51 protein-coding genes and 2 pseudogenes (1 of these 53 only partly in view) are annotated in these 56,703 nt (G+C 70.8%); 33 read left to right on the forward strand and 20 right to left on the reverse strand.

From position 1 onward, the window contains the following. The 12 genes and pseudogenes from IPI43_31890 to IPI43_31945 form a co-directional block, all read left to right on the forward strand. Positions 1–2,714 (forward strand): hypothetical protein (locus IPI43_31890; GenBank protein ID MBK7778666.1); only part of this gene is annotated, 2,714 nt, incomplete at its 5' end. After that, the gene (locus IPI43_31895) at positions 2,639–3,826 is read left to right on the forward strand and encodes a hypothetical protein (protein MBK7778667.1); all 1,188 of its coding nucleotides are present in this window, start codon (positions 2,639–2,641) and stop codon (positions 3,824–3,826) included. The genes IPI43_31890 and IPI43_31895, both read left to right, overlap by 76 nt. 337 nt (positions 3,827–4,163) lie before the next feature. Then, on the forward strand, positions 4,164–4,373 hold the full coding sequence (locus tag IPI43_31900; protein MBK7778668.1) for a DUF1738 domain-containing protein: 210 nt from the start codon (positions 4,164–4,166) through the stop codon (positions 4,371–4,373). 9 nt (positions 4,374–4,382) lie between these two features. Continuing rightward, positions 4,383–4,721 carry a transposase gene (locus tag IPI43_31905; GenBank protein MBK7778669.1) on the forward strand — a complete coding sequence of 113 codons (339 nt, stop codon included), beginning with the start codon at positions 4,383–4,385 and terminating at the stop codon, positions 4,719–4,721. Beyond that, complete coding sequence (tnpB, locus tag IPI43_31910) at positions 4,718–5,032, forward strand: IS66 family insertion sequence element accessory protein TnpB (protein ID MBK7778670.1); 315 nt, start codon at positions 4,718–4,720, stop codon at positions 5,030–5,032. Before IPI43_31905 ends, tnpB begins: the two co-directional genes overlap by 4 nt. 31 nt (positions 5,033–5,063) lie before the next feature. Further along, positions 5,064–6,674, forward strand: a complete 1,611-nt coding sequence (locus IPI43_31915; protein ID MBK7778671.1) for an IS66 family transposase — start codon at positions 5,064–5,066, stop codon at positions 6,672–6,674. A 128-nt stretch (positions 6,675–6,802) separates the two neighbouring features. Beyond that, a complete protein-coding gene (locus IPI43_31920; protein MBK7778672.1) occupies positions 6,803–7,486 on the forward strand; it encodes a hypothetical protein in 684 nt (227 codons plus the stop codon). 138 nt (positions 7,487–7,624) lie between these two features. Continuing rightward, a complete protein-coding gene (locus tag IPI43_31925) occupies positions 7,625–8,038 on the forward strand; it encodes a pentapeptide repeat-containing protein (GenBank protein MBK7778673.1) in 414 nt (137 codons plus the stop codon). Continuing rightward, a pseudogene (locus IPI43_31930) lies at positions 8,035–8,484 on the forward strand (pentapeptide repeat-containing protein). The gene IPI43_31925 and the pseudogene IPI43_31930 overlap by 4 nt, the downstream one beginning before the upstream one ends. 135 nt (positions 8,485–8,619) lie before the next feature. After that, positions 8,620–9,027, forward strand: coding sequence for a pentapeptide repeat-containing protein (locus IPI43_31935; GenBank protein ID MBK7778674.1), 408 nt, complete (start codon positions 8,620–8,622; stop codon positions 9,025–9,027). Positions 9,028–9,067: 40 nt separating this feature from the next. Continuing rightward, entirely contained in the window at positions 9,068–9,988 is a 921-nt protein-coding gene (locus IPI43_31940) for a pentapeptide repeat-containing protein (GenBank protein MBK7778675.1), read from the forward strand. A gap of 32 nt (positions 9,989–10,020) precedes the next feature. After that, entirely contained in the window at positions 10,021–10,869 is an 849-nt protein-coding gene (locus tag IPI43_31945; GenBank protein ID MBK7778676.1) for a hypothetical protein, read from the forward strand. A 21-nt stretch (positions 10,870–10,890) separates the two neighbouring features. Here IPI43_31945 and IPI43_31950 read toward each other — a convergent pair whose 3' ends face one another. Beyond that, on the reverse strand, positions 10,891–11,817 hold the full coding sequence (locus IPI43_31950; protein ID MBK7778677.1) for a hypothetical protein: 927 nt from the start codon (positions 11,815–11,817) through the stop codon (positions 10,891–10,893). A 173-nt stretch (positions 11,818–11,990) separates the two neighbouring features. On the opposite strand from IPI43_31950, the gene IPI43_31955 reads away from it, so the two are divergent. From IPI43_31955 to IPI43_31975, 5 genes are all read left to right on the forward strand, one after another. Further along, entirely contained in the window at positions 11,991–12,227 is a 237-nt protein-coding gene (locus tag IPI43_31955; protein ID MBK7778678.1) for a hypothetical protein, read from the forward strand. 86 nt (positions 12,228–12,313) lie between these two features. Beyond that, positions 12,314–13,027: a sigma-70 family RNA polymerase sigma factor gene (locus IPI43_31960; GenBank protein ID MBK7778679.1), complete on the forward strand. Its 714-nt coding sequence runs from the start codon at positions 12,314–12,316 to the stop codon at positions 13,025–13,027. Then, a complete protein-coding gene (locus tag IPI43_31965) occupies positions 13,024–14,568 on the forward strand; it encodes an AgmX/PglI C-terminal domain-containing protein (GenBank protein MBK7778680.1) in 1,545 nt (514 codons plus the stop codon). Before IPI43_31960 ends, IPI43_31965 begins: the two co-directional genes overlap by 4 nt. A gap of 352 nt (positions 14,569–14,920) precedes the next feature. Next, on the forward strand, positions 14,921–15,058 hold the full coding sequence (locus tag IPI43_31970) for a hypothetical protein (GenBank protein ID MBK7778681.1): 138 nt from the start codon (positions 14,921–14,923) through the stop codon (positions 15,056–15,058). A gap of 64 nt (positions 15,059–15,122) precedes the next feature. Beyond that, on the forward strand, positions 15,123–16,196 hold the full coding sequence (locus IPI43_31975) for a polysaccharide deacetylase family protein (protein MBK7778682.1): 1,074 nt from the start codon (positions 15,123–15,125) through the stop codon (positions 16,194–16,196). On the opposite strand, the gene IPI43_31980 is transcribed toward IPI43_31975, so the two are convergent. Continuing rightward, on the reverse strand, positions 16,183–16,818 hold the full coding sequence (locus IPI43_31980) for a tRNA (guanine-N7)-methyltransferase (GenBank protein ID MBK7778683.1): 636 nt from the start codon (positions 16,816–16,818) through the stop codon (positions 16,183–16,185). The two genes, IPI43_31975 and IPI43_31980, sit on opposite strands and share 14 nt — an antisense overlap. A gap of 101 nt (positions 16,819–16,919) precedes the next feature. Between IPI43_31980 and IPI43_31985 the strand changes: the two genes are divergently transcribed. The 3 genes and pseudogenes from IPI43_31985 to IPI43_31995 all read left to right on the forward strand — a co-directional run bounded on the left by IPI43_31985 (position 16,920) and on the right by IPI43_31995 (position 24,292). Further along, positions 16,920–20,276, forward strand: a complete 3,357-nt coding sequence (locus IPI43_31985; protein MBK7778684.1) for a fused MFS/spermidine synthase — start codon at positions 16,920–16,922, stop codon at positions 20,274–20,276. A 118-nt stretch (positions 20,277–20,394) separates the two neighbouring features. Further along, positions 20,395–21,336: a response regulator gene (locus IPI43_31990; protein ID MBK7778685.1), complete on the forward strand. Its 942-nt coding sequence runs from the start codon at positions 20,395–20,397 to the stop codon at positions 21,334–21,336. Between the two features lie 90 nt (positions 21,337–21,426). Continuing rightward, positions 21,427–24,292: pseudogene (locus IPI43_31995) on the forward strand (valine--tRNA ligase). On the opposite strand, the gene IPI43_32000 reads toward IPI43_31995, so the two are convergent. The 6 genes from IPI43_32000 to IPI43_32025 all read right to left on the reverse strand — a co-directional run bounded on the left by IPI43_32000 (position 24,293) and on the right by IPI43_32025 (position 29,374). Then, positions 24,293–24,580 (reverse strand): Dabb family protein, encoded by a 288-nt coding sequence (locus tag IPI43_32000; GenBank protein MBK7778686.1) that lies wholly within the window; start codon positions 24,578–24,580, stop codon positions 24,293–24,295. Between the two features lie 49 nt (positions 24,581–24,629). Beyond that, on the reverse strand, positions 24,630–26,117 hold the full coding sequence (locus IPI43_32005) for an NAD(P)/FAD-dependent oxidoreductase (protein ID MBK7778687.1): 1,488 nt from the start codon (positions 26,115–26,117) through the stop codon (positions 24,630–24,632). Next, complete coding sequence (locus IPI43_32010) at positions 26,114–26,950, reverse strand: SDR family NAD(P)-dependent oxidoreductase (protein MBK7778688.1); 837 nt, start codon at positions 26,948–26,950, stop codon at positions 26,114–26,116. The genes IPI43_32005 and IPI43_32010 overlap by 4 nt, the downstream gene beginning before the upstream one ends. Before the next feature lie 36 nt (positions 26,951–26,986). After that, a complete protein-coding gene (locus tag IPI43_32015; protein ID MBK7778689.1) occupies positions 26,987–27,592 on the reverse strand; it encodes a hypothetical protein in 606 nt (201 codons plus the stop codon). 63 nt (positions 27,593–27,655) lie between these two features. Further along, entirely contained in the window at positions 27,656–28,303 is a 648-nt protein-coding gene (locus tag IPI43_32020) for a hypothetical protein (GenBank protein ID MBK7778690.1), read from the reverse strand. Positions 28,304–28,354: 51 nt separating this feature from the next. After that, complete coding sequence (locus IPI43_32025; protein MBK7778691.1) at positions 28,355–29,374, reverse strand: EamA family transporter; 1,020 nt, start codon at positions 29,372–29,374, stop codon at positions 28,355–28,357. Between IPI43_32025 and IPI43_32030 the strand changes: the two genes are divergently transcribed. Both IPI43_32030 and IPI43_32035 read left to right on the forward strand, forming a co-directional pair. Continuing rightward, positions 29,334–30,764: a PAS domain S-box protein gene (locus IPI43_32030; GenBank protein MBK7778692.1), complete on the forward strand. Its 1,431-nt coding sequence runs from the start codon at positions 29,334–29,336 to the stop codon at positions 30,762–30,764. The genes IPI43_32025 and IPI43_32030 overlap by 41 nt on opposite strands. Beyond that, a complete protein-coding gene (locus IPI43_32035) occupies positions 30,739–31,350 on the forward strand; it encodes a response regulator (GenBank protein MBK7778693.1) in 612 nt (203 codons plus the stop codon). The genes IPI43_32030 and IPI43_32035 overlap by 26 nt, the downstream gene beginning before the upstream one ends. Before the next feature lie 33 nt (positions 31,351–31,383). Here the strand turns inward: IPI43_32035 and IPI43_32040 are convergent, their stop codons facing one another. Further along, a complete protein-coding gene (locus IPI43_32040) occupies positions 31,384–32,679 on the reverse strand; it encodes a hypothetical protein (GenBank protein ID MBK7778694.1) in 1,296 nt (431 codons plus the stop codon). 60 nt (positions 32,680–32,739) lie between these two features. Further along, complete coding sequence (locus IPI43_32045) at positions 32,740–34,110, reverse strand: hypothetical protein (protein MBK7778695.1); 1,371 nt, start codon at positions 34,108–34,110, stop codon at positions 32,740–32,742. 126 nt (positions 34,111–34,236) lie between these two features. Between IPI43_32045 and IPI43_32050 the strand changes: the two genes are divergently transcribed. The 4 genes from IPI43_32050 (at position 34,237) to IPI43_32065 (ending at position 37,749) form a co-directional block, all read left to right on the forward strand. Beyond that, complete coding sequence (locus IPI43_32050) at positions 34,237–34,581, forward strand: SEL1-like repeat protein (GenBank protein ID MBK7778696.1); 345 nt, start codon at positions 34,237–34,239, stop codon at positions 34,579–34,581. Beyond that, positions 34,520–35,539 (forward strand): sel1 repeat family protein, encoded by a 1,020-nt coding sequence (locus IPI43_32055; protein MBK7778697.1) that lies wholly within the window; start codon positions 34,520–34,522, stop codon positions 35,537–35,539. Before IPI43_32050 ends, IPI43_32055 begins: the two co-directional genes overlap by 62 nt. A 36-nt stretch (positions 35,540–35,575) precedes the next feature. Continuing rightward, positions 35,576–36,427: a hypothetical protein gene (locus IPI43_32060; GenBank protein MBK7778698.1), complete on the forward strand. Its 852-nt coding sequence runs from the start codon at positions 35,576–35,578 to the stop codon at positions 36,425–36,427. Positions 36,428–36,510: 83 nt separating this feature from the next. After that, positions 36,511–37,749, forward strand: coding sequence for a DTW domain-containing protein (locus IPI43_32065; protein MBK7778699.1), 1,239 nt, complete (start codon positions 36,511–36,513; stop codon positions 37,747–37,749). 57 nt (positions 37,750–37,806) lie between these two features. On the opposite strand, the gene IPI43_32070 is transcribed toward IPI43_32065, so the two are convergent. Then, positions 37,807–38,460 (reverse strand): glutathione S-transferase family protein, encoded by a 654-nt coding sequence (locus tag IPI43_32070; protein MBK7778700.1) that lies wholly within the window; start codon positions 38,458–38,460, stop codon positions 37,807–37,809. Between the two features lie 195 nt (positions 38,461–38,655). On the opposite strand from IPI43_32070, the gene IPI43_32075 reads away from it, so the two are divergent. After that, positions 38,656–41,052 (forward strand): hypothetical protein, encoded by a 2,397-nt coding sequence (locus IPI43_32075; GenBank protein MBK7778701.1) that lies wholly within the window; start codon positions 38,656–38,658, stop codon positions 41,050–41,052. 69 nt (positions 41,053–41,121) lie between these two features. Continuing rightward, a complete protein-coding gene (locus IPI43_32080; GenBank protein ID MBK7778702.1) occupies positions 41,122–41,745 on the forward strand; it encodes a hypothetical protein in 624 nt (207 codons plus the stop codon). Between the two features lie 8 nt (positions 41,746–41,753). Here the strand turns inward: IPI43_32080 and IPI43_32085 are convergent, their stop codons facing one another. The 6 genes from IPI43_32085 to IPI43_32110 form a co-directional block, all read right to left on the reverse strand. Further along, the gene (locus tag IPI43_32085; GenBank protein ID MBK7778703.1) at positions 41,754–43,247 is read right to left on the reverse strand and encodes a hypothetical protein; all 1,494 of its coding nucleotides are present in this window, start codon (positions 43,245–43,247) and stop codon (positions 41,754–41,756) included. 4 nt (positions 43,248–43,251) lie between these two features. Then, the gene (locus tag IPI43_32090) at positions 43,252–44,139 is read right to left on the reverse strand and encodes a tetratricopeptide repeat protein (GenBank protein MBK7778704.1); all 888 of its coding nucleotides are present in this window, start codon (positions 44,137–44,139) and stop codon (positions 43,252–43,254) included. After that, positions 44,136–44,735 carry an RNA polymerase sigma factor gene (locus IPI43_32095; protein MBK7778705.1) on the reverse strand — a complete coding sequence of 200 codons (600 nt, stop codon included), beginning with the start codon at positions 44,733–44,735 and terminating at the stop codon, positions 44,136–44,138. Before IPI43_32095 ends, IPI43_32090 begins: the two co-directional genes overlap by 4 nt. Positions 44,736–44,809: 74 nt before the next feature. Further along, on the reverse strand, positions 44,810–45,667 hold the full coding sequence (locus tag IPI43_32100) for a TonB family protein (GenBank protein ID MBK7778706.1): 858 nt from the start codon (positions 45,665–45,667) through the stop codon (positions 44,810–44,812). Then, positions 45,664–46,071, reverse strand: a complete 408-nt coding sequence (locus tag IPI43_32105; protein ID MBK7778707.1) for a biopolymer transporter ExbD — start codon at positions 46,069–46,071, stop codon at positions 45,664–45,666. The genes IPI43_32100 and IPI43_32105 overlap by 4 nt, the downstream gene beginning before the upstream one ends. Next, positions 46,071–46,652 (reverse strand): MotA/TolQ/ExbB proton channel family protein, encoded by a 582-nt coding sequence (locus IPI43_32110; protein ID MBK7778708.1) that lies wholly within the window; start codon positions 46,650–46,652, stop codon positions 46,071–46,073. Before IPI43_32110 ends, IPI43_32105 begins: the two co-directional genes overlap by 1 nt. 180 nt (positions 46,653–46,832) lie before the next feature. Between IPI43_32110 and IPI43_32115 the strand changes: the two genes are divergently transcribed. The 3 genes from IPI43_32115 (at position 46,833) to IPI43_32125 (ending at position 51,495) form a co-directional block, all read left to right on the forward strand. After that, positions 46,833–49,277 carry a TonB-dependent receptor gene (locus tag IPI43_32115; protein ID MBK7778709.1) on the forward strand — a complete coding sequence of 815 codons (2,445 nt, stop codon included), beginning with the start codon at positions 46,833–46,835 and terminating at the stop codon, positions 49,275–49,277. Between the two features lie 47 nt (positions 49,278–49,324). After that, entirely contained in the window at positions 49,325–50,248 is a 924-nt protein-coding gene (locus IPI43_32120) for a hypothetical protein (protein ID MBK7778710.1), read from the forward strand. Positions 50,249–50,322: 74 nt separating this feature from the next. Continuing rightward, the gene (locus IPI43_32125; GenBank protein ID MBK7778711.1) at positions 50,323–51,495 is read left to right on the forward strand and encodes an RtcB family protein; all 1,173 of its coding nucleotides are present in this window, start codon (positions 50,323–50,325) and stop codon (positions 51,493–51,495) included. A 28-nt stretch (positions 51,496–51,523) separates the two neighbouring features. Here the strand turns inward: IPI43_32125 and IPI43_32130 are convergent, their stop codons facing one another. Further along, positions 51,524–53,008 (reverse strand): hypothetical protein, encoded by a 1,485-nt coding sequence (locus tag IPI43_32130; protein MBK7778712.1) that lies wholly within the window; start codon positions 53,006–53,008, stop codon positions 51,524–51,526. Positions 53,009–53,274: 266 nt separating this feature from the next. Between IPI43_32130 and IPI43_32135 the strand changes: the two genes are divergently transcribed. Continuing rightward, complete coding sequence (locus IPI43_32135; GenBank protein MBK7778713.1) at positions 53,275–54,060, forward strand: hypothetical protein; 786 nt, start codon at positions 53,275–53,277, stop codon at positions 54,058–54,060. 103 nt (positions 54,061–54,163) lie between these two features. After that, on the forward strand, positions 54,164–54,667 hold the full coding sequence (locus IPI43_32140; protein MBK7778714.1) for an OmpA family protein: 504 nt from the start codon (positions 54,164–54,166) through the stop codon (positions 54,665–54,667). Between the two features lie 67 nt (positions 54,668–54,734). Here IPI43_32140 and IPI43_32145 read toward each other — a convergent pair whose 3' ends face one another. Further along, positions 54,735–55,985, reverse strand: a complete 1,251-nt coding sequence (locus IPI43_32145) for a hypothetical protein (GenBank protein MBK7778715.1) — start codon at positions 55,983–55,985, stop codon at positions 54,735–54,737. A 24-nt stretch (positions 55,986–56,009) separates the two neighbouring features. After that, positions 56,010–56,703, reverse strand: the 3' portion of a protein-coding gene (locus IPI43_32150) for a DUF1295 domain-containing protein (protein ID MBK7778716.1). The gene runs 98 nt beyond the window's last position; 694 of the gene's 792 nt are visible here — the last part of the coding sequence; the start codon falls outside the window, past its right edge; the stop codon is at positions 56,010–56,012.

A 56,703-nucleotide genomic window follows, 5' to 3' on the forward strand; every position in this document is an offset into this window, starting at 1 on the left:
ACGACGACGAAGACCCCGAGACGGCCTGCGTGGCGTGGACGGTCTGTCGCGCTGGTGAGTACGCGAGCGCGGCCGGCACGGAGGAGGCGGACCGCGAGTGCGCGGCGTGTGCCGTGGGCGAATACTCGGTGAACCTCAACGCCACGAGCTGTAGCCCGTGGACCGCGTGCGTGGCTGGCCAGTACGTGAGCGCGGCGGGCACTGCGGCCAGCGATCGGACGTGCACGGGGTGCACGAGCGGCACGTTCAGCGCGAGCGGCGACGCCTCGGGCTGCACGGCCTGGACCGAGTGCGTGGCCGGGGAGTACGTGAGCACGGCCGGTGGCGTGAGCACCGACCAGGCGTGCACGGTGTGCGCCACGGGGACGTACACCTCGGGCCCCAACCAGGCCTTGTGCGTGCCGCTGACCGGCTGCGCGCCCGGGACGGTGCAGACGGCACCGGCCACGATGACGACGCCGGCCGTGTGTGCCGCGTGCAGCGCCGGGCAGTACTGCGCGGGCGGCGAGTTCGCGGCCGTGGCGTGCGACGACGGCGACGGCACGTGGGACCACGATGGAAGCCCGGCGACCGCGTGCGTGGCCCGCACCACTTGCTCCACAGGGACCTATGTCTCGGCCGAAGGCGGCGCGACCTCCGACCGCAGCTGCACGGCCTGTGCGAGCGGGAGCTACAGCAACACCACGAACGCGACCGCCTGCACGGCGTATACGACTTGCGTGGCTGGCGAGTACGTGGGCACGGTAGGGACGGCGACGAGCGACCAGGTCTGCACCGCCTGCGACGACGGTGAGTACAGCGACACGACCGACGCGGCGAGCTGCAGCACCTGGCGCACGTGCACCGCAGGGCAGTACGTCACTGGCGCAGGCAGCGACACGGCGGACCGCACCTGCGGCGGGTGCGCGAGCGGCTCCTACAGCGACACCACGAACGCGACCGCCTGTACGGCGTACAGCACATGTGTGGCCGGTGAGTACGTCACCGTGCCGGGCAGCACCATGAACGACCGCGCGTGCGGCACGTGTGCCAACGGCACGTACACCTCTGGGCCCAACCAGACCACGTGCGTGCCCGTGGGCTCGTGCGCGCCGGGCACGGTGCAGACCGCCCCCGGCACCATGATGGCGCCCCCGGTGTGCGCGGACTGCGACCCCGGCGAGTACTGCGCCGGCGGCACGGCGGCGGCTGTGGCGTGCGACGACGGCGACGGCACGTGGGACGACGACAGCGACCCGGCGACCGCGTGCGCCGAGCGCACCACTTGTGCGACCGGCAGCTACGTCGCGTCCGAGGGTGACGCGACCACCGACCGCACGTGCACCGCCTGCGCGCTGGGCCGCTACAGCAGCACCCTGAACGCGCCCAGCTGCAGCACGTGGACTATCTGCGTGGCGGGCCAGTCCATCGGCACCGTGGGGAGCGCGACGGCGGACCGCGTGTGCAGCACGTGCGCCGACGGCAGCTTCAGCACCATGGACAACGCACCCAGCTGCACCGCATGGCAGACCTGCGTGCCCGGGCAGTACGAAGCCACCGAGGGCAGCCCGAGCGCAAACCGCGTGTGCACGGGCTGCAGTAGCGGCAGCTTCAGCATCAGCAACAACGCGGCGAGCTGCACCTTGTGGCAGACCTGCGTGGCGGGTCGCTACGTGAGCAACACTCCGTCCGACACGGTGGACCAGGTCTGCATGGACTGCGCCGTCGGGACCTACACCGCCATGCCCAACCTCTCCATGTGCCTGGCCCACGGCATGTGCCCCGCCGGCACCGTGCAGAGCGCCGCGGGCACCACCACGGCACCGCCGGTGTGCGACGCATGCAGCCTGGGCGAGTACTGCGCGGGCCACACAACAGCGGCCGTCGCCTGCGGCGGTAACACCTGGGACCACGACGGGAGCCCCGCCACCGCGTGCGCCACGCGCACCGACTGCGCGGCAGGCCAGTCCGTGGTGAGCGACGGCAACGCGACCACGAACCGCACCTGCGCAGCCTGCACGGGGGAGCACCTACAGCACCGCGACGAACGCGCCGAACTGCACCCCGTGGGCCGTGTGCGCGGCGGGGACCTACGTGAGCACTCCGGGGAGCGTCTCGGTCAACCGGGCGTGCATGCCCTGCGCGTTGGGGGAGTACTCCGCCAACCCGAACCAAATGATGTGCATGGCGCACGGCTCGTGCCCCGCCGGCACCGTGCAGAGTGCGGCGGGGACCAGCATGGCGCCGCCCGTGTGCGATGCATGCAGCGCGGGTCAGTACTGCGCGGGCGGCACCACCGCAGCAGTGACCTGCGGCGGCATCACGTGGGACAACGACGGGAACCCGGCGACGGCGTGTGGGGCCCGCACAAACTGCGTGGCCGGGCAGTCCGTGGTGAGCGACGGCAACGCGACCACGAACCGCACCTGCACGGCCTGCACGGCGGAGACCTACAGTACGGCGATGAACGCACCGAGCTGCACCGCATGGGCGGTGTGCGCGGCGGGTGCCTACGTGAGCACACCGGGGAGCGCTGCGATCAACCGGGCGTGCACGCCGTGCTCCACGGGGGAGTACTCCACCGATCCGAACCAGGCGATGTGCACACCATGGCAGGTGTGCGACGGGGTACGTGGAAGGTGATGCCGGCTCGCCAACCATGGACCGGACGTGTGTGCCGGAGGCATGGACGCGGCAGTTTGGGAGCGCGAGTGAGGACTTTGCCTGGTCGGTGAGCGTGGGCAGCGACGGCAGCGTGCTGGTCGCGGGGTACACGCAAGGCACCCTTCCGGGGCAATCGAGCGCAGGCTTCCAGGACGCATTTGTGCGGAAGTATGATGCGGCGGGCACCGAGGTCTGGACGCGTCAGTTTGGGAGCGCGAGCTACGACGCCGCCTATTCGGTGAGCGTGGGCAGCGACGGCAGCGTGCTGGTCGCGGGGTTGACGGGCGGCACCCTTCCGGGGCAATCGAGCGCAGGCGGCCAGGATGCGTTTGTGCGGAAGTACGATGCGGCGGGCGCCGAGGTCTGGACGCGCCAGTTTGGGAGCGCGAGCTACGAGGAGGCCCGGTCGGTGAGCCTGGGCAGCGACGGCAGCGTGCTGGTCGCGGGGTACACGGACGGCACCTTTCCAGGGCAATCGAGCGCAGGCCAGTACGACTCTTTTGTGCGGAAGTACGATGCGGCGGGCGCCGAGGTCTGGACGCGCCAGTTTGGGAGCGCGACCTTCGACATCGCCTATTCGGTGAGCGTGGGCAGCGACGGGAGCGTGCTGGTCGCGGGGTACACGGAAGGCACCCTTCCGGGGCAAACCAACGCAGGGGCCAGAGATGCGTTTGTGCGGAAGTACGATGCGGCGGGCGCCGAGGTCTGGACGCGGCAGTTTGGGAGCGCAGGCGGTGACAACGCCGTGTCGGTGAGCGTGGGCAGCGACGGCAGCGTGCTGGTCGCGGGGTACACGCTCGGAGACGCGTTTGTGCGGAAGTACGATGCGGCGGGCGCCGAGGTCTGGACGCGCCAGTTTGGGAGCGCCAACTTCAACTTCGACCTGGCGCGGTCGGTGAGCGTGGGTGGCGATGGCAGCGTGCTGGTCGCGGGCTACACAGGTGGCAGCTTGCCGGGACAAGCCAGCGCAGGAGTCGACGACGCGTTTGTGCGGAAGTACGATGCGGCGGGCGCCGAGGTCTGGACGCGGCAGTTTGGGACCGCGAGCACCGACCAGGCCCAGTCGGTGAGCGTGGGCAGCGACGGGAGCGTGCTGGTCGCGGGCTGGACGGACGGCACCCTCGCGGGGCAATCGAGCGCAGGCGGCCGGGACGCATTCGTGATGAAACTGGCTGAGCCGTGAGCTGAGCCGCAGCCTGACCGGACTGGAGGTACTCGCCGACGTCGTCGATGCCACGAGCGGTGGCGGGGGGCGGCAGCGACCCGCCTGCACGTGGTCAGCGTGGCCGCGCTTGCGGTGTCGGGCGGACCCTCCCATCGCGCCTTCGACTCGGACGCCCCGTGCTTGCACGGGGTGAGGGCTCGCGCGGGGGCGACCTGCTCTGCAGGCGAGATTCGGTTCCCTCGCTCTGCTCGGCGCGCGGGGCGCGCAGAATCTCGACCCCCGCCCTTCCCCCTCATCGATAGGAGCGATTCGGGCTCGCCGTGGACGTCACCGCAACACCGTCCCCGAGGCCCACGTGTCCCAGTCCGATTCCGCCTACAGCAAGGTCACTGACCGCATCCTCGAAGCCCTCGAGAGCGCCGACCCCACCCAGTGGTCACGACCCTGGGTCACCGAGGGGCCCGCCCGCAACGCCTTCTCGAACCGCCCCTACGCAGGCGGCAACGCCATCGTCCGTATCCGTTCGGTGAATCGCGTTCCTGACGGGGGATCCCCGAGCGCCTAAGTTCACGGCATGCAGAAGCCCCGGACGCGCGAGGAGCGCATGGCGATCATCGCGGACTTGCGCGCGAGCGGACTCCCCCGAGCGACGTACGCGCGGCAGCACGGACTCAGCGAAGCGACCCTTCGGATGTGGACGAGGCGCCTGAAGGAGGAGCTGAACGACTCGTTGCTGAGCGCTGCCCCGCCTCGCATCGACGCCTCGTTCATTGAACTCGCCCTCCCGTCGCTGCTCACGGCCGCGCCCGCGTCCATCGAGGTGACACTGGGAGGCGCCACCGTGCGCGTGCCGACCGGCGCGGACGCCGACACACTCGGGCGGATCTTCGCGGCGCTCCGGGGTGCGGCGTGATCCCCTCGTCGGTCCGCATCTTCGTGTGCCAGGAGCCACAGGACATGCGGCGCTCGTTCGATGGTCTCGCGCTGGCCGCTCAGCAGCACCTGGGTGAGGACCCGCAGAGCGGCGCGCTCTTCGTCTTCACCAACAAGCGGTCCTCGCGAATCAAAGTCTTGTGGTTCGACCGCAACGGGTACTGCTTGCTGTACAAGCGCCTCCACAAGGCGCGCTTCGAACTCCCCGAGGCACGGGTAATCGATGGCGCCGAACTCGGTAGAGTGCTTCGCGGAAGCCCGATTTCGCGTTCCGACGCGAATCGTTCTTGACGAGAGATCGAGCATCGATCACCACAGGCGGGTGACGGATCTCGCCGGCCTCATCGAACGCCTCGACGAGCTGCAACGTGGGCAGGACGCGATTCGTAGGGCGCTCCAACAGGCTGAGTCGGAGCGCGAGCGAGCTCGCGAGGAGCGGGACCGCTTCAAGGCTCTGTACCTCGAGATGCTGGAGCGGAACCGCAAGCTCGAGCGCGGGCTGATGGGCCAGCAGCGTGAGCGCGCGACGTCCGAGAGCCAGCTCACGCTCGACGTCCTGTCGGCGATGCTGGGCGAGCGCGCGGCAGCAGACATCGATGCGCTTCAGGGGCCAGAGGAGCCCGAAGAGAAGAAGCCTCGCAAGAAGGGTCACGGGCGCAAGCCGCTCCCAGAAGACCTGCCGCGGGTGGACATCGAAATCATCCCCGACGAGGTGCAGCGCGCCGGGCTCGACGCGTTCGAGCGCATCGGCGAAGAGGTGACCGAGGTCCTCGAGCGTCGGCCCGGGTCGATGGTCATCGCGCGCATCATCAAGCCGAAGTTCGTGCGCAAGGACCGCGAGCCGAACGCGCCCACCGAGGTGCACGTCGGGCAGACGCCGTCGCTCCCGATTCCGCGCAGCGTCGCGGGTCCCGGCTTGCTGGCGGACACGCTCGTGCGTCGCTGGCAGGACCACATGCCGCTGCACCGCCTCGAGCAGATGTACGCGCGCGAGGGCGTCGAGATGGCACGCTCGACCATCTGTGGCTGGCACGAGCAGCTGAGGCCGCTGGTGGAGCCACTCATCGCCGCGATGCGCGCCGAGGCGTTCACGGCCCCCTACCTCTGCACCGACGCCACTGGCGTGTTGGTGCAAGCAAAGGAGCAGTGCCGCCGCGGACACTTCTGGGTGCTCATCGACCCTGGAAGACACGTGCTCTTCGAGTACACGCGCAACCACACCAACGACGCGGTCGACTCGTTGCTGGCTGGCTACGAAGGCTATCTCGTGGCCGACGCGCACGTGGTCTACGACCATCTCTACGAACGCGGCGATATCGTGGAGGTGAACTGCTGGGCCCACAGCCGCAGGTACTTCTTCAAGGCGATGGCGTCCGACCCCGAGCGCGCGGGCCAAGCGCTGCGCATGCAGGGGCTGCTGTTCAAGATCGAGCGCAGCATCAAGGACGCGCCCCGCAAGAAGCGCGAAGCCATCCGGCAGAAGCACTCGGCGCCTGTCGTCGAACGCTTTTTCTCCTGGTGCGACGCCGAGTGGGAGCGCGCCCTCGAAGACACTCCGATGTACGCCGCGCTCCGCTACGCCCGGAACCAGCGCGTGGGCCTGCAGCGCTTCCTCGCCGACGGTCGCCTGCCGCTCGAGAACAACATCAGCGAGCGCGAGCTCCGCCGGCAGGCCGTCGGCCGCAAGAACTGGCTCTTCGTGGGCAGCGACGACGCTGCTCACGTGAACGCTGCCTTCACCACGCTCCTCGCCAGCTGCCGCATGGTGGGCGTCGAGCCTTGGGAGTACCTGCGCGACCTCTTCTGCCTGCTTCCGGCCTGGCCCGCTCACCGCGTCCTCGAGCTGGCGCCGGCGTACTGGGCCGGCACGCGCGAACGCGAGGACGTGGTCGCCATGCTCGCTGCGGACCCCTACCGCGCCGCCACTCTCTGAGCACTGGGCGCCCGTCGGGCTGAAGCGCGGTCGTCAAGGACGCGATTCACCGAACGGATACCATCGTCCTCGGCCTCTACGGCCTCCTCGCCGGCTACAGCGACCCCCGCTGGGCCACCTTCCAGCAGGTGAAGCGCGCTGGTGGCACCGTCACCAAGGGCATGAAGGGCTGGCCGGTCCTGCTCTACAAGCGCGTCTCGAAGAGCGCCGCCAGCGACCAGGACGACACCGGCTACTTCATCGTCCGGCAGTTCACGGTCTTCAACGTCGTCGCCCAGACCACCGGCATCGAGCTGCCCACGCACACCGCCCGCGAGCACGTCCCGACCGACGCCGAGCTCATCCTCGAGCACTCCGGCGCCGAGTTCCGCCGAGCCGACCGCGCGGCCTACGTCCCGAGCAACGACGAGATCCTCCTACCCGCCCCCGAGGCCTTCCTCACCGCCGACGCCTACTACTCGGTCGCCTTCCATGAGCTGACGCACTGGACGGGCGCACCCCACCACCTCGGCCGGGATCACTCGGGCACCTTCGGGTCACCCGCCTACGCGCGCGAAGAGCTCATCGCCGAGCTCGGGAGCGCCATGGTCGCCTCCCGCTTCGGCATCGACTACACGGCCGAGAACGCCAACTACACAGCCAACTGGCTCATCCCCCTCGGGCGCGACCCGAAGCAGCTCATCGCCGTCACCCGGGACGCCGCGAAGGCAGCCGACTACCTCTACCGGCGGGCCTTCCCCGACACCGAGGCGCAGCCGTCGGAGGGCAACCAAGGCAACCAGGACGACCAGGACCTCGAGGCGGCGGCGTGAGCCTCGAGCGGCATCGGGCTCGACGCGTAGAGGCAACCCGGCTTCGATGTGGTGCGCGCCCTGGGCCTCTGGGATGCCGCGCACCGGGCCGCCTTCCTCTGGTGGGCCCGCGTCAGTCTGTCTAAGCACGCACTCCCCATGAGTCGTGACCCCATCGCGCAGACCCACAGGAGCCCTCGCGAACGGGGCATGGTGGAAGGGTGGTTGCCAACCGGTCGTTTGCAGCCGACCTTCGGTTGCATGTTGTCCTCCCGTTTGGCTTCTTCGCTGGCGCTCGCGTGCGCTGCGTCATTCATGCTGGCCTGTGGACGCGGCGATGCCGAAGACTGCACCGTTCGAGGGCCAGATGCATATCTTCGAGGGTGCGACCTGACCAACGCGGACCTGACCAACGCGGACCTGACCAACGCGAACCTGTTCAGCGCGGACCTGACCGGCGCGGACCTGACCGACGCGAACCTGCGCTACGCGAACCTGCGCTACGCGAACCTGCGCGGCGCGGACCTGACCGGCGCGAACCTGACCGGCGCGGACCTGACAACGCGAACCTGACCGGCGCGAACCTGACCGGCGTGAACCTGACCGGCGCGGACCTGACCAACGCGAACCTGACCGGCGCGAGCCTGGCCGGCGCGGACCTGGCCGGCGCGTTCCTGGGCAGCGCGAACCTGACCGACGCGGACCTGACCGGCGCGAACCTGTACGGTGTCCGCTCGCGCGGCATCGTGGGTGTGCCCGCATTGCCAAGCGGGTACCGGATCACCAACGGGTACCTGGTCGGACAGCGCGTGAACCTGAGCGGCGCGGACCTGAGCGGCGCGAACCTGAGCGGCGCGGACCTGAGCGGCGCGGACTTGACCGGCGCGAACCTGTTCGAAGCGGACCTGAGCGGCGCGAACCTGAGCGACGCGGACCTGACCAGCGCGTTCCTGGGCCGCGCGAACCTGTCCAACGCGAACCTGACCAACGCCAATCTAACCGGAGCGATCCTGGACGGTGTCAGATCGGGCGGCATCGTGGGTGTGCCCGCGGCATTGCCGAGCGGGTACCGGTTGATCAACGGGTACCTGGCCGGACCGATCGCGGACCTGAGCGGCGCGGACCTGAGCGGCGCGGACCTGACCGGCGCGGTCCTGTACTACGCGGACCTGACCGGCGCGGACCTGAGCGGCGCGGACCTGACCGGCGCGTACCTGAGCGGCGCGTACCTGACCGGCGCGACCCTGACCAACGCGGAGCTGACCGGCGTCAGCTCGAGCGGCATCGTGGGTGTGCCCGCGGCATTGCCGAGCGGGTACCGGTTGATCAACGGGTACCTGGTCGGACCGGGCGCGGACCTGACCGGCGCGATCCTGACCAACGCGAACCTGACCGGCGCGGACCTGGGCTACGCGACCCTGACCGGCGCGGTCCTGATCAACGCGAACCTGTCCGACGCGGACCTGTCCGACGCGAACCTGAGCGACGCGACCCTGACCGGCGCGATTTGGTCCAACACCACCTGTCCCAACGGCACGGTTCAGAGCACGCCCTGCCAGTGACCGCGCGCTAGCGGGAAGCTACGTCCACGCGCGCAGCCGGGTGGCCGACCGGGCCGCCTACGTCCCCAGCAACGACGAGATCCTCCTGCCCTGTCGTGAAGCGTTCATCACCGCGGACGGCTGCTACTCGGTCGCCTGCCAGGAGCTCGCCCACTCGACGGGTGCACCCCACCGCCGTCCGTCTAAGCACGCACTTCCCATGGGTCGTGACGCCATCGCGCAGACCCACAGGAGCCCTTGTGAACGGGACATGGTGACAAGTGGTTTGCAGCTGGATTTCGTCCAGCCCACATTCGGTCGCATGTCCTCGTCTCGTTTGGTTTCTTCTCAGGCGCTCGCGTGCGCTGTGTCACTCGTGATGGCCTGCGGAGGTTCCGACGGTGCTCCGCAGCCGGGCACCGATGCGGGCACGGATGCGGGCACGGATGCGGGCACCGATGCCGTCGACTGCACCGTTCGAGGGCCAAATGCATATCTTCGAGGGTGCGACCTGAACGGTGCGGACCTGGCCGGAGCGGACCTGAGGAACGCGAACCTGACCGACGCGGACCTGAGGAACGCGAACCTGACCCTGGCGGACCTGGGCGGCGCGAACCTGACCGGCGCGAACCTGGACCGCGTCGTCTCGGGCGGCATCGTGGGCGTGCCTGCGGCATTGCCAAGCGGGTACCAGATCATCAACGGGTACCTGGTCGGACCGGGCGCGGACCTGTCCGACGCGAACCTGGCCGGCGCGGACCTGACCGGCGCGGACCTGACCGGCGCGGGCCTGGCCGGCGCGAACCTGACCGGCGCGGACCTGACCGACGCGGACCTGACCGACGCGAGCCTGTTCGAAGCGGACCTGACCGACGCGGTGCTGGCCGGCGCGGACCTGACCGGCGCGGACCTGGGCGGCGCGGTGTGGTCCAACACCACCTGTCCCAACGGCGCGGTTCAGAGCACGCCCTGCCCGCAGTGACCGCGCTGTAGCGGGCAGCTAGCTTGCCGGTCATGACTTCCTCTTCCTTGTTTCGACGCTTGGTTCCCCTGCTCCTCTTCGTCCCCGGCTGCGGAGGCAGCCCCGCCGAAGACGGCCCGCCGCTGCGCATCCTGATCGTGGACGAGACGGGCGTGCCGGCCCTCGCGCGGCGCGTGCTCTACCAGCCGCAGCCGGCCGATGCCTTCTGGCTCAGCGCGACCGCGGCCACCTGCGAGAGCGGTGAGCCGCCCTGCTCCACGTGGCTGATCACCACGCCGATCACCGAGCGCATCGCCGTGACGGCGGACCGCACCACCGAGGCCACGCCCACCGAGGCGTGCCAGCCCTACGCGTCCACGTTCGCCATCGTGCACCCGGGCACGCGCGAGGTGCCGAGCCAGGAGCTGCACCTGACCCTGCCCACCTACGGCACGTACTGCATCAACGGCGACACGGGCCGCGCGATCGTGAACGTGGAGCACGACGAGGCCGTGGACGACACGGACACCCTGGCGCTGCCCGAGCCCGCCACAGGGGCCATCACGGTGTCGCTGGTGGACCTGAACGGCGACGCTGTCCCGGGCACGCAAGCGGCCTGGTACTACCACCCGGAAGGCACGGAGTACGACGGCGAGCACCCGCTGCTGTGCGCCGACGTGCGCTGCGAGACGTGGGTGGTCGACGAAGACGACGCGCCGCGCGCGGGCACGGTGTTCTTCACCGCGAGCTACGCGGGCCCGCTGAACCCGTTCTTGCAGCAAGGCTGGGTGGGCTACGACGGCGCACCGTTCGAGCTCGCGGCGGGCGACCAGGGCGGACTCGCGCCGCGCACGATCACGCTGACGCTGTCCACCGAAGACGAGGGCGCCACCGGCGGCTGAGCGCGGCCTTGCCCCGCCGCGTCAGCGCTGCGCGAAGGGCGCCATCAGCTCCACCAGGCGGCGCACCGTCTCGTCGATCATGAAGGCGTTGGCCTCCGGGAACTCGGGCATCACGCCGAGGCAGCCGCCGCTGGTGGCGCCCCACTCCATGCAGAAGAAGCCGCCGATGGACGTGGTGCCGCAGCGCGTGCCGTCGTCCTGGCCGTAGATGATGAAGTTGGAGCTGTACTGCCGCGAGTACTGCGCGCGGTAGGGGCCACGCGGGAACGTGACCGGCTCGGGCAAGAGGTCGCTGGCGCGCAGGGTCAGCTCGCCGGCCCACAGAATGTCGCCGGTCGCGGTGGACACCAGCGCCACGTCCAGCAGCACCTCGAGCGGCTGGATGCGCAGCGGCTCGCACATGGCGGGCCCGGGGAAGTACGCCACGGGGCGGTCGGTGTAGCCAACGGTGGACGACCGCACGAGCAGCGCGAGCGACGCGTCGATGCGCGGGCCCACCTCCATGGCCAGCTGGAGCAGCGTGGCGCCTCCCTGCTGCGCGGCCAGCGCTTCGAAGCGGGCCGACACCTCGGGCTGTGACAGGGCCGACGTGAGCGTGTCCTCCGCGATGGGCTGGAGCCCCGCGTCCAGCAGGTGGCGCTCGAAGGCGGCGGCCACCGTGGAGTACTCCGGGATGACGGCCTGCCCTTGCTCGACCGCCTGCGCCAGGTTCTCGTCGATCTTGTCGGCGTCGGCCGCGAAGCTGGGCGCCACGATGGCGAGATACGAAGGCGTGACCACGAAGACCCGCCCATTGCCCACACCGAACGGTTGGTTGGTGTGCCGCGGCGCCGCCGAGGCCGTGGGGTACCCAACGGCCAGCACGGTGGTCATGGGGGTGCAGCCCGCTTGGAGTAGCAAGAGGGCCACCAGGATGGCGAGGAGGAATGCGGGGACGCCGTGTCTCATGTCCGGATTTTTACCATCACAGCGCCCCTCGATGCGAGCGCCTCTGCTGGTGTGGATCGTGCTTGGGGTGTGGGTTGTCGGCGAAAATGCCGAGCAAGACGACGATCGGCGGCGCTCCACTCGTTCATTCCGATGGATGGACGCCCCCGCACAGAACGAAAGCGGATCCTTCCATGAGCACCCTTCCCCAGTTCCTCCGGACGCTCGCCCTCACGCTGGGCCTGGCCCTGCCCCTCTCCGTCTTGGCGGGCTGCGAACCCGACACCCCGGCCGAAGAAGTGGGCGAGGCGGTCGAGGACGTCCTCGATGGGCGCGACACCCCTGCAGAGAACGCCGCCGAAGCGATTGAAGACACGGCCGATGACGTGGGGCGCAGCGTCGAGCGGGCCACCGACACCGACATGAATTGACGCGCCACAGCATGGACCCCGTGGGGGGTGTTTCCGATCGCGTTGAACTGCGGCACCCTGGTGGGCAACGAACCGGAACCGCTGCGATGCGCATCACTCCCACCTACCCCGAGCTGATCTCTGCCGGCGCCGCCGAGCTGACGCTGGGTGATCGCGTCAGCGGGCTGGACCCGCTGGTGCGGCGCGCCCAGGAGGGCGACGCCGGCGCGTTCCGCGAGCTGTTCGCGCTGCACAAGGACCGCGTGGCCTCCATCGTGTTCCGCTTCCTGGGGCAGAGCTCCGACGTGGACGACGTGGTGCAGGAGGTGTTCCTGCACGTGCACCGCAGCCTGCCGCGCTTTCGCGGGGACTCGCGCTTCACCACGTGGCTCTACCGGCTGACGGCCAACGTCACCAAGATGCACCTGCGGCGCCGCGCATCGCGCCCCCGCGTGGTGGACGTGGAGGTGCCCGACCTGCCGCGCCACGCCGAGCCGCCCGAGGGACCCGACGACGCCCTCGCCCGGCAGCTGCGTGTGCGCGCGCTCTACCGGCTGCTGGAGCGCCTGTCCGAGAAGAAGCGCATGGTGCTGGTGCTGCACGACCTCGAGGGCCTCCCGGCGGCCGAGATCGCCGAGGTGGTGGAGGCCCCGATCATGACGGTGCGCACGCGCCTCTTCTATGCGCGGCGCGACCTGTACGCCATGTTCGAAGAGGAGCCCACGCTCGCGTCTCTGGTGCACGAGCTGAGCGCGCCGCTGCGCGGGCAGCCGGCCCGCCGGTCCGAGACCGTGTCGGCCGTGGCGGAGGACGAGTCATGAGCGCCCACCAGCCCAAGTGGAACGCGCTGCACGCGCTCGACCAGGGCCAGCTCTCGGCCGAGGGCGAGCGCCGGTTGCGGGCACACCTTGCGGGCTGTCCCGAGTGCACGCGGGCCTTCGCGGCCATGTCGCTCTACGCGGGCGCCAAGGCCGAGGTGCAACAGCAGCGCGTGGGCCTGGCACCCGATGCGTGGGAGCGGCTGTCGCGCGCCATCGAGCGTGACGCCGCGCAAGTGCCCGCAGGCGAGCCCGCCGAAGAGGAGGACCTGGCGAGCGCGTACGAGCGCATCAGCACCGAGGTGCGCCTCACGCCGGCGCCGCCCATCGCCGCCAACATGGCGGACCGCGTCTTGGAGCTCCGCGCGCGAGAGCACCAAGACCGCGCGTGGTCGTGGGCCGCCACGCTGGCGGCGGCCGCGTGCTTTGCGCTGGCCACCCAGCTCTTCGGGGCAGGCCATGTCGGGCACGGTGGGTCTCGGGCACCGGAGGTCGCCACCCACCACGCGGTGCCCCCGGAGACCGAGGCCAGCGCTCCCGTGGTGGAGGCTCCGGCCCTGGACATCCACGTGCGCGCCATGAGCGGCACCCCGCGCACGGACGAGACCCCGCTTCGCCTCGGCACACGCGTGCAAGAGGGTCAGCGCTGCGAGACCGGCGAGCACGACAGCGCGCACTTCAGCGTGGGCGAGAACTCGGGCTTCGCCCTGAGCGCCGAGGGCGTGGCCGTGGTCACCCGTGCGCGTCTCGACGGCGTGCTGCTCACACTGGAGCGCGGGGCCCTGAGCTCGAGCGTGGCCAGTGGCACGCCCTACAGCGTGCTCGCGCCGCCCTATGCGTTCGAGGTGCGCGGCACGCGCTTCTCCGTGGCCCGCCGCACCGATGGCGCCGTGTCCGCGCGCGTGGCCGAGGGCTCCGTGGCCGTCATGCGCGGCGGTGAGGTGCTGGCGCTGCTGGGCCCGGGCGACGAGTGGAGCTCCGCCGGCGCTGGCTTCGCGCCCGAGCCGCACGTGTGGAGCCCGCGGGCCGGTGTCACCCTGCACGTCCCCGCGCCCGAGCGGTCGCCCTTCGTGAGCTTCGAAGCCGACAGCGTGATCTGGGACGCCCACTCGGACGTGGTGCTCACGGTGCGCGAGGGTGCCTCACTGCGGCTCACCTTCTTCGACGCGCGTGGCCGCGCCACGTCCGTGGACACCCGGCCCGTGGCGGAAGGGTCCACCATCGAGGCCCCCGTGCCCTCCCGCTTGGTGCGCGGCCACTTGCCGGCCTCGGTGCTGTCCTCCGTGGTCCGCGCGCATCGTGGGGACCTCGACTTCTGCGTGTCCCGCGCCGTGCGCATGGCGGCGCGCGAGCTGGGCGAGGTGACGCTGCGCCTGACCATCACGCCGGAGGGCGTGGTCAGCGACGTGCAGCTGAGCGGACCGGGCGCCAGCCAGCCGCTGCGCGCGTGCCTGAGCGCCAAGGCGCGCACGTGGGCCTTCCCAAGGCCGGGCGGGAGCCTGCCGGTTCAGACGCAGATGCGCCTGGCGATCTCGCCGCACTGAGCCCGGGAAGTCCGTCGACGCCGAACGTAGACGTAAACGTAAACGTAGACGTACTCGTGCTCGTTGACGTGCTCGTGCTCGTGCTCGTACTCCTGTCCTGACCACCCCCCCCACCGGCTACCGAGACACTTTCGACAGCATCGACAGCATCCGCCACGGTTACTCGACCGGTTCCTCCGGCAATGCGAGAACCCGGCGCGCAATAGTTGGTCGCGTACCTCCGCGTGGCCGCGGGGAACCGTCTTGCACCAGTCTGTGGCAACGGCCGCGAACTCGATGGAGCACCGGTGCACGCCCAGCTTCTGAAAGGTGAGCATGGAGCGGTCTCGGCTTGGGGCGGCGGGAGTTGCTCTTGGTCGAGGTCGATGTCGGCGAGTACGAGCACGAGCACGAGCACGTCAACGAGCACGAGTACGGCTACGACCACGTCTACGTATGCCTGCGTCGACGCGAACGAAACCTCTACGACAACGACCGAGTCGACCGTTGACCACGTTGTCCTACATGTAGTCAGTTTCTTTACACCGGTCGCTCAACCCACGTAGCGTGCGGGCATGTCCATGCGTTCCGTCCTTCGCCGCACCAGCCAAGCGCTGGCCTGCGCGACCGCCCTCGGGAGCGGCGCGGCGCTCGCCCACCTGACTCACGCCGAGGCGCAGAGCGGCACGCGCGAGTGGGCGCCGCGGCAGCCCATCACGCTGACGTCCAGCTCGCGCAGCCGCGCGGACCGCCGCATGGAGAGCCCCTCCCAGGGCGCCACCGAGAGTGGCCAAGAGCTGCCGCTGGGCGTGGCGCCGCCGCCACCCGACCCCTTTGGAGAGCACCTGCGGGACGGCATGGTGATGACGGGCGCCACGCGTCACCGCCTGCTGCTCTTCACGTTCGACGACGGCCCGGAGCTGCGCACCACGCCCACGCTGCTGAACACGCTGGACGAGCTGGGCATCAAGGCCGTGTTCTTCGTGAACGCCACGCGCTTCGACAGCGACTCGCCGCGTGAGGTGGCCCAGGGCGAGCTGCTGAAAGAGATCCTGCGGCGCGGGCACTTCCTGGGGAACCACACCTACCATCACGTCCAGCTGACCGACCTCGACAACGAGGGCATCGCCGACGAGCTGCGCAAGAACGAGGACCACATCTTCCGCATCACCGGTGGGCGGCCCGTGCTGGTGCGGCCTCCGTACGGTGCGTTCTCGCCACGCGTGGCGCGCACGCTCTCGGAGCTGGGCTACACCAGCATGCTGTGGAACCTGGCCACCGGCGACACCATGGTGCGCACGGCCGACGACGTGGCCGCCACGTTCGAGCGCGTGCTGCGCCGCCAAGAGCGCGAGAAGGGCGAGTACGGCGGCATCGTGCTGATGCACGACACGCACGGCTGGAGCATCGAGGGCTTCCCGCGGATCGTGGCCGGGCTGCGTCAGCGCAACTGCGAGCTGCTGGCCAGCGGCGAGGAGCTGTACGACTTCGTGGACGACCCGAGCGTGTTCTACCGCTACCGCGGCGACGCTTCGACCGACACGCTGGTGCCCCCCGTGGAGCCCGACCCCACCTGGCTCGAGGCGCGCCAGGCCACGCTGCGCGAAGAGACCGCCCGGCGCTGCGGCGCCGTGGCTACGCGGGAGTGACGCTGCGCGGGATGCGCCGCGCGAGCACCCGAAAGATGGGCAGGCCGTCTTCCACCGCGCGCAGCTCGCGGTTGGAGCGCGCTCCGAAGGGGTTGGCGTCGATCAGCCCGTCGGTGCCCACCAGCTCGAACGCCGGGTGGGCCCGCAGCGTGTCCACGTAGATCTGCGAGCGGTCGGGGACGTCGGTCTGCACGAAGAACTGGCCGTCATCCACCATGAGCCGCCCGAGCGCGTCCAGCAGCTCGTCGCCCACCACGCGCCGCCGCGTGTGCCGGCGCTTCCACCACGGGTCGGGGAAGTGCACGGACACCTGCTGCACCACCGCGTGATCCGTGGTGCGCGTGAGGATCTCGCGCACGTCGCCGCACAGCACGCGCACGTGCGTGTAGCCCCGCTTCTGGCAGCGCTCCGCCACCTGGTAGGCCAGCTTGGCCTTGATCTCGCACGCCAGCAGCCGCGAGCCCGGCGCCAGCGTGGCGCGCTCGAACACGCTGTTCCCGCGCCCGAAGCCGATGTCCAGCTCGAGGGGCCCGTCGCCCGGCAGGAGCGCACCCAGCGCGAACTCGCCCTCGGGGGCGCGTGGCGCGATGTCGTCGTAGCGACGTGGCGGAGGAGTGCTCATCGGGGCGCCTCCTAGCAGCTACGGTGCCGCGCGCCTACTCGACCGCACGCTGCGCGCAGCGTTTGACAGCAGCATGCGCGGGCGGCCATCGTGCCCCGGCCGTGAGCGTTCGCCTTGCCCTCTACCCCGCCCTGTTCTGCTCGGGCGCTGCCGCGCTCGTGTACGAGTCCGTTTGGGCGCGCATGCTGCACCGCGTCTTCGGCGTGGGCGACCTGGCCATCGCCACCGTGCTGGCGTGCTTCTTCCTGGGGTTGGGCATCGGCTCGGCGCTGGGCGGGCGGCTGGCGCTGCGCGTGCGCTCACCGGCGCGGACCTACGCGCTGCTGGAGGTGGGCGTGGCGGTGTGGGCCTTCGGCTCGCTGTGGGCCCTGCCCGAGCTGCACCGCGTGTACGCCTTGGTGGGCGCCGGCCAGAGCTTCGGGCTGCTCACGCTCATCCGCTTCCTGCTGTGCCTGCCCGTGCTGCTGCCACCCACCATCGCCATGGGCGCCACGCTGCCCATCCTGGTGCGCGCTACCAGCGAGTGGGGCACCGAGCGCGCCACGGCCAACGCGTCGGCCAAGTTGGGCTGGGGCTCCGAGGCCACTTGGCTCTACGCCACCAACACGCTCGGTGCCGTCTTCGGGGCCGGGGCCAGCGGCTTCTACCTGCTGCCCGAGCTGGGCGCGCGGCTGTCGCTCGTCGCGGCGGCGCTGGCCAGCCTGGTGGCCGCGGCGATCGTCATGATTGCCCGCCGTGCGCATGCGCGCTGGACGCCCGGGCACGTGAACCTGGACCCGTTCGCGCTCGAGCACGCCACCAGCGAGCTGGCCCCCGACGACGGCTCGCTGGCCTTCTCGCTGCCCACGCGCGCCTTCGTGGCCGCCACGCTGGCCGGGGGCGCTGGCCTGGCCTCGCTCGCCAGCGAGGTGCTCTGGACACGCGTGCTGCGCACCATCGTGCAGGGCACCACGCAGGCGTTCGCGGCCATGCTGGTGAACTACCTGCTGGGCATCGGCGTGGGGGCGCTGCTGGCCGACCGGCTGGTGCGCGGTGGGCGCTCCCCGCTTCGCGTCTTCGGGCTCTGTCAGCTGGCGCTGGCGCTGCTCACGGGCTTCGCCATCGCGGCGGTGCCGCAGCTGCCGCGCCTGATCGTGATGCTGCACGGCGCGCCCGTCACCATCCCGCACGAGGTCAGCGTGCTGATGATCGTGTCGTCGCTGCTGCTGCTGCCGCTCGCGCTGGTGCTGGGCACCAGCATCCCGCTCGCGTGGCAGATGGTGCGCGACGACTCCGCGCACGCCGCAGGCCACGCGGGGCGCGTGCTGGCGTTCAACACGCTGGGGGGGCTGCTGGGGTCGCTCTTGGCGGGCTTCGTGCTGGTGCCGGCCATCGGCGTGGAGCGCGCGCTCTACCTGGTGATTGGGCTGCACGCCCTGCTCGCCTCGCTGGCCCTGGCGCTCTCGGGGACGCGCCCGCCGCGGCGCGTGTTCGGCGCGCTGGTGCCGGTGCTGGCCGTGCTGTGCATCGTGGCGCTGCGGCCCTCTCTCCAGCTGGCCTGGCTGCTGGACGCCTGGCACGACGGGAACGCCACCGCGGTGAGCGGGCCGGAGCGTGGCGAGCCCTGCCAGAACGGCACCTGCGACGGCGAGGCGGTGTGCATCGAGGGGCACTGCAACGACACGGTCCGCTTCATGCGCGAGGGCCGCAACACCACCGTCACGCTCCTCACGCGCGACGGCAGCAGCTATCGGCTGTTCAACGACGGGCGCCCGGAGTCGGGCTTCTCGCCGGGCAACCCGGGCTTCGGCAGCGAGCTGGCGCTGCTGGGGGCGCTGCCCTCGCTGCTGGCCGCGACCCCGGAGCGCGCCATGGCCATTGGCTTCGGCGGTGGGCACACCACCACCATGCTGCTGGCGGGGCCGTTCCAGCGCGTGGACGTGGTGGAGCTGGAAGAGGCGGTCATCGACGCCGCGCGCATCATGCACGCCAACTTCGACAAGCCCTTCCCGCTGGACGACGAGCGCGTCCACCCCACCTTCGACGACGCACGCGCGCAGCTGCTGCTGGCGCCCGCGGGCACCTACGACGCCGTGGTGTCGCAGCCCAGCCACCCCTGGCTGGCGGGCTCGAGCGCGCTCTACACCGAAGAGTTCTTCCGTGAGGTGCAGCACAGCCTGCGGCCGGGCGGCGTGCTGGTGCAGTGGGTGAACCTGTTCCGCATGGACATCCCCAGCCTGCGCAGCGTGGTGGCCACGTTGCTGGCCGTGTTCGACCACGTGCACTGCTACGTGGCGGAGGACTCGAGCTTCATCATGGTGGCGGGCGATGCGCCGCTGGCCTTCGGGCAGACCACCATCGACCGCCTGGACGCGAACCGCCCGCTGCAAGACACGCTCTCGGCGGTGGAGCTGGGCACGCTGGTGGAGCTGGTGAGCGTGGTGGAGCTGGACACCGCGGGCTCGCGCCGCTTCGCAGACGGAGCGCCCGTCATCCACGACGACCGGCCCACGCTGGAATTCGCGCTGGCGCGCCTCGAGTTCTACTCGGAGCTGGATGAGCTGGCCCTCGACCAGGCGCTGGTGGGCATCCCCTGGCTGAGCCGCAGCTCCATCGACGCGCTGCCGCGCACGTTGCTGCCGGATGCGTTCCTCTTCCGTGCGGAGCACGTGCGAAACCGGCGGCGGTCGCTGACACGCGCCGAGCAGTCGCTGCCCGACGCCACGCTGCACGCGTCCGACCTGCTGATGGTGCAGGGCACGCTGGCCGAGCTGCGCGGGGACCTGCGCTCTGCGCTGCGGGGCTATGCCGCCAGCCAGAACCGCGACGCCGTGGACCGGCTGGACTACCTGCGCCACGTGGAGGGCATGGACCGCGACCTCTTGCGGCACGCGCAGCGCCGGCAGGTGGCGCCCTACAACGCGAGCCACGCGCTAGCCGCGTGCCTTGGCGTGGGGGAGCCTGCGCTGTGCGACGGCGCGCTGCGAGCCGCCCAGCTGCTGCGGAGCACCGACGACGACGCGCTCGAGAGCGCCGCCCGCGCGTTCACCGAGGGAGGCTGCCCCGCGCTCTTGCTGGCCGTGGGCGCCGACGAAGAGGCGCTCGAGGAGCCGGACGCGGCCTTCCGCGCGCTCGAGTGTGCCGTCACCCAAGGCGCCCCGGCGCAGCGCGTGAGCGAGCTGGCCGAGGCCTGGACCGCCGGCCGCATCCGTGTGGCCGCCTACGAACGCAAGCTGGCCGAGGAAGCCAACGAGGGGCTGAACCTGGGCCTGGCCATGCGGCACTACGTGCACACGCTGCGCTACGATCCGCGCGACGGGGAGGCCGCGGCAGCCCTCGCGCGGCTGCTGGTGCAAGCGGGGGACACCGACCGGGCACGGGGCTTTCTGCAGCGCACCTTCGACGCCACCCGGAGCCTGAGCGAGCCGCACACGGCCGTGGAGCGGGCGGCCCGCGACCTGGGGATCACCCTCCGTTGACACCCCCATTTGGGGCGTCCCCATTTGCTTCCTCGACTTTCTTGACCTTGGCACACATCTCGCGATACCAAGGGGCACGTAATTTCACCTCGAAATACGGGGCGTTAGGAGAGCAACTGTGGCTCTGAAGATCTTGGCGGTCGACGACAGCGCGACGATGCGCACCATCATGAAGATGACCTTTGCGGGGGAAGACGCGGAGGTGCTCACCGTGACGAACGGTGACGATGCCGTCACGAAGGCCAAAGCCGCGGTCCCCGACCTCGTCTTCGCCGACGCATCCATGAGCGGAGTGGACGGCTACGAGGTGGCTCGCGCCATCCGCGCCGAGCCCTCGCTCGCCAAGACCGCCGTCATCGTGATGGCCAGCCAGCACCACCCGTACGACGACGCCAAGGGCAAGGCCTGTGGCGTGGACGACCACATCCTGAAGCCCTTCGACAGCAAGGTGGTCATCGAGAAGGCCAACGCCGTCGCTGCCGCCCGTCGCAACGCCGCCCCGTCCGTCGCCGCCGCTGCGCCCGCCCCGGTCGCTGCCGCTCCGGCCCCCGTGGCCGCCGCACCCGCTCCCGTGGCCGCCGCACCCGTCGCTGCCGCCGCCGCCCCCAAGCCGCCCGTGCCGCCCCAGCCACGCGCTGCTCAGCCCGCCGCCCCAGCCGCTCCCGTGGCCGCCGCTGCCCCCGCCCCGGTGGCCGCCGCGCCAGCCGCCGCAGCCGCCTCCGCCGTGCGCCCTCCCCGAAGCACCGTCGCCTTCGATGGCGGTGGACCCACCGCCGCTGTGGGCCACGCCGCTGGCCCCGCGCCGGCGCGCTCGCCCTCGTCCACCACGCTCACGGCCATGCCGGCCCCGGCTCCCAGCGCAGGGGCCCCGGCTGCCCGCGTGACCGCACCCAGCAGCGACCTGGCCAGCAAGCTGGCGGGCCTGGGGCTCAGCGCTGACCAGGTGGCCGGTGTGCTCGCCCTCTCCCGCGAGGTCATCGAGCAGGTGGTCTGGGAAGTGGTCCCCGAGCTGGCCGAGACGCTCATCAAGGAAGAGATCAAGCGCCTCACGGCGGAGTGATCCGGCCGCCTGGGTGGCCTTCGCCCAGGCAGGCTGCGTCCCGGCGGGTACTTGTTGACGACGCGCAGCGTCCGTCGCACAAGTCACGCCATGAGTGACGCCGAGATGCCCAAGCTGTACGTCCCCGCGAGCGCGGAGGACCGCTGGTATGCCTGGTGGGAGAAGCAGGGCTTCTTCCAGGCCAGCAACGCGCCCGAGGACACGCGCCCGACGTACACCATCGCCATCCCGCCGCCCAACGTGACGGGCACGCTGCACATGGGGCACGCGTGCCGCACCACGTTCGAGGACCTGCTCACGCGCTACGAGCGCATGCAGGGCAAGAACGCGCTGTGGATCCCGGGCACCGACCACGCCGGCATCGCCACGCAGGTGGTGGTGGAGCGCAAGCTCAAGGCCGAGGGCCTCACGCGGCACGACCTGGGCCGCGAGAAGTTCATCGAGCGCGTATGGGAGTGGCGCAAGGAGTCGGGCGACACCATCCTCGGCCAGCTGCGGAAGATGGGCGCCTCGTGTGACTGGTCGCGCACCAAGTTCACCATGGACCCCGACCTCTCGCACTCGGTGCGCGAGGCCTTCGTGCGGCTCTATGAAGAGGGCCTGATCTACCGCGGCACGCGCCTGGTGAACTGGGACGTGGTCTCGCAGACTGTGCTCTCGGACCTCGAGGTGGAGACCGAAGAGAACGTGAAGTACACGGAGGAGTTCGGCGTCTGCGAGCTCTTCGACTTCGCCTACAAGCTGGACGACGCGGACGCTGCCGCCACCGGGCGTGGCCGAGATCATCGTGTCCACCACGCGCCCCGAGACCATGCTGGGCGACACCGCGCTGGCGGTGCACCCGGAGGACGAGCGCTACACCGCGCTGCACGGCCGCTTCGTGACGCACCCCTTCGTGGCGCGCCGCATCCCCATCCTCTGCGACGCCGAGCTGGTGGACCCGGCGTTCGGCACCGGCGTGGTGAAGGTCACCCCCGCGCACGACCCGAACGACTTCGCCACGGGCAAGCGCCACGGGCTCGAAGAGATCAGCATCCTGAACAAGGACGGCACGCTCAACGAGAACGGCGGGCCGTTCGAGGGGCTCGACCGCTTCGCCGCGCGCAAGGCCGTGAAGGCCAAGCTCGAGGAGCTGGGCCTCGTGCGCGGCTGGAAGAAGCACGTCATGTCGCTGCCCCGCTCGCAGCGCAGCGGCAGCATCGTGGAGCCCATGATCTCCACGCAGTGGTTCGTGAAGATGGAGCCGCTGGCCGGCCCCGCCATCACGGCGGTGGAAGACGGGCGCGTGCGCATCCTCCCGGAGGACTGGACCAAGACGTACTTCCACTGGCTGCGGAACATCCAGGACTGGTGCATCTCGCGGCAGCTCTGGTGGGGCCACAGCATCCCGGCCTGGTATTGCGCCGACTGCGAACACATGAGCGTGAGCCGCGAAGACCTCACGGCGTGTGCGGCCTGCGGCAGCACCAAGATCGAGCAGGACCCGGACGTGCTGGACACCTGGTTCAGCTCGGCGCTCTGGCCCTTCTCCACGCTGGGCTGGCCCAACCAGACGCCGGACTTGGCGCGCTTCTACCCCACGCAGGACATGGAGACCGGGTACGACATCCTGTTCTTCTGGGTGGCGCGCATGATCATGATGGGGCTCCACTTCATGGGGGAGGTGCCCTTCTCGCGCGTGCTGCTGGCGGGCCTGGTCACCGACGAGCGCGGCCAGAAGATGAGCAAGGTGAAGGGCAACGTCATCGACCCGCTGGACGTCATCCACGGGACGAGCGGCGCTGCGCTCATCGAGAAGGCCGAGAAGTCGGGCGCTGCGGCAGACGGCGTGGACTATCTCCGCACAACGTATCCGGACGGCTTCGACGCCTACGGCGCCGACGCGCTGCGCATGACGCTGCTGAGCTACTCGCCGCAGTCGCGCCGCATCGCGCTGTCCATCAAGCGCATCGAGGGCTACCGCAACTTCGCCAACAAGCTGTGGAACGCGGCGCGCTACGTGCTGGGGCGCCTGCAGGGCCAAGACGGTGAAGAGGGGCAGCCGGCAAGCGCCGCGCGGCACCCCAACGCGCGGGCCCGAGGTGTGCGCCCGGCGGTCACGGCGCTTCCCAACCGCTGGATTCTGTCGCGCTTGGACGTGGCCTTGGCCGCCGCCAACGCGGGCATAGAGGCCTACCGCTTGGACGAGGGCAGCCAAGCGCTCTACCACTTCGTGTGGGACGAGCTGTGCGACTGGTACCTGGAGCTGAGCAAGCCGCTGCTGGACGGTGACGACCGCGCGCTGGCCGAGGAGACGGCCGCCGTGCTGCTGCACGTGCTCGAGACCACGCTGCGCGCGCTGCACCCCATGATGCCGTTCATCACGGAGGACATCTGGCAACGGGTCCCACGCGCCGACGCCGCCGCCGCCACCGAGAGCATCATGCTGGCGCGCTACCCCGAGGCGGGCCGTGACGGCCTGCGCGACGAGGCGTCCGAGACCGAGCTCACCGTGGTGCAGGAGTTCATCGTGGCGGCGCGCTCCATTCGCGCCGAGTACGACCTGCCCCGCCGGCAGCCCATCGCCATTCACTGGGTGTCCGAGGACAAGGCGCGCGCAGCCACCCTCGAGGCCGCCCGCTCGCTCATTGAAGCGCTGGCCGGGGCCACGCTCACGCAAGACACCGCCGCGCGCGTGGACAACCCGCACGAGCACTTCACCCTGGCGGCCGTGTTCGTGCTGCCCGGCATGCGCGGTGTGGTGCCCGGCGTGATCGACCCCGTGAAGGAGCGCGAGCGCCTGAGCCGCCAGCTGGGCAAGATCGAGAAGGACTTGGGCGTGCTCGAGAAGAAGCTCACCAACGAGAAGTTCGTGAGCGGCGCCCCGCCCGAGGTGGTGGAGCAGACCAAGCGCGACGCCGCCGAGCTGGCCGAGAAGCGCGACCAGATGAGCGCCGCCATCACGCGGCTGGGCTGATCAGGTCTCGTAGTCCACGGCGACCGAGCGCTCCACCACCTGCTTCATGTGCACCCCCACGCCCTGGTGGACGGGGTGCACCTGGTAGGCGTCGAGCGCCGCCCACGACTCGTGGTGCGTGATGAGCGCGATGTCATAGGACCGCTCGCTGTGCAGCTGGTCGGCGCCGACCTCGATGTCCAGCAGCTCCGGGATGTGTCCGCGCATGGCGAGCAGCACCTGGCGCGTGATCTCGACCGCGGCCTCGCTGCGGTCCTTGAGCTTGAAGAGCACGACGTGGGTGATCATGGGGCGGATCTTGCCGCATTGGGCGGGCCAGGTGAAGGCTCAGATGAGCCTATGCCTCGAACGCGTAGTCACGCAGCGGGAAGTGCCCGGCGCGCCACCAGGCCTCGGCGCTGGTCACGGGTCGGAACGCCACGTCGCCGTCCGCGTTGAAGTAGTAGCTGTTGGACGTCTGGCAGTCCGCGTTGAACCACACGGAGCGCTGCTGCCGCTTCAGCATGGACGCGTGGTAGTCGGCGTTCGCGCGCGGCTGGACGTCCACGTAGGTGGCGCCCCGCTTCCGGGCCTCGCGCAGCAGCCGCACGATGTGCCGCATCTGCGTCTCGATCAGGGCGAAGTACGAGGTGCCGTTCCACCCGTAGGGCCCGAGGATGCTGAACAGGTTGGGGTAGCCCGGCACGGACACGCCTTGATAGGACTGCGAGCGGTGCTCGGCCCAGAAGCGGCCCAGCTCCACCCCGCCCACGCCACGCGTGGGATACGGCGGCACGTTGTCGGGCTCGAAGACCTTGAAGCCCGTGGCGAGCACCAGCACATCGGCTTCGTGGAGCACCCCGTCGCGCGTCTGCACGCCGCGTGGCGTGATGCGCTCGATGGGATCCGTGACCAGGTCCACGTTGTCGCGTGTGAACGCGCGGAGGTAGTGGTTCGACACCGACGGGCGCTTGCAGCCGAAGTCGTAGGTGGGCGTGAGCCGCTTGCGCAGCTCGGGGTCCTTCACCTGGCGCTCGAGGTGTTGGAGCCCCGTGTTCGTGAGGTAGCGGCGCAGCGCCGGCAAGTCACGGGCGTAGTGAAAGGCCAGCACCAGCAGCGTCTCGCTCGCGGCCAGCGCCGCAAAGCGCGCCACCCGCTGCGTGGCGGGCAACCGCGCGAAGAGCGCCTGCACGTGCGGCGGGATCTCGGGGTCCGTCTTCGGGAGGATCCAGATGGCCGTGCGCTGGAACACGCTGAGGTGGGCCACCTCAGGGGCGATGGCGGGGATCACCTGCACCGCGCTCGCGCCCGTGCCGATGACCGCCACGCGCTTGCCCGTGAGCGACACGCTGTGGTCCCACGTGGCCGTGTGGATGGTGGGCCCCTCGAAGCTCTCGAGGCCAGCGATGGCCGGGCTCTTCGGCTTGCTGAACACGCCGGTGGCGGCGATGACGAAGCGCGCGGTGATGACCTCGCCACCCTCGAGCTGCAGACGCCACACGTTCCGGGCCTCGTCGAAGTCGGCCGCGACCACCTTGGCGCGCAAGCGGATCTTGCGGCGGATCCCGTAGCGATCGACGCAGTGGTCGGCGTACGCCTTGAGCTCCTTGCCGGGCGCGAAGACACGCGACCAGCTGGGGTTCTGCTCGAACGAGAACGAGTACCCGAACGACGGGGTGTCCACGGCAACGCCCGGATACGTGTTGTGGAACCATGCCCCGCCGATGTCCTCGCCCATCTCGAGCACCAGCACATCGTCGAAGCCGGCCTTCTCGAGCAGGATGGTGGCGCCGATGCCGGAGAAGCCCCCGCCGATGACGACGACTTGGTGGTCGGGCTGACTCATCGGACCATCCACTCCGCGAAGCGTGTGCTGGCTCGGCTGGTGACGCGGCTCAGGCGCGGCGAGAGGCGGTGCACCAGCCACTGGGGCGTGACGAAGAGCGGCGCGACCACGACCACCACCTCCTTGCTGCGGAGCGTGTCCACCACGGCCAGCGCGACGGCCCGGGGGGAGACCGCGAAGCGCTTGGCCAGCGCGTCGATGCGCGCCACGTCCATCACGGCGCTGCGCTGTGGGGAGTTGCGCAGGATGGGCGTGTCGATGACGCCAGGGCACACCACCGAGACGCTCACGGACTCGCCGGCCAGCTCGGCGTCGAGCGCCTCGGTCAGCGCGACCACCCCGTGCTTGGCCGCGCAGTAGGTGCCGAGCAACGGGATGGGGAAGAGCCCTGCGCCGCTCGCGGTGTTGACGATGTGGCCCGGGCGCCCCTGGGCCTTCATGCGCGGCAGGAAGTAGTGGATGCCGTATGCGGTGCCCAGCAGGTTGATGTTGATGGTGCGCTGGATGTCCTCGAGCGTGAGGTCCGCGAAGCGCCCGCCGACGCCGATGCCCGCGTTGTTGTGGAGCAGGTCCACCGCTTGGTCCTCCGTGTACACCGCGTCGGCCAGCGCTGCGATTTGGGCTGGATCGGCGACGTCCACCACATGGGTGGTGACCCTTCCGCCGGCGGCCCGCAGCGCGCTAGCCGTCTCGCCGAGCAGCGCCTCGTTGATGTCCACCAGGTGCACCTTCGCGCCGAGCTCCACGAGCAGCTCCGCGGTGGCGCGCCCAATGCCAGAAGCTGCGCCGGTGACCACGGCCACCTTGCCCGAGAGTGATGTTGGGTTCGCCATCCCCCGACACTACTAACCACCTGGCGAATAAGCAACTCAGACCCACGAGACCTTCAGCGCCATGCTGGTCTCCGAGGTCTGCCGGGGGGTGACGTACACGCGCCGCACCACGAGCTCGAGGCCGCCCTGCACCACGCCGCCGAAGCCCCAGCGGAAGTACCGCACGGCACACAACGGCACGCCGATGAAGTGCACGCTGATGTCCTTGGGCCCGTCACGCAGCACCTTCACGCCGCCGCCCCGGAAGATGCGCTCGGAGATGCTGGGCGCGCGCGCCAGCACACGCGCCGGGTCGACGGCCCCCGTGGCCTTCAACCCGCGGATGAGGGTGGCGATGTAGCTCTTCTGGACCCGGTCTCCCACCGCGCGGCCGATGGCCAAGACCTCTTCGTTGGAGGTGATGAGGGTGTCCATGGCGCGGTAGTGCGCCAACGCCAGCGGCATCTCCACCCAGGACTGTGGCACCAGCGTGCGGATGGCCTCGTGATGCATCGGCTCCAGCACGGCGAAGTAGTCGTCGTTCAGCGAGCGCTCGCGCATGGCCTGCAGGGAGGACCCAATCAACGTGCCTCGGATGGCGGGCGACACGGTGGCGTCCACCTCGAGGTTCGCGATGACGTTGTGGCCGAGGGTCGTGGACAAGGGGACCTCCACGATGGCACAGGGCAGCGCGCGACACCATGGCGCCCGCCCCGCGTTCGGGCGCTAGTCATTGGGCGCGAGGTCGAGCACGGCTCGAGCGGCCTTGGCGGGGACACCGTTGCCAGCGGCGCGGCGGGTCAGCTCAGCGACCAGCGCCGCGCGGTGCTCGCCCTGCTCGCGGAGCAGTGTCACCAGCGCGTGCCGTGCGGCCGCCGCCAGATCCACCCGCTTGAAACCGCGACCCGAAGGCTTTTCGGCCAGCGACTCGAGCAGCACCGGGATCAGCGGTGTCGTGTCGGCGCCGTGCGAGCCGAGCCGGCTCAGCGCTGTGAACACCACCTGTCGATCCGCGCCGGACACCTCGGCGGCGTGGGCCGCCAGTACGGCGATGGGCCCCAGCTCGACCTTGGCGCGGTGATCGAGCTGCAGCAGTGCGAGCCGATGGGGTCCTGTCAGGAGCGTGCGGACGAGCTCGGCGTCCGCGGTGCGGTACGCGTGCACCGCGAGCGCCCAGCCCGTTTGCCGCATGGTCATGTGGTCGCTCGACTGGACGGTGAGCAGCCGCGCCACGTGCTGGCTGAGGTCGGCGCCGCGATGCGCGTGCAGGTAGACCTGACGCGCGCACTCGGCACGGCGCGCGACGTCGTGCTCCAGCTGCAGTTCATCGACGAGGAACCCGAGGTCAGCCAGCTCGGTCGTGGCTCCATTCATGGTCGCCCATGGGTATCACGAATCCGTTGTCGGCCGGCAGGCCGTCAGGACTCATGCGCGCTTCGCGTTACCGACCAGGAGCAGCATGACGGCCGCGACGACGATGGCCGCGCCGACCAGCGTGCGCGCATCGACGGGCTCGCGCGCGAGGGTGTGTCCGAGCACGAGCGCGATCAGCGGGTTCACGTAGGCGTAGCTCGTGGCCACGGAGGGCTGCGTGTGTTTGAGCAGGAAGGCGTACGCGCCGAAGCCGACGATGCTCCCGATGAACACGAGGTAGAGCAGCGCGAGCAGCGACTCGAAGCTCGCGGTGGCGAGGTCGGCTTGCCCGAGCTCCCCGCGCAAGAGACCGGACGCGATCAGGATGCTGCCGCCGGCGAGCATCTGCGCGGCCGTCGACATCGCCGAGGAAGATGGCAGCGGGAGCCGCCGCGCGAGCACGGAGCCGAAGGACCACGACAGGATGGCGCCGAGGATCATCGTGATCTCGCCGATGCTCGCGAGCGAGCGGCGGTCGGGTGTGCCGACCAGCACGAAGACGCCGGTCAGCCCGAGCGCCATCGCGACGAGCGCGCGCGGGGTGGGACGCTCTCGCGAGATGATGAACGTGAACGCCGACACGAAGAGCGGCGTGAGCGCGATGATGAGCGCGATCAGTGAAGACGCCACGGAGCGTGCGACCAGGCTGACGAGCCCGTTCCCGACGCTGAGCAGGAGCACGCCGATGATCGCCGTGGTGCGCCACTCGCGGGCGTGGGTGGGCGCTCTCCGCGCACGCGCATCACAGCGTAGAGCAGCGCGCCTGCGGTGAAGAACGGACACCCCCCCGTCAGCAACGGGGGGCAGCGTGCGCACGGCGATGGCGATGGCCACGTAGGTGGCGCCCCACGCGAGGTAGACGCCGAGGAGCGCAGCGAGGATCGCGCGACGCGACGGGGCGCCGGGGTCGAGGGGGGTCGTCACGCGCGGCACCTTAGCCGTTCCCGGTCCGGTGGGCAGCACGCCGAATCGAGGTATCCTGCGGCGACCGATGCCGGACCACACCACCTCCACCCGGGTCGCCGAGGCCATTCGCCTCATCCACGTGGCCACGTCCAAGGCCACGGGAGACGAGTTCTTTCGCGCGCTGGTCCGGGCCATGGCCGACGTCCTCGGCACGCGCTTCGCGTTCGCGGGCGAGGTGACCCCCGGTACCCGGGAGGTGGTCTCGGTCGCCATGTGGAACGGCGAAGGGTTCATCGACGACTTTCGCTACGATCTCGAGCACACCCCCTGCGCGGCCGTGGTCGGGGGGGACTACTGTCAGTACCCCACCAACGTTCAGCGAGCGTTCCCACGCGACACCCTGCTGGTGGACATGGGCATCGAGGCGTACTTCGGCGTGCCCATCCGCGGGCGGGACGGTACACCCCTCGGACTCCTGGTGGCGCTGCACGACCAGCCGCGCGCGCCGGTGGACGACCTGGATGAGATCCTGGCGCACTTCGCCGCGCGAGCCGGCGCGGAGCTGGAGCGGCGTGCCGTCGAGGTGGCGCTGCGAGAGAGCGAGGCGCGCTACCGGGAGATCGTGAGCACCTGCGCCGAGGGGATCTGGAAGATCGACGCCGAGGGGATCACCACCTTCGTGAACCCGCAGATGGCCACCATGCTGGGCTATGACCCGGCGGACATGCTCGGGCGCCCGGTCTTCGACTTCATGGACGAGAGCGGCCGCGAGCAGGCGCTGGTGAGAATGGAGCGACGTCGGGCGGGGCTCAAGGAGCTGCACCGCTTCGACCTCCTGCGACGCGACGGAGCGGTGGTCCACACGCTGATGAACACCAACCCGGTGCTGGACGCGGCCGGCGGCTATCAGGGCGCGCTGGCGATGGTGACGGATGTCACGCACCAGGTGGGGCTCGAGAACCGCGCGCGCGAGGCGCAGAAACTGGAGAGCCTGGGGCTGATGGCGGGCGGCATCGCGCACGACTTCAACAACCTGCTCGTGGGCATCCTGGGGCGCGCCGACCTCGCGCTGGCGCGCATCCCGCCCACCGAGCCGGCGCACCGCATCGTGGAGGGCATCCGCGACGCAGCGAGCCGGGCGGCCGACCTGACCAACCAGCTCTTGGTCTACGCAGGGCGCTCGCCCGTGAAGATGCAACCGGTGGATCTGAACCGATGCGTGCTGGAAATCGCAGGGCTCTGCGCGTCATCTGCCCCGAGCGGCGCGCGCGTGGAGGTCGCGGGCGTTTCCCAGGCGAAGCTCATGGTCCTGGCCGACCCGGGAGCGCTCACGCAGATCGTGCTGAACCTCATCACCAACGGTGTGCAGGCGCTGGGGCCCTGCGGGGGGCGTCGTGAGGGTCTCCGCCGAGCCTTCGGAGGTCAGCATGGGGGCCGTCGAGGCCGCCAGCGGCGAGGCACTCGCGGCGGGCCGATATGCCGTCTTGCGCGTGGAGGACAACGGCTCCGGAATTGACGAAGCCACGCGCGCCCGTGTGTTCGACCCCTTCTTCACCACCAAGTCGACGGGGCGGGGCCTCGGGCTCGCGGTGGTGGACGGAATCGTGCGCAGCCACGGCGGGGCCATCGTCATCACCAGCCAGCGGGACCACGGGAGCACCTTCGAGGTGTACCTTCCGCTGAGCGCGGCGAGCGACGAGGTGGCAGTCGAGGTCCCGACCGCCGCGCGGAGCACCACCGCGGCACGCGCCCTGCTCGCCGACGACGAGGCCGTCGTGCGCGAAGTGGTCGAGCTCGCGCTCTGCGACGCGGGGTACGAGGTGGACACCTGCGTCGACGGCGCCGCCGCGCTGGCTCTCTTCGAGGCAGCTCCCCAGCGCTATTCCATCGTGCTGCTGGACGTGACCATGCCCGTGCTCGGAGGCCTCGAGGCTGCGCGCCGCATGTTGATGACGAGACCCGAGATGCCCATCGTCATCATGTCGGGCTTCACCGACGAGCGCGTCCCCGACGAGCTGCGCCACCTGCGCTTCATGCAGAAGCCCTTCGGCATCGCCGCCCTCCTCGATGCGCTCGAACCGGCCGGCCGCGCGCGCCGCTAGACGTGCTCGCGCTCGCTCGCCAGCGAGGTGCCCTCAGTCACAGCCGTCGAAGCGGATGAGCATGTAGCGCCGACCGACCTCCACACAGGCGGCCGGCACCACTCGGCCGGTCGGATGCACGGTGGCGGCCTCGATCAGGGCCGCTCGGTGCAGCGGCGAGTGCTGCAAGAGCAGGATGCCCCCGCGGACGGGCGCGTCCGCGGGCAGGCCGACGTTGGCGGAGAGCGCGCCCGCGGACCCGAGCCGCTCGAGGAACGCGCGGCTCTCCGAAGGGCTCATGTCGCCGAAGTGATTGAGCTCACCCAGACCGAGCCAGGTGCGTGCGTCCTCCGAGACGTAGTCCGCCGTGGACGCGAGCAGCTGGGCGTCGGTGAGCCCGTTCTCCGGGTTCTCCGTGGCCACCGCGGGGACGTCGTCGGGCGTGCTTCCGGCAAACATCGAGCGACCCAGCGCGAGCAGGACTCCCACCAACACCAGCCCCCCGAGGGCGGCCACCCACTTGTTCCGACCCGCCGCGGGCTCGGGCCCGGGCCGCGGAGGCGAGGCGGCCGGCGGCGCTGCGACCGGCGGCGAGCCGGCCGCCCGCTCCGTGGCCCGCGTGGGCGGAGACGCTCTCTGGGGCGCCTTCACCTTGGGCAGGCTGGCGAGGGCAGTCTGTAGCGCCTCGATGTCGTCTTCGGTGGGGTGCGAATGCGGCGTAGCCGCGATGGGCGCAGCTGGCGGAGCGCTCGAGGGCATCCCGGGCGGACGCAGCGACGCGGGCGCCGGAGCGCGCATGGGCGCTGGGATCAGCGATCCGAGCTCGAGCTCGTCATCGAAGGCATCGTGACCCGGCGCCTCGAGTTTGACGGCGACCGGCGGCGCCACGCCGAGTGGCCCTGGGACCGCACGGCGTGCGGGGCCGCTGGGCGCGGGGGGCTTCAAGGGCACATAGGCCGACGAGCCCTCGCCGTACGCAGGCTCGTCGGCCAGCAGCGCGGCGGACACATCCGGCGCGGCGGCGCTGACCTTCTTCACCCGAACCCGCGGGCCTCGCGCGGCGCTGGCGCTGGTCGCGGCGGCCTCGGGGACGGCCTCGAGTCGCGCAGGCAAGATCCCCTCGGGGCAGAGCTCCACGTCGGCCCCTGCCCTCCCCAGCGCCTCGGCCGCCTCGGCCGCCTCGGCGGCCGTGACGCCGCGTCGCACCAGGCGGGGCACCGAAGCCACCAGCGCCACGGCGCGCGCGAGGTCCATCTCGAACGCCCAAGCGATGCCCTCGGCGGCGTCCTCGGGGGCCAGGTCGAAGCCCATGATCCACACGTCGACGGTATCGGAGTAAGGAACGGCCATGAGAGGGATGAGACCGCTCCCGCGGCCCGTCTGCAAGCGCGCAGTTCCGGAGGCCCGTGTTCAGCCGCCCACCATCGCGATGAGCGCCAGCGGCGCGAGCAGCTCCCCCTGAAACGACAACGTGAACGCGTGGTCGCGCGGGCCCGAGAGGCCAATGCGGGCGTCGAGACGAATACCGACGGGCCACTCGAGGCCGCCAACGGCACGGTGCCCGAAGTACAGCCCGGCGGTGACGCCGTGGCCCCCGCCACCGAAGCGCCCATGCACGCCGAACGAGGGCACGATGGCGCGGTCCGCGCGAGTGGGAAACACCACGTGACCCCCTGCGCCCAACAGAAAGTCCTGTGCCCCGAGGATGCCCGTGGAGCCGATCTCGCCGTAGAGTCCGAAGCCCACGTCCCGCTGCTCCGCCCTCCCGAAGGTGACCTCGGGCCGGAACGTGAGCGCGGGTCCGCTCGGGTGCGACTCGCGTCCCGCGCCCGAGTCGCGCACGAAGAAGCCGCCACCCATCGTGAGGTTGAAGGCGAAGCCCACACGCGCAGGAGCTCTCGGCACGCGCTCGATGAAGCCGTACCCGTCGCTCGGGTTCGCGTCGAAGAAGGCACGCCCCGCGCTGTCCTCCGCGACGAACCGAGGGTCGAGCGCCGCGACCAGCGCGCGCGCCAGCGAGGCCTGGTCGTTCGCGGGCGCGCCATTGCACGGGCACGTGGCCGCCGCGGTGGGGTCCACCGTGCACAGCGGCGGAACGTCCACCTCGAGCACACGTCCGGCGCCGAGCGCACCCGTCGCGACATCCTCGGCCTGATCACACGCCCCTCCCTCGGGGTCCACCACGATCGGCATGCGCGAACCCAAATCGCTGAACTGGCGACAGGCCTCGATGGTCTCCCCCACGGTCTCGCGAGGCGCGACGAGCACCACGCGCGCCGCAGGGTGCATGTGACACCCGCCCGTGCCGAGCATGGACTGCCCCAGCCACGCCATGTCGGCCATGAAGACGACCGCAGCCACGGGCACGTTGGCGGTGCAGCAAGGGCCGAAGTCGCGGGCCTGGACGTCCGCGAGGACCTCGAGCACGCGCGCGGAAACGGCCTCCGGCAGGGTTTGCCGCAGATCGGGCGTGACCACGGCATACGTGCTGGCGAGCGCCCGCGCGAAGGGCTCGAGGCGCGCTGGGTCTCCCGCCGTGACCAGCAACACGATGGGGCGCCGCGGGTGACGCATGGCGGGGTCGCAGACCGGACCGGGGGTGTCGCAGGTGACGTCACCCCGGAGTGGCGTGTGTGTTGGCAAGGGGATGCTGGACGCGTGCTGCACGGACGAGGGCCACTCGCTCGACGAGCTGGCAGGGGGCACGTCCTGGGCACTCACCAGCCCGGATCCAGAGAGCACGTTCACGCAGGCCAGCCCGAGCACCGTGGACAAACGCATGCTGGGAGCTTCTCACGACTCGCCCCTGTACACCCGCCATGCTCGAGCGCTCCCGCAGGCTAGGGCCTCGCCCAAGCGGTCTCCATGCGCCTTGTCAGCGGCACCGGGAGCGGGCTTCATGGGGGCATGACGACGCACGGCTCGCCCGCCCGGCCCCTCGGTGCCCTACTCCTCGCGCTCGCCCTCTCGGGCTGTGGCGCTGCATCGCCCCCGCCGCCCACGACGCAGGTCGAAGCCACGCCGCCCGCCTGCACGAGCTATCAGGAGCTGCGCGGCGACCGCTGCATGTACGTGGTGGAGGCGGAGGAGCGCTGCCACGAGGCCGACGGCGCCGCGTGTACCGGGGCTGGGGACGCCTACATGACCGGTGTGAACGTGGCCGTGGACGTCGATCACGCGGCCGAACTCTATGCGCGCGCATGCGAGCTCCGGGGACGCCGAGGGCTGCAACAGGCTCGGGTCCCTCCATGAAGATGGTGACGGCGTAGCGCTGGACCTGGCCGAGGCGGCGCGGCTCTACGCCGCCGGGTGTGAGCTGGGGAGCGCGGAGGCGTGCACGGTCTATGGCGCCATGCTGGCCAACGGGGACGCCGTAGCCCAGGACCCCGCGCGCGCCGTGACGTTCTACGAGCGGGCCTGCCGCGATGGCGAGCCCTACGGATGCGGCAACTTGGGAGCCGCCTACCTCCACGGGGAGGGCGTGGCGGCGAACGTGCAGCACGCGATGGCGCTCCTCGAACGCGCCTGCGAGTCGAGCGTGGGCTTTGCCTGCGCGGAGCTCGGCTGGGCGCTCACGGACCACCCGGACGTCCCGCGGGACGAGAGCCGCGCGATGACGCTGTTCGAGCGGGCGTGTGCTCTCCACGACGCATGGGGTTGCCACCTCGCCGGCCGATCATTCGCAGAAGGGGCCATCGTCCCGCTCGACGTCGAGCGCGCGCAGACACTGCTCACCGAGTCCTGCGAGCTCGGGGAGGAGTCTTCCTGTGAGATCTTGGACGAGCTCGCGGCGCCGGCGCCGACCCCGCAGGACACGGCCGCCAGCTGCGCTTCCCCCGCGCGCCTCACGCTGGGCCGGGAGGTCACGGGCACCACGGCAGACGCCGTGAACGGCCTGGTTGCCACCTGTGGTCTCCGCGCCACCTCGCCCGACCGAGTGTACACACTGGTCATCACACGGCCCACGCGCCTCAAGGTGGACCTGTTCTCCGACTTCGACGGCGTGGTGCACATCCGCAGCGCGTGCTCGGTGGCGCCCGAGGGCCAGGTGGCCTGCAACGACGACGCCGCGGACGAGCGACCCAACGCGGACGAGCGCCACTCGGCCCTCGAGGTCGAGCTCCAGCGCGGCACGTACTTCGTGGTGGTGGACGGCTACGCCGCACGAGAGTCGGGCGCGTTCCGCCTGTTGGTCGACCGCGCGCCCTGAGCGCCCGGACTGACTGATTCATGCGACGCTCGTCGCATGCGCCATCCGACCTGGGGCTTCGAGCTACCCGAGATCCTCGCCCGGTTGATCGACTGGATGGGGGGAGACGAACGTCGTGCCGAGCTGCTGGAGCGCGCCGCGGGTGACATCGACCCCGCGCTCTCCAACCGCTTCGGGCAGACGGTGGGCAAGGAGCTGGCGTATCCGGGTCACCCCTTCGAATTCATCCCCATCTTTTGGAACGGGGGCGACGCACTCCAGTACGGGCTGGTGGTCCATTCAGACGGCCTCGCTCACCGCATGGCCTCGTACGCGCCGGGGGATGATCGGGGGCCGCGCTGGCTCGGGGACGACGCCTCACAGGGCCTCGGCCACCTGCTCGCCGTGAATCGGCACTGGGCTGGTCGCACGGCGGCGTGGAGCGCACCCGGTGTGCAGGACCTCATCGACGAGCATCGGAGGGACGTGGCGGCCGCGGTCGACGAGCTGGCCGCCGCGCTCTCGCTCGAGGTCCCCGACGAACTCCCGGGCCTGACCGAAGGCGCGCGGTCCGACCGCGATGTCACTCCCGATGCGCCTGCCGGCTGGACGTTCGAGGAGTGCAACGACGACGTCGGGGTGCTGGCGCCGTCCACAGCGTTCGATCCCGACCTGGTGTCCATGGATCGGCCCTTCGACCGCGACGCCGAGCTCCTGACGGTCGACGGCCTCCTCGCGCGTGGCTTCCCGGCGTCTGCCTTGGCCGTGGCGCGCAACGTGTATCAGTTCACGGCGTTCGACGGGGATCGCGGGGCGGCAGCCGCCCGAGCCATGCAGCGCTCCTACTCGGCGCTCGGCAGGGAGTGGCTCGTGGGGCGCGTGGACGCGTACCTCGACCGCGATGACTGAGATGCCGACCGCGCCGGCAGGAGGCACGCGCGCATAGCGAAGGCCAGCACCGTCCAGTACAGACCAGGCGCCCCGAGGCACGCATGACCCACGAGACGCCCGAGACCCCGACCGCCGAGCACCGCGAGACGTGCTTCCGCTGCTTCAAGCCACGCTCCACGTGCGTGTGCGGGCTGATCACGGCCGTTCCCAACCGGGTGGGGGTGTCCGTGCTGCAGCACCCGCGTGAGCGCGCCCACCCGCTCGGCACGGCCCGCTTCGTGGAGCTGGGCCTCTCGAACTCCGAGGTCATCGTGGCCTTCACGGGGGACCGCGACCTGCACGTGCCCATGCAGCTGCCGGAGGGCACGGGGCTGCTGTACCCGAGCCCGGACGCCACCGACCTCGAGCAGGCCACGCCGGCCGAGCGGCCGCGGCACCTGTTGGTGCTGGACGGGACCTGGAGCCAGGCGCGCGCGCTCTACCGGCAGAACCCGTGGCTGGCTGGCATGCCGCACTTTCAGCTGTCGCCCGAGGCGCCCAGCCGCTACCGCATTCGGCGCGAGCCGCGCCCCGAGTTCGTGTCCACGCTGGAGTCCGTGCTGCTGGCGCTGCGCATCCTGGAGCCCGAGACGGAGGGCTTCGAGGGGCTGCTGAGCGCGTTCGACTCGCTGGTGGACACCCAGATCGAGCACCACGCCAGGGCGAAGGGCGCGGGGGAGCCCAAGCGGCAGAAGCGCGTGCGGCGCGAGCGCCTGTATCGCGGCGTGCCGCGCTGGCTGGCGGAGGACGCCGAGCGGCTGGTGGGGCTGTATGCCGAGGCGGTGCCGCCCGCCACCGCGGGGCCTTCGAAGCCCGGCCCACTGCTGCAGCTGGTGGCCATGCGCTTCGCCACGGGTGAGCGCTTCGAGGCCATGATCCGCCCCGCCGCCGGCCTGCCGGGAGACGCCGAGCTGGCCACCATCGGGCTCACGCGCGCGGACTTCGATGACGCGCTGCCCGGAGAGCAGCTGGCCCATGCCCTCGACGGTTTCCTACGGCCGGGCGACGTGGGCCTCGCGTGGAACCGCAGCACCCCCAGCCTCATGCACGACGCCACGGGCATCGCCCACCGCATGCGGTTGCTCAAGCCGGTGCTGCGCGAGCTGGGCCCGCTGGACGAGCACGGGTCGCTCCAGTCGCTGGACGTGCTGGCCAGCCTGGCGCGCACCGAGCTGGGCGAGGCGGACCAGGCGCTGGACACAGAGGGCCTGCGCGGACGCGCGGCTGGGCGCCTCGCGAACCTGCTGCAGGTGGCCCGCGCCACGCGCCTGCGTGGGCTGAAGGCCCCGACGCTCGAGTAGCACGGCGCCCCGCTGGCCCCGCCGGGTGGGTGGCCAGCGCGACGGTTCGAGCGGCCCTCAGCCCGCCAGCACGTGCTGGTCCACGTTCGCCTTCTCGGCCGCGAACGCCTGGAACCACGGCTGCTTCGCCACGTTGGGCCGCTGCTTGCAGCGCTCGTACCACCGATGCAGGCGAGGGAAGTCGCGCTCCGGCAACCCCAGCCCATCGATGGCCATGCCGAAGAAGGGCAACACGATGATGTCGGCGATGGAGTACTCGTCCCCCGCGAAGAAGGGCTGGTCGTCCAGATAGCCCTCCCACGTGCGGCACTCGGCCATGAGCTTCTCGAGGCGTTCGCCCAGCTCGGCGCGCCGCATGCCGCGGAACTTCACGGACCCGAAGATGTTGGTGGGGTCCAGCTTCTGGTTGAACTCGGCGATCAACCGAATGCACTTGGCCATGGCCACCGGGTCGCGCGGGATGAGCGGCGGCTCGGGGTAGCGGTGCTCGAGGTACTGCACGATGGCCACGCTCTCGAACACGGTGATGCCGTCGTCCACGATGCACGGCACCTGGCCGCGCGGGTTGATGGCCAGGTAAGGCGGCTGGCGGTGCTCGCCCTTGAAGAGGTCTACCGTGACGTACTCGTACGGGAGGCCTTTCTCCTCGAGGTAGAGCTGGGCGCGCATCGAGTTGTTGGAGAAGGGGTGAGCGTAGAGCTTGATGGCCACGGTGCCTCGTGTCGCCGGACGCGCCGGCTCGTTACGCACCTCGAGCCGCCCATGGCGCTCCCGTGTCGGGCGTTTGCTGCACAAGCGGGAGGGGCATCGTGGTACCCATGCACGTATCTGAGGGACCCGGCAGGCCCTGGCGCCCATGTCGCCGAGCCGGAGCACCGGGTCCGAACCCTCACAAGGATGCAAATCATGCGTATCAGCAAGACACTCCTCGTCCTCGCGCTAGCCGCACCGCTAGCGTTGGGCTGCGGCGGCGAAGACCCGCCTGCGACTCCCGGTGCGCCAGGCGCTCCGGCCGTCCCGGGCGCTCCCGCTGTCCCCGGCGCTCCGGCAGCCCCCGCGGCTCCGGCCGTCGTGGCGCAGGTCTGCCTCGGCGGCGAGCACACGTGCGTCATGCGGGCCACCGGCGAGGTGTTCTGCGCCGGCAAGAACCTGGATGGCGAGCTGGGTGACGGCACCGCGCAGACGCGCTGGAGCTGGGTACCCGTGCAGGGCGTCACGGGCGCGCGCAGCATCGCGTGCGGCGACGACCACACCTGCGCCATCACGGCGACGGGCGTGTCCTGCTGGGGCGCGAACGCCACGGGCGCCCTGGGCGCCGGCCACCAGAACGTCACCCACACCGCCGTGCAGGTGCAGGGTCTGACCGACGCGGTCCAGCTCGCGCTGGGCTACCACTTCAGCTGCGCTCGCCGCACCAGCGGCGCCGTGAGCTGCTGGGGCGACGGTGAGAACGGGCGCCTCGGCAACGGCACCAACACCCTGAGCGCCACGCCCGTGGCGGTCAGCGGCCTGGCCGACGCCGCCGAGATCAGCGCGGGCCGCGCCCACGCTTGCGCGCGCAAGGCCGACGGCACCGTGGTGTGCTGGGGCAACGGCCAAAGCGGCCAGCTTGGCCAGGGCGGTGAGCGCGGCAGCGACAGCAACGTGCCGGTCCCCGTGGCGGGCGTCGTGGGAGCCACCACGGTGGACGCCGGCGGCAACCACAGCTGCGCCATCACCCCCGCGGCCACGCTGTGCTGGGGTCAGAACGACTACGGTCAGAGCGGCGCTGGCGAGAGCCGAATCAACTCGGCGACGGCCGTGGCCGGGCTCACCGGTGCCACGCAGCTCGCCATCTCCGGCAGCCGCAGCTGCGTGCTGGTGGCCGGCGGCGCGGTGCAGTGCTGGGGCTACAACAACTACACCGCCCAGCTGCTGGGCGTGGGCGTCGAGGTGGAGAAGGTGCTCACCCCGACCCCCGTCACCGGCCTCACGGGCGTGGTCCGCTTCGACACCTACTCGTCGGGCACCAGCGCGGCCGCCTGTGCCCTGAACGCGGCCAACCAGCTGTGGTGCTGGGGCAACGCCGGCAACGGACGCTTCGGCAACAATGAGCCCAACTCGCTCCACACGGCTGCCGTGGTGGTGCCCGACGTCAACGCACTGACCGCGGCCCCCAGCGTTCCGGCCACCTTCCCCCCCGTGGCCGAGGGTCTCCCCGCGCGCACCAGCTTCGAGGTGGGCAGCCACACGGTGTGCGGCGTGCGTGAGGGCCGCGTCTATTGCTTCGGCGTGGGCAGCGAGGGCCGCCTGGGCCTCGGCTCCACGCGCGCCAACCCCGCCGGCAGCGCGCAGCCGGTCCCCGGCATCGAAGACGCGGTGGACGTTTCCACCGGCCTCACGCGCACGTGCGCGCTGCGGCGCGGCGGCACGGTGGCGTGCTGGGGTGGCCTCACGGGCCGCATCGACTCCAGCTTGCCCCTGCCCATCGAGGGCCTGACGGACGTGCGCGCCATCAACGTGGGCGGCAGCGCGTACTCCATGACGCTGTGCGCCGTCCACAACGACGGCGGCGTGAGCTGCACGGGCTCGCAGCTCTACGGCCAGGGTGAGGCCACGCTCACGCCCGTGCGCATCGAGGGCATCACCGGAGCCACCGACGTCCTGGTCGGCACCGACGCGGCGTGCGCGCTCACCGGCGAGGGCAAGGTCATGTGCTGGGGCTCCGGCAGCTACGGTCAGCTGGGCAACGGCGCCATGAACGGCTCCGCCACACCGGTGGAAGTGGCCGGCATCCGCGACGCCGTGGCCATCGGCGGCGGTAGCTACAACTTCTGCGCCCTGCGTCGGAACGGCTCGCTGTCGTGCTGGGGCGGCAACGACGACGGACAGCTCGGCGTGGGCACGAGCGGCCGCGAGACCAACACCGGCACCCCCGCCGCGGTGCGCGGCCTGCGCGGCGTGGCGAGCGCCGGCAAGGCTGGCGACACCATGTGCGTGGCGCTGCGCAACGGCGACGGCATGTGCTGGGGTGCCAACGACTTTGGCCAGACGGGCCACAACGAGGCGGAGACCGACGACGTGACGGCCCCGTGGGACTACCTGCGCACCGACCCGGCGGTGGCTGCGATGGGTAACCTGGTGGAGATGGGCTGTGGCTGGAACTTCTGCTGCGGTCTGCACGCACAGGGCGGCATCAGCTGCGCGGGCTCCACGCCGCTCGGCGGTGACAGCGGCTTCATGGGCCTCTCGAACGTGCGCAGCAGCACGCCGGTGGCCGCGCCCAGCATCACCTTCCCGGTGATCGCGCCCGCGGCGGAGTAGCGCTCGAGGCATGTGCGCCTCGGCGATTTTCGAGATCGCCGAGGCGCAGCGTCGCGCTACTCTCCGCGCATGTCGGAGTCTCCGGTCACCCTCCCCAAGAGCTTCCAGGGCGGCAGCGCCGGGGGCTGCGCCATCTTCGGATCCGTGTTGTTCCTGGGTCCGTTCGCGGTGGGGCTGTACATGTGGCTCTCGAAGGACCTGGGCGTGGACGCGCTCACGTCGGCAGGGGCTGCAGGGGGAGCGTTCCTCGTCGTCTCCACGGCGCTCTACGTGTTCTTCAACTCGCTCACCACCATCACGGTGGACCGCCATGGCCTGAGCGTGTCGCACCAGTCCGGGCTGGGCCCAATCAAGGGGCCGGTCCGCAAGGACTACGACGTCTCGTGGGCTTCGCTCGAGCACGTGTACGACGTGGAGAAGCGGCGCCTCACCAAGCACGGCAACGTGAACGCTTCCTATGAGTTCAGGGCCGGGGACCACACCATCCACTCGGCCATCCTGGGGACCATGGCGCGTGACGGGCAGTACCTCGAGTTCCTCGCGGCGGTGCGCGCTGCGGTGGGTGACAAGCTGGTGCAGAAGGACGACCTCGGCGAGCTCGAGGCGCCTCTGCAGCGCCTGATCGACAAGCGCATTGCCCAGGGCGACGACGGCGACGAACCGCAGCCGCCGCAGCGACCTCGGGCCGGCTGACACGCCGCTCAGAGATGCACGCGGGCGCCCACGTTGATGCCGGGCCAGCCCAGGATGCGTCCGCGCCCCTCGGTGGCGTCGCGGTAGGTGGTGACCAGGGCAGCGGGCATCTGCGTGCGCTCGCCCGCATCCTCGGTGAAGAGCCACTGGTAGGTGGGCGCGATGAAGACCCCCAGCTGGTCGATGATGCGCACCTCGATGGGCAGGCGCAGCTGGAACATGGTGGACTGCCGGTTCTGGTCGCCGCGCCAGATGAAGTAGGAGACGGCGTCGAGGTCCATGCTGGTGCGCCCACGCGTGAAGAGGCGCGCGCCCAGGCCTGCCGCCAGCACCAAGCGGGGGCCTGCCGAGCCGACGCGCACACCCGCGCCGTAGAGGTTGTGGACCACGCGGCCCCCGTGGGAGACGCCCGCGACGATCATGCCGGACTCGCTGCTGGTGACGTGCACCTCGGTGCGGCCGCGCGTGACGATGCTGAGCAGCCCGATGGGGGCCACGGCGCGACGTGAGATGTTGAGCAGCCCCAGCTGCACGCCGCGCACGTCCTGCGCCACGTTCACGACGCCGATCTGGACGCCATCCACGCGGCCCAGCGCCACGTTGACCGGCGCGATCTGCAGCCCCTGCACCGGGCCCAGCACCACGTTCACGGCCCCTGCGATCTGCAGGCCGCACGCGAAGCTGCGCTGGATGTTGAGCGCGCCGCCGATCTCGAGCCCGTGGAGACCACGGGAGAGGCCCCCGGCCAGGTTGAGCGAGAAGCCGCGCACCGCCTCGCGCGTCACGCGGTAGGACGACGTGCCCACCATGGGCAGGAGATCCACGCCCACGCGCCCGTGGTTCGCGCGTTCGGTGCACGCCGTCGTGAGCCGTGGTGCGGCGGGTGGTCTCGGACGCGAGGCCTCGCCCACGGGTTCGCTCGCGGCGCTGGCAGGTGCCGGTGGCTCCTGCGTGGGGGAAGCCTCGCTCGCGGGTGGGCGTGCGGCGGGATGCTCCGGGACGACGCTCGACTCGGGCGTGACCCGGGCTGCCTCCGGCGCCTCCTCACCTTCCGATGCGTCCGCGGCCCCACGTGATTCCCCATCCTCGCGCGGCGCCAGGAGGGAGAGCAGGTCGCCCGTCTCGTCGTGCACCAGGTTGATGATCACCAGCGCCACGGCCTCGGCGGCCTCCGACGGATCCGTGGGTGGCGTGAGGGTGCGCGTGAGCTCTGCGCCCGTGGCGCGGCGATAGCGAACGCGCACCTCGGCGCCTGTTGCGTCCACGAGCACGGATGGTGCGGCGGGCGCAGGCTCCTCGGCGACGATGACCAGGCCCAGTGACGGCATGGTGGCCAGCGCCTCCGCCACCACGGCACGATCCAAGGCCACGTCGCTGGCGATGAACACCGGGAGCACTGGAGCCGCCGGCGATGGCTGGGCCGGCTGCGCCGCGCCGAGCTGAGCCAACAGCAAGGGCAGCAACGCTGCGAGCGCGGCGCGGAGCACGAGGGGCAAGCGCATGACGTCAGCGACCATCGAGCGCTTCGAGCAGCGCGCTGGCTTCCGTGCGGCGGTAGCCGCCACCCACGTCACCCGCCGCGAAGGGGGCGAGCGCTTGGCGCGCCGCGTCGTGCCGCCCGAGCCGCACCAGGCAGAGCGCGCGGTTGTAGCGGGCCTCGAGCGCGAAGCTCCCACGGGGGTGTGCGGCCAGGTAGCGATCCCACGCGGCGAGAGCTGCGCGCGAGTCACGCTGCACGAAGTGCGCGCGGTGCGCCTCGCGGTACAGCGCGAGGTCCGGGTCGCTCACGGGGGCGGTCGCGGCGGGCTGCTCGGGCGAGGCGTCCGTCGCGTGGCCGGCCCCGGCCCGGTACGAGTCCGACGTGGCGGGCGACTGCGCGACCACGTGGTGCCCGGGCGCTGCCGCAGCCGCTCTCGTGGGATCGGTGACCGCCGCGCGCGGCAGCGCCGGTGCCACGTCATCCGCGACCGAGCGTGCTGCGAGCGCCGAGCCGGCCCCCTCCGGCATCTCTGCGGCGGCCTCGCTGGGAAGCACCGCATCCGCTTCCGCGCTAGGCGGCAAGGCAGCGGGCGCCGCGCTCGCGGCAGGACGCCGGGCACCACGCGGGCGGGGCTGCACCGGAGCGGGCTCGGGCGCGGCCGACGGGGCGCCCACCAGCACGCGCACGGCTTCGATCATGGGCTGGAGCTGCCCGGTGGTGGCGGCCAGCGCGGTGGCGGCCAGCAGGAACGCGGCCAGCTGGCCCACCAGCCAGACCCAGCGCCGGCTCGGCTTCTCGGCACGACTGGACGCCTCCATGATGCGCCGCCGCGTCTGGCGGAGCTCGGGAAGCGGCGGGTCGCCGGCCTCGCGCAGCTCACGGGTGGCCTTGGCCAAGAGATCGTCGTCGTTCATGAGAGACCTCCTCGGGCGGCGTCACGCTCTAGCGCCTCACGCAGGCGCCGCTTCGCATGGAACACGCGCGTGCGCACCGTGGCCTCGGGCGCCCCCACGAGCTCCGCGATCTCGCGGGCCGAGCGCTCTTCCACCTCGGCCAGCACGAACGCCACGCGCTGGTCGAGCGGCAGCTTGTCGAGCGCGCGCGTGAGCGCTGTCGCCAGGTCGCTGCGCAGCAGGTCCTGCTCGGGGTTGTCGCCGCCCCCTCGGGGCTCGCGCGCGAAGCGCTCCATGGCGGCCCGGCGCCGGCTGGCCGCACGCACGTGGTGCCGCGCGTGGTTGATGGCGATGGAGATCAAGAAGCTGCGCAGCGAGCCACGCTCCTCGAAGCGCCGTGCGCTCTTGGGCAGCGTCATGAACGTCTCCTGGACCAAGTCCTGCGCGGCGTCGGCGTCGCCCACCAAGCGCCGGGCAAACGCCAGCACCGCGGCGCCGTGCAGGTCATAGGCCTCGCCCATGGCGGCCGCCTCGCCTCGCTTGAGGCGTTCCACGAGGCCAGGGGCGCTCGCACTCGTCGCGGTGGTAGTCACCCAGGCGCTGTCTCGGCTGTTCATGGGGTCACCCGGTCCGTGCCCGGCCGTGGCGACTTCGTTCAAAAAAAGTGATGGGGTACTTAGCATCATCCGAATCAGCGAGAAAAACGGATGGTCACGCGCGCCGCTGCCGTGGTGGGGGTTCCGTCCACGCCGAGGGCAGGTGTGAAGCGCGCGGCGCGCAGGCACTGCCGGGCCGCCTGGCCGAAGCCCTGGTCCACTGGCGTCTCGCGTTCCACGCTGACCCGCGCGGCCGCGCCGCTGGCCTGGACCACCACGCGCAGGGTGACCACGCCTTGGTCCACGCGACTGCCGGCGGGGAAGTGGCCGCGGCATGCGTCCTGCTCGTCCAAGCGCGGTGGGCGGCTGAGCTGCGACGCTGGGGTGACCACGGGCCCCGCGGAAGGCGGCTGCAGCGTGGGCATGGGGCTGGGTGGGCCCTGCCCGCTCGCGCTGGCCCCGAGCACCCCGTGGGAAGCGGTGCCGCCGCGCGCGACCACGCCAAAGCCGAAGCGGGTGCCGGTCGGGTCGCTCACGAAGCGGACCGGCGTGGCGCCCGCACTGGGGTCCGCCGTGGCGGTGAGCAGGGCCCCCGCGTGGGCCGCGGGAGGCGGCTCGGGCGGCGGCTGCTCGGTGGCTTGCGGGGCGAGTTCGCGGGGCTCGCGGGCCACGCGCACGGGCTCCGCCGCAGCTGCGGGCACAGGCTCGGGCGCCTCGGGCGGGCGGAGGAGGGGAGCGTCCAGCTCGGGGGTCGTTGGCGCGCGCCAGGCGGCCAGGTCCACCTCCATGCTGGTGGCGAGCGGCGGCGTGTGCGGGCTGGCCGCCGGCAGCGTGAGCGACAGCAGCGCCAGGCCCAGGTGCAGCGCCCCGGCGAGGAACACCGCCCCCACGCCGCCCAGCCCCTCGCCACGGGAGCCGAACGCCAGCGCCGCCTCGAACGACAGCGTGCTCATGGCGCGGGCTCCACCGCGAAGGCCACGCGATGCACCCCGGCGATGCGCAGCTCGTCCAGCACGTGCACCACCGCGCCGTGACTGGCGCTCGACGACGCCTGGATCACGGTGCGCAGCTCGGGCACCTCCGCCAGACGGCGCGCCGCGAGCACACGCAGCGCCGCGTCATCCGTGAGCGCTTCGCCATCGGCCGTCATGTGGCCCTGCGCGTCCACGCCCACCACCAGCATCGTCTGCGTCTCACCGCCCGTGGCGGCCTGCGGCAGGTCCAGCGGCAGCGCCGCGGGCGACATGAGCTTGGCGGTCACCATGAAGATCACCAGCAGCACCAGCGTGATGTCCACGAAGGGCGTGACGTTGATCTCCGTGATGCCATCGTCCCCCGAGGGGCCCACGGACGCCATCAGCGTGCCCCCTGGTGGGACTCGCCCTCGAGGTGCGCCAGCAGCACGTGCGCCAGCGCGTCCGTGTCGTAGGCGATGCCCTTGATGCGCCGCTGGAAGGCGTTGAAGGCCGCCACCGCGGGGATGGCCACGGCGAGACCAATCGCGGTGGCCACCAACGCCTCGGCGATGCTGGCCATGACGGCCGCGTTGGCCGTGCTGCCGTCGCTGGCGCCCAGCTCTTCGAACGCCATGACCACGCCCACCACAGTGCCGAAGAGGCCCACGAACGGCGCGTTGCTGCCGAGCGTTCCCAGGTAGCCCAGGCGCCGCTCGAGGCGCTTTCGCTGCAGGGCTGCGGCGCCCGCCATGGCCTCGCGGGCAGCACGCACGCCGCGGGGGGCGTCCAGCAACCCAGCCAGCACCACGGCTGCTTCGGCGGAGGGAGACGAGCGCATGAGCGCGAGCGCCCCGTCGTAGTCGGCGGCGCCCAGCAGCGCGCTGAGGCGCCGCGCGATGACCTCCACGTCCTCTGCGATGGAGCGGAAGAAGAGCGCGCGCTCCAGCATGACGCTGATGCTCACGAGCGAGAGAAAGATCATGAACCACATGATCGGCGATGCCCCCATGGAGAGGAGCAGGGACTTGGTTTCGTTGACGACATCCATGCCCAGCCGTTCCCGCCCGCGGGGCGAACGTTCAAAGAAAATGCTCGGCGCACGCAGTCCGTTCAAACGCACATTTCAATGAACGAAGCGGCAGTGTCTGGGCACGACCTCGAGATGACGCGACACAGCCCACCCTTGGTTCGCCCTGCCCTCTTCACGCTGCTGCTGGCCATGGCGCAGAGCTCGCCCGGCTTCGCTCAGGCCCCAGCGGAAGAGCCCGCACCTACGCCTGCGCCCGCCCCCGAGCTGGTGGCGCCGCGGCTGATCGAGGCCACCGCACCCGAGATAGCGGATGAGCACTGGAACGCGCTCGAGGTGACCTCGGTGTTGCTGGAGCTGACGCTCGACGCGCAGGGCCAGGTCACCGACGCGCGCGTGCTCACGGGCACCAACGTGCCGGAAGTGGACGCCGCCGTGCTGGCCGCCGCCGCGTTGCTGCGCTTCGAGCCCGCGACGAACGCAGGCGTGCCCATCCCGGCGTTGATCGCGTTCCGCTTCGAGCTGAGCGCGGGCCGCGAGGAGCAGCCCCCTCTAGCCCCCGCCACCGCGCCGCCAGCCGAGCCTGCGCCCGCGCAGACACCCGCAACCCCCACATCCCCGAGCGAGACCACGGGGGACGACGACATCGCCGACATCGACCTCGAGGTGCGCGGTGAGGCCACCCCGCGCGAGGCCACGCGCCACGCGATCGAGGGCGTGGAGATCCGTCGCATCCCGGGCACCAACGGCGACGCCATCCGCGCCATCGAGACCATGCCCGGTGTGGCGCGCCCCGCCGGCTTCGAGGGCCTGCTCATCGTGCGCGGCTCGGCGCCGCAAGACACGCAGGTGTTCGTGGACGGCGCGCTCATCCCGCTGGCCTACCACTTCGGCGGCATCACCTCGGTGGTGCCCGCCGAGATCCTGGAGCGCCTCGAGTTCCGACCCGGGAACTTCGGCCCCGAGTACGGGCGCGGCATGGGTGGCGTGGTGGAGCTGGGTGTGCGCTCGCCCCGGCGCGAGGGCTTCGCTGGCCTGGTGCAGGTGGACCTCTTGGACGCGCGCTTCATCGTGGAGGGGGCGCTGAGTGAGCGCACGCGCTTCCTGCTGGCAGGCCGGCGCTCGTGGGTGGACGCCTGGCTCGGCCGCATGATGGAGGGCGGAGGAACGCAGGTGCGCACCGCCCCGGTCTACTACGACTGGCAGGCCATCCTGGAGCACGACCTCACGCGCCGCACCACCGCTCGATTGATGTTCTTGGGGTCGGACGACCGGCTGGCCATCGTGGTGGAGTCGCCCAGCGCGCAGGACCCCGAGTTCGGTGGGGCCATCTCGGGACGCACGGCCTTCACGCGCCTGCAGCTGCGCCTCGACTCGCGCCTGACCGACGACGTGCGCTGGACCCAGAGCCTCACCTGGGGCACCGAAGCGCTCGACATCAAGGTGGGCGACAACTTCGCCGACGTGGGGACGCACACGCTGCAGGCGCGCTCCGAGGTGCGTGCGGCGCTGGGCCAGCACGTGAGCCTGACGAGCGGCGTGGACGTGCTGTGGTCGCGCTACGACGTGTCGCTTCGGCTGACCCCCTACCCCACCGCCAACGAGCCGCCGGGCCCCAACTTCGGCCGGCCTGCGCGCTCGGTGACCGCGGAGCCGAGCTCCGTGCGGCCAGGCGCGTATCTGCATCTCGATGTGAGCCCCGTGGAGGGACTGCGCCTCATGCCCGGCCTCCGCGTGGACTACGCGCAAGACAACGGACGCGTGACCGTGGACCCACGCTTCGCGGCCCGCTGGGACGTTCACGAGCGTGCGCGGCGCACCACGCTGAAGGCGGCCGTGGGGCTCTTCCACCAGCCCCCGCAGCCCGTGGAGAGCATGCTGGACACCCGCTTCACCGTGCGCAGCAGCCGCGCCCTGCACGCGAGCGTGGGTGTGGAGCAGCAGCTCACGCCGCACTTCGAGCTGTCGCTGGAGGGCTTCTGGAAAGACTTCGACGACCTGGCCGTGGCGCGTGGCGCCGACACCGACAGTGTCATCGGGGTGCGCTTCGACAACGCCGGCGAGGGCCGCGCCTACGGCGGCGAGCTGATGCTGCGCTACCGCCCCGGCGGCGGGCCCTTCTTCGGCTGGGTGGCCTACACGCTCTCGCGCAGCGAGCGGCGTGACGGAGACAGCGGCCCCTACGAGACCATGCAGTACGACCAGACGCACATCTTGAGCGCGGTCGGCAGCCTGGACCTCGGGCGTGGCTGGTCGCTGGGCGCCCGCTTCCGCTACGTGACCGGCGCACCCCACACGCCCTATGCCGGTGGCGTGTTCGACTCGGACGGCGGTGCGTTCTCGCCCGTGTCCGACCAGGGCGCGTTCTCGGCGCGGCTGGCGTCATTCCACCAGCTGGACCTGCGCGTGGACAAGACGTGGACCTTCGAAGCGTGGCGCCTCACCGCCTACCTGGACATCCGCAACGCCTACAACCGCCAGAACGCGGAGGGCGTCTCCTACAACTTCGACTACTCGCGCAGCGCGCCGCTGTCGGGGCTCCCGTTCCTGCCGGTCATCGGCCTGCGAGGTGAGCTGTGACCCGCGCTGCCCGTCGCGTTCTCTCTCCCCCCTGCTCCGGAGCCGTTATGCCTGCCTCACGAAACGCCCTCGCACAGCTCGCGCTCACCTTCACGCTCACCGTCGCGCTCCTCCCGGCGCTTGCGCTCGGCGCCTGCGCGGGCGACTTCGAGCCGGGTTCGTACCTCGCATCGCTGCGCCTGTTGGGCGTGCGCGCAGACCTGCCCATCGCGCACCCGGGCGAGGACGTGGCCCTCGAGGCGCTGTTCGCGAACCCCGAGCAGCTACCCCTCGAGTGGGCCTGGGCCACGTGCACGCAGCCCTCGTCTTCCACGCCCGAGGCGTGCTTCGACGCGCTGGACGACGGCTCGCGTGTGGAGGGCCCGGACCTCACGGGCCACGTGATCACCATCCCGGCGAACATCCTGAGCGATGTGCCGCAGACCGCTCGCGACGCCGTGTTCGTGGGCGTGGTGGTGGCGCTGTGCCCTGGCCGCTTCGTCTCGGGAGACACCCACGGCGTGCCCTTCGCCTGCGAAGACGAGGCCGGCCGATTGCTGAGCCTGGACGAGCTGCAGGTGGGCTTCAAGCGCATCCGCGTACGGGAAGAAGACCGCAACGCGAACCCCGTGATCGAGGGGCTCACCTGGGAGGACGAGAGCTGGCCGAGTGACTTCATCCCGGAGGTGGTGCCCTGCGAGCGCGACACGTTTGCCCGCTGCCCCGCCGAGCAGCGCTACGAGCTGTCGGTGGCCATCAGCGAGCCCGAGACCGGCGAGGACGAGCTGGGGAGCGAGTTCGAGGAGCAGCAGATCGTGCAGTACTACGCCACGCACGGGCGCTTCGAGCACGAGGTGCGCATCGGCAGCGCAACCGCCACACGCTGGGTGGGCATCGACACGCTGCCCGGCGACGTGGTCACCCTCTTCGCCGTGGCGCGCGACGATCGCGGCGGGCTCACGCTCACCACGCGCCAGCTGCGCGTGCGCTGAGGCCGGGCGTTCACGCGCTCATTCCGCGCACCACCCTTGACGCGCCGCACGCGAGCCGTAGCGTTTGGCCCGTCATGTCCATCTCAGCGCTACGTACCGGTGAAGGCAACGCGGAGGTCCGCCTCTGGACCGAGCTCGCGTCCGTGGAGTCGTCGGCGCTCGACCAGCTGCGCAACATCGCGCGGCTGCCGTGGGTGTTCCACCACGTGGCGGTCATGCCCGACGTGCACTTCGGCAAGGGCGCCACGGTGGGCTCGGTCATCGCCATGAAAGACGCCGTGTGCCCCGCGGCGGTGGGCGTGGACATCGGCTGCGGCATGGCCGCCGTGCGCACCAACCTCACCGCGGCGGACCTGCCGGACTCGCTGGCGCTGCTGCGCATGCGCGTGGAGAAGGCCATCCCCGTGGGCTTCTCGTCGCACGAGAAGGTCCCGAAGCAGGCCGAGAAGTCGCGCCTGTGGAAGGGCTTCCCCGAGCTGCACGGGAAGGTGCAGGACATGCGCGGCAAGGCCCGCAAGCAGATGGGCACGCTCGGCGGTGGCAACCACTTCATCGAGCTGTGCCTCGACACCGAAGACCGCGTCTGGATGATGCTGCACTCGGGCTCGCGCAACATCGGCAAGACGCTGGCCGAGATCCACATGGGCATCGCGCGCAAGCTGGCGCACAACCGCGCGCTGCCGGACCCGGACCTGGCCGCGTTCCTGGCCGGCACGCCCGAGATGGACGCCTACCGCCGCGACCTCTTCTGGGCGCAGGGCTACGCGCTCGAGAACCGCCGCATCATGCTGGAGCTCTACCGCGACGTGCTGCGCGGGTTGTTCAAGAAGGTCACGTTCGAAGAGCCCATCGAGTGCCACCACAACTACGTCTCGGAGGAGCACCACTTCGACGAAGACGTGCTGGTCACGCGCAAGGGCGCCATCAGCGCGCGCCAGGGACAGCTGGGCATCATCCCGGGCAGCATGGGCACCCGTTCGTACATCGTGCGCGGCCTCGGCAACCCCGAGAGCTTTCAGTCGGCCTCTCACGGCGCTGGCCGGCGCATGAGCCGCGGCCAAGCCAAGCGCGAGTTCACCCTGGCCGATCTCGCGGCGCAGACCGAAGGCGTGGAGTGCCGCAAGGACCACACCGTGTTGGACGAGATCCCCGGGGCCTACAAGGACATCGACGTGGTCATGGCGCAGCAGGCAGACCTGGTGGAGGTCGTGGCCACGCTGCGGCAGGTCATGTGCGTGAAGGGCTAGTACCTCCCATCAGAGGTACTAGGAGAGCTCAGAGGCAGAGTGCGATATCGCCGGCGACGACGTCGGAGGCGCTCCGCGGGGAGATTCGGCCACTGCCCGCGACGAAGCCCACCACACCTCGAACCGTCGTGAGGCACTCGCCGATGGTGCGAGGCGGGCGTGTGTCGAAGACGCTCTCGTCCACCCGGTAGCTGGGCGAGCTGCCAACCATGTAGTCGCCGAAGTCCGAAGCTCCATCCGGGTTCAGCGTCGTGACCATGGCGGGCGCGGACAGCGTCACGAGCACACTCTCGTACGGCTCCGGGTCCCCGTTGTCGCCTGCCAGGCTGGCGATGGATACCGAGAGTGGGACGGGGGTGACGCTCGGGAGTGTGGTCGGGATGACCCGTACCCCCACTAGCTCCGTGAGCGTCATGAACTCCTCGGTGGTGCCCACCACGCGAACGATGTCCCCAACCGCCAGGTCCGCGACCGTTCCGATGGCAACGGTGGGGTTGTACACGAGGATCCCGTTGAAGAGCGCGCCCTGGGCAGCATCCGCGACCCACACGCGGGGGAACAACGGGTCGGCGTCGACGGCGGTGACGACTACGTCGGTCAACGCGACGACCGTGGCCGTGGGAACCGTCCCGTTCTGAATGTTCACGATGTTGGTGTGCGTGGGACAGGCGGTGCCGTTGGTGATGTCCGACGGGGAGCGCGGCGCGAGGTTCGAGACGAAGCCGAAGTACTCGAGGACGCCCGTCATCGACGCGAAGCAAGTCCCGACGGGGAAGTCGGTGCCACCCGTGCCGAGCTCCGTGAACTGCGACGTCGCGCGCAGCTGCCCAGTCAGCGTGACGTTCTTGAACAGCGGATCGGCTCCCGGAACGGTCGGCACGTCACGCGTGCGCACGTTCTCGACGCGGACCAAGGACGACTCCCACTGCTCGGCCTCCGCGGGCGATGCAGCGATGACGAAGGCATCGACGAGCGTCGGCGCGGGGACTGTGGTGGTCCCCGTCTCCGCGATCGTGATGGCGCCATCGACCGGAGCGACGATCCGCGTGGCGGTCCGACCCGACGTGTCGAAGGGTGCTGCGTACTCCTCCTTGATGCCCCCGCTGATGGTCACGACGTCCCCCGGAGCGAGGGAAGCGACGGACGTCGCGTTGGCCATGACCACGACGCTCCCGAACGGGCCACCCGCCGGCTCCTGCACGAAGACCCGGTTGCTGAGTGTGCCGTAGGTGTCCACCGCGATGACGACCACGCCCTCGAGGAGAACCGCGTCGCCCACGGGGAAGCTAGGATTGCGGACCGAATAGATGGTGTCGTCGGTCGGTACCTCCCCATCCACCATGGCGTCGGGAAGGACCTCGCCGTCCATTGGCGCCTCGCCGTCCATGGGCACGAAAGCGTCTCGGCCGAAGTCGTCGCTGCCCGCGTCCGTGGGACCCGAATCACTGCCACCACAGCCAGCCAAGCCAACGAGACCCAGCAACAAGCACAAGCACACGAACATGTTTCGCATCAGGAACTCCCTTCGGTCACGACGCCCAGCGCGAAGGACACGCGCCGCGATCGTGGCCGCTGTCTAGCAGCGGTTCAGCGAGGTGTCGACATATGCCGCGAGCACGTTGTCCCATCAGCGCGCCACGATTCGTGCGCCACGTAGTCGCTGGGGACGGACCAGCGCATCGCCCCCACATGGCCGCTTCGGTGGAGAAACTCTGCCGCTTGGGTGTGTAGCCCGCGCGCCATCCGCGAGATGCTCTCCCCAACCCCGGAGACGTCACCATGCTGCCCGACTACGAGCCCCCTCGCCCCGCCACCGGTCGCCGCAAGCGCATCTACCAGGCGGGCATCCTCGCGGGGGTGGTGCTGGTCTTCGTGACGTGGGCGCTGATCATGGCGGGCGTCATCCCGCCCACGCCCACCGACGTCTACGTGACGTGCATCGTGCTGGTGGCGCTGTTCACGCCGTGGGCGGCGTTCCTGGACAACCCGGGCGAGCAGCGCACTCAGGTGCAGCGCTTCGCCGAGTTCGCGTTCAACTGGCTGCTGCTCTCGGGCATCGCGCAAACGTTCTGGGAGCTGCCGTGGTTCTTCCTGGACCTCACGGGGCTCATTCACGGCGTGACGGCGGCCGACCACTGGGCCTGGCCCTGGTGGACCTACGGCGGCGCCGACACGCGCTACATCCGCTCCAACCCCACCATCGCGGGGGTGGAGTTCTGCGCCGGGTTCGCGGGCCCGTTCGAGCTGCTGGCCTGCTACTGGTTCATGACGGGCAAGCGCATCGCGGCCAACTGGCTGGCGCTGGGCCTCGGCATCGGCCTCACGTGGGGCACCGGCATCTTCTTCTACGCCGAGATCCACGTGGGCTTCGTGAACGTGGCGCAGGGGGCCTTTGGTTTCTGGGGCAAGTGGTTCGGCCTGAACCTGCCGTGGGCGCTGGCACCGCTGTTCTTCATCCCGGCGTCCATCTGGGAGCTGCGTGAACTCTACGAAGCGCAGGGCGCCAAGAAGGCCATCGCCGCGCTGCAGGCGGGGGGGCTCCCCAGCGAAGCGGGACCGTTGTAAGCTGCCGCACAGGGTTCCCTGGCACCATCCTCATTCGGTGCTATGCCGCTGCCGCGAGGGGAGCCTTCCTTGGCTCGCACCCTCGAAACTTCAGGAGAACACCATGCTTCGCAACATCACTCTGATCCTCGCCATCCTCTCCCTCTCGGTCGTCGCCGGCTGCAAGCGCGGTGAGGCCGAGCCCACCACGCCCGAGCCGGAGCCGGCGGCAACGGAGCCCGCCGCCGACGACGAGGACGGCGTCCACTTCGAGGGTTCGCGCCTGGTCATCCCGCGCAAGATCCAGTTCGCCAACGACAGCGCCGACATCCTGCCGGAGTCGGACGGCCTGCTCGACAGCATCACCGCCCTGCTGCGCCGCAGCGGGTCCGTCAGCACCCTGATCGTGACCGGCCACACCGACGTCCGCGGCACCGAAGAGGACAACCAGAGCCTCTCCGAGCGCCGCGCCGCCGCCGTGGTCGCCGCCCTCCGCGAGCGTGGCCTGAGCATCAACATCACGTCCGCCGGTCGTGGCGAGTCGGAGCCCCTCTGCACCGAAGAGACCGACGAGTGTCACGAGCAGAACCGCCGCGTGGACTTCGTGGTGGAGACGGTCGCCCGCTGAGCGGGGAGCCCATCTCGCGATGAGCTCACCTGCGGGCCCGGTGCTTCGTGCGCTGGGCCCGCTTCGTTTAATCGTCGTCCTCGTAGGTCTCCTCGTAGGCCTCATCGTCTTCGTAGTCGCAGCTGGCGATGCGGCGCAGGCCTCCGGTGGGCTCGAACGCCCACGAGCCGGCCATGGTGAACGTGAGGGGATCGAGCCCGTCTGGGGGGACGGTGTCCGGTGCACGCCGCAGCGGCGCCGGTCGCAGCGTTCGGGTGCCGCCGTCTTCGCGTTCGAGCGTGCGGCGCAGCGTGGGTGACCCCAAGCGCAGGCAGCCCGGCTGCCGCTGCTCGACGTCGAAGCTCTCCATCTCCACGATCTCGAGGTCGTCGCTCTCGAGGCGCACCCGAGCGGTGCGGGCGAAGCCCACGTAGACGTGCGCGAGCTGCCGAATGGCGGCCTCGGTCGTCTGCACGAAGATGATGGCTTCGCCGTCCGTGTACACGTCCCCATCCTGCTCGCGCCATGTGTACTCGATGCCCACCACGCCCGGGAAGTCGGCGAGCACCGACACCACGGACAGCACGCCGTCGGACTCGAGGAGCGACAGCCTCGTGGAGTCGGTGCAGGCGAACCCGGTGTCGCCGCGCTCGCAGATGCGGACCTCGGCGTCGGCCCGGGCCACCAGCGTGCTGCCTGCCATCACCAGCTCGAGCCCCTCGAGCTGCGCGACCAGCTCCGGGACATCAAGCGAGGCGGGCGCCTCGAGCGGCTGGTCTGGCTGCCCCGTGCGCTTGTGCGTGAGCGTGATGGCCCCAGCGAGCGCCACCAACGACACATAGCCCCCATCGGGGTGACCGAAGCTGGTCCTCGCCTGGATGCCTCCATCCTGGCGCGTGAGCATGATGACCGTGATGAACGCGGGTGCGAAGGGCAGCCCCCAGCAGCTCGGCTCGTCGTCGAGGGTCAGGCAGAAGGTCGCGCTGTCTCGGCTGCCGAAGGCCAGCGCGCGCACCGCGGGCTCCCCCATGTCACCGTCCTCCCCCAGCGTGCCGGCCGTGATCGTCCTGACGCCCACTCGGTTGAGCTGCTCGGCCAGGGTGCGGGGAGGCTCGTCGCGCGGCGAGGGCTCGGCGGCGTCATTCGCCGCGGGCTCGCTCCGCGGCCCCGGATCGAGCCCGGCAGCCTCGTGGCTTCCCTCGGGCGTGGTGGCGCTGCCACCCCCAGCGGGCGCCGCGTGCGAACACCCCGTGGCGGCCACAGCCAGCAGGATGCGCAGCCAGCCCAACCGCCAGAGGTCAGCGCGCCGGACCGCGGCGCCGTGTGTGAGTCGCGTCATGCCGCACAGGCTAGTCGGCCCGCGCTACCAGATAAAGGGGATGAGCGCCTTGCGCTCCTTCGGATAGTCCGGGAAGCGCTCCTGGTACCACTTGTGGGTGGCGATGGCGCGCGGCACCAGGTTGGCGGCGCTGATGGCGAAGATGTAGATGCCGGCCGGGGACCAGGTGAAGACGGCGAAGCCGATCCAGAACACCAGCTCGCTGAAGTAGCTGGGGTTGGTCACGTAGCGGAAGAGCCCGCCCTGCGGGATGCGATAGTGCCGCTCGCCGCGGGCCACCTCGTCCTTGGTGCGCAGCGTGCGCAGGATGTGGTCCGAGTGCAGGTTCACCAGTAGGCCGCCGTAGTAGAGGGTGACGCCCACGATGAAGCGCGGATCGGTGAACCACGCGGTGCCCCGCTCGGGGAACAGCGCCGTGGTCCAGGTGGCGTTCAGGTAGCCGTGGAGCGACGTGACCACCCAGCCGATCATGACCACCATGAGCCCGAAGCTGCTCTTCTGGCCCTTGGGCACGCGCATGAAGAGCGGCATGAGGAAGCCGCGGTTCAGGTAGTGCACGCCCCACACGAAAGCCACGAACATGGCGAACGGCTCCGCGCGCTCAGGGCTGCGCAGGTACACCCAGAAGAACAGCAGCGTGGCGGGCAGCTCCATCAGGAACCATCCGACGCGCGGGTCGAGCGACATCCCGAAGCGGTCGGTGGCGAAGCGGCCATAC

This window comes from Sandaracinaceae bacterium, from assembly GCA_016706685.1.
Taxonomy (GTDB): Bacteria; Myxococcota_A; Polyangia; order Polyangiales; family Houyiibacteriaceae; genus JADJJE01.

What these genes read in the sequence shown, in the direction of transcription:
- IPI43_31895 (MBK7778667.1), top strand. Translation starts at nt 2,639, where the DNA reads ATGGACCGGACGTGTGTGCCGGAGGCATGGACGCGGCAGTTTGGGAGC.
- IPI43_31905 (MBK7778669.1), top strand. Translation starts at nt 4,383, where the DNA reads ATGCAGAAGCCCCGGACGCGCGAGGAGCGCATGGCGATCATCGCGGAC.
- IPI43_31925 (MBK7778673.1), top strand. Translation starts at nt 7,625, where the DNA reads ATGAGTCGTGACCCCATCGCGCAGACCCACAGGAGCCCTCGCGAACGG.
- IPI43_31945 (MBK7778676.1), top strand. Translation starts at nt 10,021, where the DNA reads ATGACTTCCTCTTCCTTGTTTCGACGCTTGGTTCCCCTGCTCCTCTTC.
- IPI43_31950 (MBK7778677.1), bottom strand. Translation starts at nt 11,817, where the DNA reads ATGAGACACGGCGTCCCCGCATTCCTCCTCGCCATCCTGGTGGCCCTC.
- IPI43_31955 (MBK7778678.1), top strand. Translation starts at nt 11,991, where the DNA reads ATGAGCACCCTTCCCCAGTTCCTCCGGACGCTCGCCCTCACGCTGGGC.
- IPI43_31960 (MBK7778679.1), top strand. Translation starts at nt 12,314, where the DNA reads ATGCGCATCACTCCCACCTACCCCGAGCTGATCTCTGCCGGCGCCGCC.
- IPI43_31965 (MBK7778680.1), top strand. Translation starts at nt 13,024, where the DNA reads ATGAGCGCCCACCAGCCCAAGTGGAACGCGCTGCACGCGCTCGACCAG.
- IPI43_31975 (MBK7778682.1), top strand. Translation starts at nt 15,123, where the DNA reads ATGTCCATGCGTTCCGTCCTTCGCCGCACCAGCCAAGCGCTGGCCTGC.
- IPI43_31980 (MBK7778683.1), bottom strand. Translation starts at nt 16,818, where the DNA reads ATGAGCACTCCTCCGCCACGTCGCTACGACGACATCGCGCCACGCGCC.
- IPI43_32000 (MBK7778686.1), bottom strand. Translation starts at nt 24,580, where the DNA reads ATGATCACCCACGTCGTGCTCTTCAAGCTCAAGGACCGCAGCGAGGCC.
- IPI43_32005 (MBK7778687.1), bottom strand. Translation starts at nt 26,117, where the DNA reads ATGAGTCAGCCCGACCACCAAGTCGTCGTCATCGGCGGGGGCTTCTCC.
- IPI43_32010 (MBK7778688.1), bottom strand. Translation starts at nt 26,950, where the DNA reads ATGGCGAACCCAACATCACTCTCGGGCAAGGTGGCCGTGGTCACCGGC.
- IPI43_32020 (MBK7778690.1), bottom strand. Translation starts at nt 28,303, where the DNA reads ATGAATGGAGCCACGACCGAGCTGGCTGACCTCGGGTTCCTCGTCGAT.
- IPI43_32030 (MBK7778692.1), top strand. Translation starts at nt 29,334, where the DNA reads ATGCCGGACCACACCACCTCCACCCGGGTCGCCGAGGCCATTCGCCTC.
- IPI43_32025 (MBK7778691.1), bottom strand. Translation starts at nt 29,374, where the DNA reads ATGGCCTCGGCGACCCGGGTGGAGGTGGTGTGGTCCGGCATCGGTCGC.
- IPI43_32040 (MBK7778694.1), bottom strand. Translation starts at nt 32,679, where the DNA reads ATGGCCGTTCCTTACTCCGATACCGTCGACGTGTGGATCATGGGCTTC.
- IPI43_32045 (MBK7778695.1), bottom strand. Translation starts at nt 34,110, where the DNA reads ATGCGTTTGTCCACGGTGCTCGGGCTGGCCTGCGTGAACGTGCTCTCT.
- IPI43_32050 (MBK7778696.1), top strand. Translation starts at nt 34,237, where the DNA reads ATGACGACGCACGGCTCGCCCGCCCGGCCCCTCGGTGCCCTACTCCTC.
- IPI43_32055 (MBK7778697.1), top strand. Translation starts at nt 34,520, where the DNA reads ATGCGCGCGCATGCGAGCTCCGGGGACGCCGAGGGCTGCAACAGGCTC.
- IPI43_32060 (MBK7778698.1), top strand. Translation starts at nt 35,576, where the DNA reads ATGCGCCATCCGACCTGGGGCTTCGAGCTACCCGAGATCCTCGCCCGG.
- IPI43_32065 (MBK7778699.1), top strand. Translation starts at nt 36,511, where the DNA reads ATGACCCACGAGACGCCCGAGACCCCGACCGCCGAGCACCGCGAGACG.
- IPI43_32075 (MBK7778701.1), top strand. Translation starts at nt 38,656, where the DNA reads ATGCGTATCAGCAAGACACTCCTCGTCCTCGCGCTAGCCGCACCGCTA.
- IPI43_32080 (MBK7778702.1), top strand. Translation starts at nt 41,122, where the DNA reads ATGTCGGAGTCTCCGGTCACCCTCCCCAAGAGCTTCCAGGGCGGCAGC.
- IPI43_32085 (MBK7778703.1), bottom strand. Translation starts at nt 43,247, where the DNA reads ATGCGCTTGCCCCTCGTGCTCCGCGCCGCGCTCGCAGCGTTGCTGCCC.
- IPI43_32090 (MBK7778704.1), bottom strand. Translation starts at nt 44,139, where the DNA reads ATGAACGACGACGATCTCTTGGCCAAGGCCACCCGTGAGCTGCGCGAG.
- IPI43_32095 (MBK7778705.1), bottom strand. Translation starts at nt 44,735, where the DNA reads ATGAACAGCCGAGACAGCGCCTGGGTGACTACCACCGCGACGAGTGCG.
- IPI43_32100 (MBK7778706.1), bottom strand. Translation starts at nt 45,667, where the DNA reads ATGAGCACGCTGTCGTTCGAGGCGGCGCTGGCGTTCGGCTCCCGTGGC.
- IPI43_32105 (MBK7778707.1), bottom strand. Translation starts at nt 46,071, where the DNA reads ATGGCGTCCGTGGGCCCCTCGGGGGACGATGGCATCACGGAGATCAAC.
- IPI43_32110 (MBK7778708.1), bottom strand. Translation starts at nt 46,652, where the DNA reads ATGATCTTTCTCTCGCTCGTGAGCATCAGCGTCATGCTGGAGCGCGCG.
- IPI43_32115 (MBK7778709.1), top strand. Translation starts at nt 46,833, where the DNA reads ATGACGCGACACAGCCCACCCTTGGTTCGCCCTGCCCTCTTCACGCTG.
- IPI43_32120 (MBK7778710.1), top strand. Translation starts at nt 49,325, where the DNA reads ATGCCTGCCTCACGAAACGCCCTCGCACAGCTCGCGCTCACCTTCACG.
- IPI43_32125 (MBK7778711.1), top strand. Translation starts at nt 50,323, where the DNA reads ATGTCCATCTCAGCGCTACGTACCGGTGAAGGCAACGCGGAGGTCCGC.
- IPI43_32130 (MBK7778712.1), bottom strand. Translation starts at nt 53,008, where the DNA reads ATGCGAAACATGTTCGTGTGCTTGTGCTTGTTGCTGGGTCTCGTTGGC.
- IPI43_32135 (MBK7778713.1), top strand. Translation starts at nt 53,275, where the DNA reads ATGCTGCCCGACTACGAGCCCCCTCGCCCCGCCACCGGTCGCCGCAAG.
- IPI43_32140 (MBK7778714.1), top strand. Translation starts at nt 54,164, where the DNA reads ATGCTTCGCAACATCACTCTGATCCTCGCCATCCTCTCCCTCTCGGTC.
- IPI43_32145 (MBK7778715.1), bottom strand. Translation starts at nt 55,985, where the DNA reads ATGACGCGACTCACACACGGCGCCGCGGTCCGGCGCGCTGACCTCTGG.